Genomic DNA, 45,825 nt, shown 5'->3' on the forward strand with positions numbered 1-45,825 from the left:
CATAATGTGTCAACCATGTCCCCGCACATGTGTCCACCATGTGTCCGGTCCGTACACGCTTTTGCAAAGTGACTCGCTGTAAGAGCGAAACCATAGGCGGCCGTTACCTAAATAACGGATATGCCCATCACCGCTCCACCGGCACCGAAAGCCCCGACTTGCCAAGCGCATGACTACGCGCATCAAAAAACCGCAACTCCACATCCATCCCCTCAAACAGCTCGGCAAAACGCCGCTTCTGCTGCTGGATAAACCCCGCACTACGACCAAACACCGAAATCGCCAAAGTGCTGACTTTCGCCTGCCGAATCGCCTGCACAAGATGCACATCCTGCACGCCGAGGTGATGCCCGAAAATGCAAAGCCCACCCTCATGGCTCAACAACTGCTCATAACAGAACGACAAATAGTCAGAACTGCGGATGGTCTTGAGCTTCTCCTCAACCTTCCCTTCGCTGACAAACAACGGCACATCATCCAGCGTCTTGATCGTATTGTTGATCGCAAAACTGCTGAGCAACGTGCTGTCTGTGGTCGGCAATTTACGCGCCGTACCATCAAGGTTACGCACCAGATGCAGGCCACCATGCAGGTACAAAATGCGCGTGGTGTCGCTGGCAGTATTACGCAGGTCAAAGCTCGCATCGGCACTGCGAAACAGATCGTCGATCCCAGGCGCATGCAGGATCGCCCAGTAGTTCAGCAGGTCATAATTGCTGGTGAACACCGTGGGGTAACTCGCCAGCTCTTGATGAAGGGTCGCCAACGTCGAAGGCTTCACCAGGCGCCACGGAATGTGCACGCTGTGGATCGTGTTGATCAGCGCTTCCTTGATCGCGTAGTAGCGATTACGCGGCGCCGCCGAACTCACGGCCAGGGCCTTGTTCACCCGGCTGGTGGTTTTCAGCGCGCCCAGCACCTGCTCGAAACTGCGGGTCTGCATCGCGTCAAACACGCTGAGTTCGGATTGGCTCAGGGGTTTTTCTTCCACGGTGCGGGCGTTTTCAAACAGCGAGTCGTAGGCAAAGTCTTCCCACACTGCGCGGCTGGCGCCGTTGCCGATCAGGATCCCGCTGAAGGCGGTACTGCTGCGCAAGGCGTTCCAGTCTTCAAGGTGGGCATCAAAATCCTGGGAATCCTTCATTGCGGCGGGTCTACTCAAAATCGGCTGGGCGGTGACTTTATCACGAGCGGGCGTTGATCCTGGTCAAGATGCCGCAGGCAATCGAGGTCGATGCTGTAGGCATAACGACTTTCGAGGATTCGCCACCATGAGCAGCACCTTCTTCATTCCCGCCGTCAACATCATGGGCATCGACTGCCTCGACGAAGCCATGATCGCGATTCGCAACTACGGTTTTCGCAAGGCACTGATCGTGACCGACGCCGGGATGGCCAAGGCCGGTGTCGCCAGCATGATCGCCGAGAAACTCGCGATGCAAGACATCGACTCGGTGATCTACGACGGCGCCAAGCCCAACCCGAATGTCGAAAACGTTGAAAAAGGCCTGGCGTTGCTGAAACAGAGCGCCTGCGATTTTGTGGTGTCCCTGGGCGGTGGCTCACCCCATGACTGCGCCAAGGGCATTGCCCTGTGTGCGACCAACGGCGGGCACATCGGTGACTACGAAGGCGTCGACCAGTCGGCCAAGCCGCAACTGCCGCTGGTGGCCATCAACACCACCGCCGGCACCGCCAGCGAGATGACGCGCTTCTGCATCATCACCGACGAAACCCGCCACGTGAAAATGGCCATCGTCGACCGCAACGTCACGCCGCTGCTGTCGGTCAACGACCCGGCGTTGATGGTGGGCATGCCCAAGGGCCTGACCGCCGCCACCGGCATGGACGCGCTCACCCACGCCATCGAAGCCTACGTGTCCACTGCGGCCAACCCGATCACCGACGCCTGCGCGATCAAGGCCATCGAACTGATCAGCGCCAATCTGCGGATCGCGGTGCGCGACGGTAAAGACATGGCCGCCCGGGAGAACATGGCCTACGCCCAGTTCCTCGCCGGCATGGCTTTCAACAATGCGTCCCTGGGGTTCGTGCACGCCATGGCCCACCAGTTGGGCGGCCTGTACGACTTGCCACACGGCGTGTGCAATGCGGTGTTGTTGCCCCATGTGCAAAGCTTCAACGCCAGCGTCAGTGCCGAGCGCCTGAGCCATGTGGCCCGGGCCCTGGGTGCAGACATCAAAGGCACGTCGCCGGAAGAAGGCGCCCAGGCCGCCATCGCGGCGATTCGCAGCCTGTCCCAGGATGTCGAGATTCCCGCTGGCCTGCGTGAACTGGGCGCCAAGTTGCAGGACATCCCGCTGCTGGCGAGCAACGCACTGAAGGACGCCTGCGGCCTGACCAACCCACGGCGGGCGGATCAGCGTCAGATTGAGGAGATCTTTCGCAGCGCGTTTTGATCAGGACAGCGGCAAGCTGCAAGCTTCAGGCAACAAGCTGCTAAGGTATGAGCCTTGCTGCTTTTAACTTGAAGCTTGCGGCGTGATGCTTGCCGCTGAGGTCCCCCTATGAGAGTTCTGCTATTCGGCGCCACCGGCATGGTCGGCCAAGGCGTGCTACGCGAGTGCCTGCTGGCCAGTGATGTGCAGGAAGTCGTCGCCGTCGGCCGTACCGCGCTGACCCAGGAACACGGCAAGCTGCACCAGGTGCTGCATGCCGATATGTTGGATTTCCAGCCCCTGGAGCATCTGCTGCAAGGCTTCGATGCCTGCTTCTTTTGCCTGGGCGTGTCTTCGGTGGGCATGGACGAAGTCAAGTACACCCACCTGAGCTACGACCTGACCCTGGTGGCCGCCAGCACCCTGGCCCGGCTTAACCCGCAGATGACCTTTATCTACGTGTCCGGCGCCGGTACCGACAGCAGCGAAACCGGTAAAACCATGTGGGCCCGAATCAAGGGCAAGACTGAAAACGCCTTGCTGCGCCTGCCGTTCAAGGCGGTGTATCTGTTCCGCCCCGGGGTGATCCAGCCGCTGCACGGCGTGCGTTCGAAGACCCCGCTCTACCAATCCCTCTACACCGTGACCGGCCCGTTGTTGTCGTTGCTGCGCCATGTGCGACCGGCCTGGGTGGTGAGTACGGAAACCGTCGGCCGTGCGATGCTCTCGGCCGTCCGGCATGGTGCACCGCAACCGGTGGTGGAGCAGGCCGACATCAACCGCCTGGCCAACGAGCGCGCCTAGATGCTGCACAAAAGCCTGGTTCGCCGCCTTGACTTGATCACCCTGCAGCTGTTCGTCGCGGTGCATGAAGAAGGCACCCTGACCCGCGCCGCCGCCCGTGAGGCCATCGCGGTCTCGGCAGCGAGCAAGCGTTTGATGGAGCTGGAACAGGTGTTGGGCGTGAGCCTGTTTGTGCGCCAGGCCAAGGGCATGCACCTCACGGCCGCCGGCGAGACCTTGCTGCACCATGCCCGGCAGATGCTGTTCAACGTCGAGAAGATGGGCCTGGAGCTGGGCGAACACAGCCATGGCGTGCGCGGTTATGTGCGGATGCTGGCGAATCTCTCGGCGATCATTCAATTCCTGCCTGAGGATTTGCGTGACTTTTCCGCGCTGCACCCACAGGTGAAAGCCGACCTGGAAGAGCGTCCCAGCAATGGCGTGGTCCAGGGTGTGATCGATGGGGTTGCGGACCTGGGCATCTGCTCCAGTGACACCGACACCAAAGGCCTGCCCGGCGTGACCTATCGCCGGGACAAACTGGTGGTGTTGATGCCGGCGGATCACCCGTTGGCGGCGCGCAAGGCAGTGGCTTTTGTCGAGACGCTGGACAGCGACTACGTGGGGCTGCATTCCGCCAGTTCGATCAACATGCGCACCCACGCTGCGGCACGGGAGGCGGGCAAGGTGCTGCGCCTGCGGATCCATGTGCCGGGTTTTGATGCGATGTGCCGGATGGTCCAGGCCAACATGGGCATCGGCATCCTGCCGCAAAAGGCCTATGAACTGTTTGGTCGGGCGCTGGGGTTGCATGCGGTGCCGCTGACGGATGCCTGGTCGGACCGCAGCCTGATTCTGGTGGTGCGTGATGAGGCGCAGCTGTCGCCGGTGAGTCGGTTGTTGTTCGATTATTTGCGTCGGGAGCCGGGCTAAGCGAAACGCTGCTGGCCTCATCGCGGGCAAGCCCGGCTCCCACAGTTGACCGAGTTGTTTGGGGAAAAATCGATCCCCTGTGGGAGCCGGGCTTGCCCGCGATGGCGATTTAAAAAGCGCCCAAAATCCCCAAGCCTTCGCATTTCGCGAACGCTCGTTGCCAACTGACGGTTGGATTTCTGCTGCCCCTGTCCTCTAGCCTTGGCCCACATTCCAAGAACAAGAGGTACACCCCATGACGGCTCCCCTGAGCGGTATCAAGGTGATCGAGATCGGCACCCTGATTGCCGCGCCGTTCGCCGCCCGGCTGATGGCCGAGTTTGGCGCCGAGGTGATCAAGATCGAAGCCATGGGCCAGGGCGATCCGCTTCGCAAATGGCGAAAGCTGCACGAAGGCACGTCGCTGTGGTGGTACCTGCAATCGCGCAACAAGAAGTCCCTGGCCCTGGACCTCAAGTCCGCCGAAGGCCTGGACCTGGTCAAGCAACTGCTGGGCGACGCCGACGTGCTGATCGAAAACCTGCGCCCCGGCGGCCTGGAAAAACTTGGCCTGGGCTGGGACGTGCTGCACGCCCTCAACCCCAAGCTGACCCTGGTGCGCATCTCCGGCTACGGCCAGACCGGCCCCTACCGCGACCGCCCCGGCTTTGGTGCCATCGGCGAGGCCATGGGCGGGATTCGCTACACCACCGGCAACCCGGATTCGCCACCGGCGCGGGTCGGTGTGAGCCTGGGTGATTCCCTGGCCTCGTTGCACGGCGTGATCGGCGCGCTGATGTCGCTGCTGCGGGTCAAGACCGGCCAGGGCGACGGCCAGATTGTCGACGTGTCCCTGGCCGAAAGTGTGTTCAACCTGATGGAAAGCCTGGTGCCCGAATACGACATGCTCGGCCATGTGCGTGAGCGCAGCGGCGGCGCCTTGCCGGGCATCGCACCGTCCAATACCTACCTGACCGCCGACGGCGCCTACGTGGTGATCGCCGGCAACAGTGACCCGATCTACAAGCGCCTGATGACCACCATCGGCCGCGCCGACCTGGCCGAAGCCCCCGAGTTCGCCCACAACGACGGCCGCGCCGCCAAGAGCGGCCTGCTCGACGCCGCCATCACTCACTGGACCAGCAGCCAGCCCATCGACCAGGTGCTCAGCGCCCTGGAAGCCGCCGAAGTACCGGCGGGGCGCATCTATTCAGTGGCCGATATCGTCGCCGACCCGCACTACCAGGCCCGGGACATGCTGCTCAGCGCCGACCTGCCCGGCGGCCTCACGGTGAAGATGCCCGGCATCGTGCCCAAACTGTCGGAAACCCCCGGCGCCGTTAATTGGCAGGGCCCGAGCCTGGGCCAGCACACCGACTCGATCCTCGGCGACCTGGGCTTGAGCGGTGCCGATATTCAACGCCTGAAAACTTCAGGAGTGGTGCAATGAAAAACTATTCCGATGCCTTGATCGTGCAGGAAGTCTCACCTCGGGACGGCCTGCAAATCGAGCCGACCTGGGTCGAGACCGCCGACAAGATCGCCCTGATCGATCAGCTGTCCCTGGCCGGTTTTTCCCGGATCGAAGCGGGTTCGTTCGTGTCGCCCAAGGCCATTCCCGCCTTGCGCGATGGTGAGCAGGTGTTCCAGGGCATCACTCGCCGCCCCGGGATTGTCTACGTGGCCTTGATCCCCAACCTCAAGGGTGCCCAGCGTGCCATCGAGTCCCGGGCTGATGAGTTGAACCTGGTGATGTCCGCCAGCCAGACCCACAACCTGGCCAATATGCGCATGCGTTGCGAGGCCTCGTTGGCCGCATTCAGCGATATCGTGAGCTTTGCTGCCGACTTTCCGGTGCGCCTCAACGGCAGCATCGCCACCACCTTCGGTTGCCCGTTCGAAGGCAAGATCGACGAAGACCGCGTGCTGCAATTAGTCGATGCCTACCGCGAGCTGGGCATCCAGGGCATCAGCCTGGCGGACACCACCGGCATGGCCAATCCACGTCAGGTGGAGCGCCTGGTCAAGCGCGTGCTGGAACGTGTTCCGGCCAGCGATTTGACCCTGCATTTCCACAACACCCGCGGCCTGGGTTTGTGCAATGTGCTGGCTGCCTACGAAGCCGGTGCCCGACGGTTTGATGCGGCATTGGGCGGCCTCGGCGGCTGCCCGTTTGCCCCAGGTGCGTCGGGCAATATCTGCACCGAAGACCTGGTCAACCTGTGCGAGGAAGTCGGGATTCACACCGGTATCGACCTGCCGCACTTGCTGCAGATGTCGCGGCTATTGCCGGCCCTGCTGGGCCATGAACTGCCGGGCCAGGTGGCCAAGGCCGGGCGCAACTGCGACCTGCATCCGCCACCGGCCTACATCGCCACTTTGTAAGCCGTAACCAGACAACAAAAACAATCGGACGCCTGCGAGCAGTCCGCTGGAGAGAAACAATGAGCCTTAATACGTTGGAGGCCGGCGTGCGCCCGGCCGCTGAACACGATGCCGAAAAAGCCCTGGTCAGCAAGGTCGCCTGGCGCCTGATGCCGCTGATCATGGTCTGCTATCTGTTCGCATTTTTTGACCGCATCAACATCAGCTTCGCCAAGTTCCAGTTGCAGACCGACCTGAGCCTGAGCGACACCGCCTACGGCCTCGGCGCCGGGCTGTTCGTGGTGGGCTATGTGATCTTCGAAGTGCCGAGCAACATGATGCTGTACAAGGTCGGCGCCCGCCGCTGGATCGCGCGCATCATGATGTCGTGGGGGCTGGCGACGGCGGCCATGGTCTTTGTCACGGCCGAATGGCAGTTCTACGCGCTGCGTTTCATCATCGGTGCGATGGAGGCGGGGTTCGCGCCGGGCGTGTTGTATTACCTGACCCTATGGTTCCCGCAGCACTACCGTGGGCGCATCACGTCGATGCTGTTTCTGGCGTCGGCGTTTGCCGGGTTGGTGGGCGCGCCGTTCTCCGGGCTGGTGCTGGAACACCTCGATGGCGTGCTGCAAATGCGCGGCTGGCACTGGTTGTTCTTGCTCGGTGGCTTACCCTGTGTGGGCCTGGGATTCATGGTGCTCAAGCTGCTCAAGGACCGTATCGAGGATGCCCACTGGCTGACCTCGGCGGAGAAGACCTTGCTGGCCAGCCGCATCGCCGTGCATGAACCCCACAAGAGCGGTGGCTCGCTGCTCGCGGCACTGCGTATTCCCGGGTTCCTGATGCTGGGCTTTATCTACTTCCTGATCCAGGTGGCGTCCTACGGCCTCAACTTCTGGGCGCCGCAACTGATCCGCAGCGCCGGTACCCAGAGCCCGGTGATGATCGGACTGCTGACGGCGATTCCCTACGTCTGCGGCGCTATCAGCATGGTGGTGATCGGGCGTTTGTCCGACGCTACCGGCGAGCGCCGCAAGTTCGTCAGCGGCTTGGTCGCACTGGGCGCGGTAGGGTTCTTCTGTGCCGGTATTTTTGCTGATCACACCACGTTCCTGATCGTCGCCCTGAGCCTGCTGGGCGCCGGGATCATCGCCTCGATTCCGACCTTCTGGACCTTGCCGCCGAAGTTGTTGGCCGGTGCCGGTGCAGGCGCGGCGGGCGGGATCGCGGTGATCAATACCCTCGGCCAGTTCGGCGGCATTGTCAGCCCGGTGATGGTCGGCCGGATCAAGGACCTGACCGGCAGCACCACGCCGGCGCTGTATGTCATCGGTGTGTGTGCGCTGATTGCGGCGGCGCTGTTGCTGTGGGGCTTGCCGCAAAAACTGCGCACCCTCGACAAGCGCTGATCAGCCCGCAGTTACCAGTGACCGGGTGGGCGTGGCGCTGAATTGAATCAGTGCCACCCCGCCGATCAACATCAACGCCCCGATCAACCGGGGCGCGGTCAATTGCCGCTCCACCAGCCCGAACAGGCCGAAGTGGTCCAGCATCAACGACGCTATGATCTGCCCGGCCATCGCCAGGGCGATAAACCCCGAAGCGCCAAGCTTGGGCATCAGGATCAACGCCAGCGAAATAAAGCACACGCCGAACGCACCGCCGCTCCACATCCACAGCGGCGCCTTGGTGATAAAGCCCAGGTTGGGCAGCGGCAGGCGCAGGGCCAGGATCACCGGCAGCAGCACGATGATGCTCACCAGCAGCGAGGCGAGGGTGGCCCACAGCGGATGGCCGAGGCCGCGCCCCAGGTTGGCGTTGATCGCACTTTGAAACGGCACCACCGCCCCGGCGAACGCCGCCAGCAGCAATAAACCCACCCAATGCAAGGTTGTCATGATTCATCTCCCAGAGGTTTTGCTGGACTCTAGGCTATTCGTCGCGCAAATTTAAATTCCAAGTTCTTATGCAGAACATGCAGCTGATGAATGATCTTCGACGCATCGACCTTAATCTGCTGGTGATCCTCGACACCTTGCTGACCGAGCAACACGTGACCCGCGCCGCCGAGCGCCTGCACCTGAGCCAGCCGGCGGTGAGCCACGCCCTGGCGCGGCTGCGGGATTTGCTCGGGGACGCGTTGCTGGTGCGCCAGGGCAGTTCGCTGGTGCCCACCACCCGCGCGCTGGAACTGACGATGCCGCTGGCGCAAGCATTGGCCCAGGTACAGGCGCTGCTGGCGCCGAATCGCTTCGATCCGGCCTCGGCCAAACGCACCTTTCGGGTGGCCATGTCGGACTACAGCGCGGCGATTTTCCTGCCGGGGCTGGTGCGCACCTTGCGTCGGGAAGCGCCGGGGATTGATTTGCAGATTATCCAGGCCAGCCGCGAAGGCATGCTGGATGGCGTGCTCAACGGCGACATCGACCTGGCAGCCGGGGTGTTTCCCGACATGCCCGCCGAACTGCGCAGCACGCCGCTGTTTGAAGAGCATTACGTGTGCCTGGTGGATCGTGCCAGCCTGCCGGAAAGCGGCGTGCTCGACCTGCCGACCTACCTGGCACGGCCCCACGTGTTGCTGGAAATGCGCGGCAGCGGCACCCCGGAAATCGAACGGGCGCTGACGGCGATTCGTGAGCGCCGGCACGTGGCTATCAGCTTGCCCCACTGGGGTGTAGCGCCGCAGTTGATCCAGGGCACGGACCTGATCCTTACCGTGTCGTCGCGCGGGCTGCTCAACATGGATCACGAGCAACTGCTGACGGTGCCGCCGCCGTTTCATATTCCGTCGTTTGCGTTTGTGTTGGCGTGGCATTCGCGTCGGGATGGGGACCCGGCGTTGCAATGGCTGAATGGGCAGGTGCAGGTCGTGATACAGGGTTGATCGGCGTTACCAACTGTTCGGTGGTTGGCGCCGTGTGTGAAATATTCGAAGAACCTGTAACCGTCCCTCGCGAATACGATATGGCACGAGATAGGGCCAGCGTGGCATCACCCACTCACGTGTACCAGGAACGCGTCCTTCTCGCCCCATTGCCGGAAACTCCGCAACGTGCTCAAGCCCTGTCCGGACGGCCAGAACAAACTCATAAGCCGCTTTGGGGTTTTCCTGGGCGATGTAAGCCGCTTCGTCATCAAGATTTTTGAGTGCCGTCTTCAGCCACTCAACGCGCATTGGCACGCCATTTGTTCGCTACAGCGTCTACTTCGGCGGCAGTTGCAAAGTCACCCGAATCGGCTTCTTTCAACGCCTTTTGAATTTCCTCGATTTGCCATGCTTCACGCGTCAGGTATTCGCGTAGCGCGTCGACGGCCAGGAACGATTTGCTGCGTCCGGTGGCCTTGGCGAGGCTGGCGAGTGTTTCGGAGATGTCTTCAGGTAGACGTAATGACATTACCGACATAAGTGCCTCGATGTAGTGATGTGTAATACAACATACTACATTGTCACCGTTGCATCTTTGTGTCCCGTTCGTCAGGACTACTCCTCGGTAAGACCTGACTACCGTTCGTCGCACTAACAAGTTTTTTCTAAACCTTTACCGCCTTCAAAATTCAGATTCAGAGCGGGGCTCGTTTCCCTGCACCTGTTTATTACCTGGAGGAACCCATCATGAGCCGCATGGCTATCCGGTTACGCACCGCCAGTTTCGCGATGCTGCTGGGCCTCGGCGCCAGCAATGCTTTCGCCCAGTCGCCTGCCGATTTCATCGAACAGGCTTCGGCCAAGGGCATGGCCGATATCGAGACTAGCCGCATGGCACACGCCAAGACTTCGTCCCAGGAGATCAAGGACTACACCATCGAAGTCATCAATGAACGCACCCTGGCCAATCAGCATCTGGCCGCCATCGCCAAGAAGCTCGATCTGCCGGTGGCCCCGCGGGACAAGATCGTCGACAAGGCCGAGTCGCTGATGCCGGAGCTCAAGGACGGCGACTCCTTTGACGCTGCCTACACCGCCCAGCAGATCAAGGCCAATGAAGACGCGATCGCCCTGTTCAAGCAGGAAGGCGCCGAGTCCGATATCCCGGAAATAAAGGCCCTGGTGGACGAGACCCTGCCGAAGTTGGAAGAACGCCTGGAGAAAGCCCGGGCGCTGGCGTCGACTTACGGAAAAGGTCACCAAGGCGACGGTTGATTGCCTTGAGTACGCTATAAAAAACGGCGACTGGATTACTCCAGTCGCCGTTTTTTTATGCCTGGTTCAGGTCGGTTTTGGGCTGTTCACCTTCAGTCGTCAGCGTGGTGACGGTGATGGTCTCGTTGTCGCCCATGGTCTTGTATTCCTTGCGTAATTTCTCAAGCTGCTTGCGATCCAGGCCGTCCAGGCTCAACACGGCGTTTTGCGCGTCCTTGGTAGCGCGCAGCAGTTCGTCGATCTTGATATGCAAAATGTCGTTGTCGCGGTTTTGGGTGTTCTGGATCAAAAACACCATCAGGAACGTGATGATGGTCGTGGAGGTGTTGATGATCAGCTGCCAGGTGTCGTTGTAGTGGAAGTACGGCCCGCTCAAGCTCCACAGGAGGATCAATCCCACGGCCGCGTAGAACGTGCGGGCACTGCCTGCCCAGCGGGACAGGGACTGTGAGATGGCGGAGAATTTCATGACCGTTTTCCTTTTAAGGTGGGTGATGAAAATACTGACCGCAGAGGTGCTCTGAAATTTCTTTTTACAATTGGTTGTTTGAACAAAATTGTACATTTTCTGCAGGGGCTTTCGGAGTGATCCTACGGTGGCCTGACGCGGCGCGGGGAAGACTTGGTTTTTTTCCGGACTTCCCTATGCACCTCACCGCAGCCTGCGACTTGGCCACGCTCTATCACCAGACCGACGAGCATTTTTTTGCGGCGGTCTGTCCGTTGCACCGCCGCTACAGCGCCGGTGTAAATGCCTATTTTATCGATGTGGATCCTGTCCCGTGGAACCTGTTGATTATCCGGGTGGGCAGTGCCGTGTTGGACGAAGCAATGGTGGAACCGCTGGCCTTGATCCGCCGGACCTCGTTGGGTATACGTGTGGTGATTCATGACGATCAGGTCGAAGGCCTTCAGGAGGCGCTGACGGGGCTGAGCTTTGTTGCGCTCGACAGGACCACGGCGATGGTCCTTGATCTGTCGACGTTTATCCCTTCGGTGTCAGGCAGCCACTTGCAGATCAACCTGACACGGCATTTGAGCGACTGGGCCGGCCCGGTAGGCAACGCATTCAGGCTGACAGAGGATGCTATCGCAAACTACCAGGCCCGGCATCAGCGAGCCCTGGACAGCGATGAAAGCCTTTACCACTTCACACTGTCAGTCAACGCCATTGTGGTGTGTTCGTTGACGTTGTCGATGTGCGACGGGTTGGCCAGGCTCAACGATATCGGCACCGATATCGCCGACCGCGGTAAAGGTTATGCCACGCAATTGATTCACACCGCACTGGCTCACGCCCAGACCCTGGGCGCCCGACGCTGCTTTCTTGAGGCTGCGCCGGAAGGTGTGTCGCTTTATCGCAAGCTGGGGTTCAAAGGGTTGTTCGGGAACCAGGCGTTCGTGCGTGGTCCCGTGGTCCAGGCGTGATCAGAGAGTGGCGTTTGCCGCGTCGCCGTTCTCCAGCTCTAACAAATACTGCTTGGCCTCAAGGCCGCCAGCGAACCCGGTCAACCCGCCCGAGGCGCCGATCACCCGATGGCACGGCGCGACAATCGAAATCGGGTTGCGCCCGTTGGCGGCGCCTACCGCACGCACTGCTTTGGGGTTGCCGATCTGTACGGCGATCTGGCTGTAGCTACGGGTTTCTCCGAACGGAATGGTCAACAACGCCTGCCAGACCTTCTTCTGGAAGTCGGTGCCGGCAAAGTCCAGTTCCAGCTCGAAACGGTTGCGGGTACCGGCGAAGTACTCCTTCAACTGGCGCTCGGTTTCCTGCAATACCGGGCTGTCGTTGGCTTCTTGCAGGGCGCCCAGCCGAACACGGTTGGGACGCTCTTTTTCCCACAGGATGGCGGTGAGTTTTCCGTTACGGGCCACGAGGGTCAACTGGCCGACGGGGGAGGGCATGAGCGTGTATTCACAGGACATGGTCGGGCTCCTTGAGGGGGTATGGCGTTACTGTAAATCCGCCGGTCCATGGTGGAACTACGTTTCTTGCGGTTGAATTCAGGTGCTGAGGTTAGCGGTCCTGTTGCAACACCTTGAGCGCCGCAGAAGCAAGAAACCCCGACCGGCTTTTTTCTTCCGGGTGATGCAGGACGTATTCGTCAATGCGGTTCAGCAGGTAGCCGGGCAACGTGATGTTGAGTTTCTGTGCCTTGCCCAGGTACTTGGTGACGTCAATATCCACCACCGCCCAGGTGCAGCCGGCGTATTGCGGATTGGCTGCGTGGAGGGTGACTTTCTGCGCAGCAGGAATGGGCGCACCGTCTTCTGCGAGGATCTCGAAGTGGCCCTCGATCGCTTCACGGGCCATGGCCATGGCATCGTCGAGGTCGTCTCCGGCCGAGAAGCAACCGGGAATGTCCGGGACTTCCACACCCCAGGCGTGGTCTTCGTCACCGGTTGAAATTGCGATTGGGTACAGCATTTTGGGGCCCTCAAAAGGGTATTCACTATAGCTACCAATATTGAGTTATCAACACCGTACCTACCATTTGAGAGAGCCGACTTTTCGCGCTGATGTGTAGGAATTGTACGAGTCACTTCGTGACGGGTTTTTAGGCGTCTTTGCGAGCCTGCAACAACTCATCAATCACTGTCAAAAATGCCGTGACCATCAAGCTGCGCCCATCAGTACGCGTAAGCACAAGCAACTGCGCATACGCATCCGGATCTACCAACGGCCGATACGTCACGCCCTTGTTCATCAAACTCTGGGTGCATGCCGGCACCAGCGCCACACCTTGCCCTGCCGCCACCAACGCAATGATCGAAGTGATCTGCCGTCCCGTTGGCCCGGCACGCAATGGTAAACCCTTGTGCCGGTAAAGCTGCTCGATCGACTGGTTAAGCCCCGAGCCGTAATCGGCGGGAAACAGAATCAGCGGATACCCACTCAGTTGCGCCAGGCTGACTTCGGCCTGGCTGGCCAACGGGCTGTCGCTGGACACCGCCGCCATCAGCCGCTCCTCGCCCAACGACAACGCCTGCACGTGCGTCTGGCCCTCCTGGGGCAGCAAGCGGCTCAGGCCGATATCCAGGCGGCCATCAGCCACCTGCGCGCCCAGGCTGCCGGAGGCGCACTCCACCAGCGTCAATTGCACATCGGGAAAGCGTTGGGCAAAGGCTTGAATCGCCTGGCTGAACAAGTCCGACAGGGCAATCGAACTGACGTAACCCAGCGCCAGTTGCCCGGCGGCACCTGCTGCGAGTTTGCCGGCGATGACTTCGGCGAGGTCGACCTGTTCCAGCACCGCCCGGGCGTAGGGCAGGAACGAACGACCCTGGGCGGTGAGCGAAACCGTGCGGCTTGTACGGTCGAACAGGCGAAACCCCAGTTCACCTTCCAGCGCGGAAATCTGCCGGGTCAACGGCGGCTGGGCCAGGTGCAGGCGCAGGGCGGCGCGGCCGAAGTGCAATTCTTCGGCGACGGTCAGAAAGTAACGCAGCTTGCGTAGGTCGAGCATCCTGGCCCCAGGGTATTGATCGGTCCGAAATCGGTATTGGTCTCGGGTGCACGGGTCATTCTATAAAGGCCTCTGATAATAAAACGAGAGGTTTCATGAAACCGCGCCTGCATTGTGCCCGTCTTGCCCTGTTCCTGTGTGGCTGCGCGGCGTTTCTCAATCTCTACGCCACCCAGAGTATTTTGCAGACCTTCGCTACCAGCTTTCAGGTGAGCGCCAAGGCGGCGGGCTGGAGCATTACCGTTACCACCTTGGCGGTGGCGCTGACCGCGCCCTTTGTCAGCCGCCTGACCGGGCATTTTGAGCAGCGCACGGTGATCTCGGTTGCTGCGCTGTTGCTGGCCGTGCCGGCGCTGATGACTGCCTATGCCAACAGCTTGGCCGAGTTGTTGGTGTGGCGCTTTATCGAAGGGATGCTGATCCCGGTGGTGTTCGCCACCAGCGTGGCCTACATCGGGGATCGCTGGCGCGGCGGCACCGTGACCGAAGTCACCAGCCTCTACGTGGCCGGCACTGTGCTGGGCGGGTTTGCCGGACGCTTCGTCACCGGCGTGATGACCGAGTATGTCGGCTGGCGTGAAGCCTTTGAACTGTTGGCGGTGTTGAGCCTGATGGTGGGCGGGTTTATCCAGTTTCTGCTGCCGGACAATCCACCCCGCGTTGCACGACCTTCAACCACCTGGAGCGATGTGCTCGGCACTCCGCTGTTGGCTGCGTACGCAGTAGGATTTTGCGTGCTGTTCTCCCAAGTGGCGACGTTTACCTACGCCGGCCTTTACCTCAGCCAAGCCCCATTCGACTTGGGCCCGGCGGCGCTGGGCACCATTTACATGGTGTTCCTGCTGGCACTGGTGGTGATCCCCGTCGCCGGTCGCCTGAGCAAATCGCGCCCGCAATCCGAATTGCTGACCGCTGCTGCGGCGCTTGGCGTCTGCGGCTCGGCCCTGACCTTATTGCCGTCCCTGTGGTGCATCGTGCTGGGCCTGGCCCTCAGCTCCACCGGCGTATTCCTCGCCCAGGCCGCTGCCAGTGCTTTCACCACCGCCACCGCCCGCCACAACAAAGCCGGAGCCGTGGGCCTGTACCTCACCTGCTATTACCTGGGCGGCAGCTTCGGCGCCATCGTCCCGGCGCTGATCTGGGAGCGTTGGGGTTGGATGGGCTGTGTGGCGCTGATCATTGGTTTCCAGCTACTGTCGCTGCTGATCGCCCTGGCGGGCTGGAAGCCCCTCCAACCTGAACTGAGCAAGACCTCATGACCGACGCCGTTGCCGTGCCCGTACCCGAGACTTCCGCCCGTCGCCGCTCGTTGATCGCCGGCTGCAGCGCCCACGCGATTCACGATGGCCTGACCGATGTGATCTACGTGCTGCTGCCGATCTGGCAAGCGCAATTTGGCATGACCTACGCCCAGATTGGCCTGCTGCGTGGCGCCTACTCCGGGATGATGGCGGTGTTCCAACTGATGGCCAGCCGCGCCGCCAAACGTTGGGGGCGCACGCCGATGCTGGTGGGCGGGACGGCGCTTGCCGGTGTTGCCTATCTGTTGGTGGGGCAGGCTACCGGGTTGGGCATGTTGTTGCTGGCGCTGTTGTTGGGCGGGCTGGGCGCGAGCACCCAGCATCCGCTGGCGTCCTCGATGATTACCGACACCTATGAGGGCGGCGGCGGGGTCAAGGAAGCGCTGTCGCAATACAACTTCTCCGGAGACATTGGCAAAACCCTGGTTCCGGGGCTGGTGGGCCTGTTGTTGACGGTCATCAGTTGGCGCGCGAGCGTTACGCTGTTGGGCCTGCTGGGATTGGCGGCGGCGGGGTTGCTGTGGTGGCTGATCCCCACGCAGACAGCGGCGTCCACTTCAGGGAAAACCGCCAAGACACTGGTAGGAAGCGGCTCCGTCAGCGGCCTGCGCGCGCTGATCGTCACGGGCACTCTCGACAGTGCTGTGCGGATGGGCTTTCTCACGTTTCTGCCGTTTCTGCTGCAAGCCAAAGGCGCCGGCACTGCGGGTATCGGGCTGGCGCTGACCATGCTGTTTATCGGTGGCGCCTTTGGGAAGTTGCTCTGCGGCTACCTCGGCGCACGCATCGGCATGATGAAAACCGTGTGGCTGACGGAGACCAGCACGGCGGTGTTGATCGTCGCGGCGGTGTACCTGCCGTTGACCGGGTTGATGGTGATGTTGCCGGTGTTGGGGCTGGCGTTGAATGGCACGTCGTCGGTGCTGTACGGCGCGGTGCCGGACCTGGCGGGCGCAGGGAAACGGGAACCGGCGTTTGCCGTGTTCTACACCGGCACCATCGGCGGTGGCGCGCTGGCGCCGGTGCTGTTTGGCGGGCTGGGCGACTCGATGGGCGTGCCGGTGGCGGTGATGGTGTTGGCGGGGATGTTGCTGCTGACGTTGCCGTTGGCGTGGGTGGTGCAGCGGGGAGTGGTGCTCGAGAGATAGCCGTCTTTTCGGATGGTGAACTCAGTTCCTTCCTACGTAATTGCAACGGTTGCCTGGTTGTAGAGTTGTCGCTTCATAACCGGAGCGAAGAGATGCGAAGAACACCGTCATTACCGAAAATCTACGTCATAAAGGTTGGTAAGCAATGCCCCGCGCGCCGATGTATGAGTGACGAGCGGATATTGCGCGACAGGATGCTACCGAATAATCTGGCTATGCGCCAATGACGCATAGGCGTGAATATGATATTCATCGAATCGCTAGCATTTACAGAAGATGTGGCAGACCTACTGAGTGATGAAAGTTACGGCGAGTTTCAAGAGTATTTGGCTGAAAATCCCACAGCAGGTGATGTCATACAAGGGACCAACGGCCTCAGAAAAGTTCGCTGGATCGCTCAAGGCAAAGGCAAAAGTGGTGGCGTTCGAGTGATCTACTATCACCTCTGCGCTGCGTATCAAATCAGGTTGATTCTGATCTACCGTAAAGGAATCAAGGATGATCTTTCTTCGGCGCAGAAGAAGATCTTGAGTGAGTTAAACAAAGGGTGGGAGTGATGGAAAAAAAGCTCTTCAATCGGCTGGTCGAAAGCATGACCCAAATGGACGAAATCGTTCGTGGCGAGCGCGCGCCGTCCCGTGAATTTCATGTTGATGCCCTGAAGGTAAAAATGATTCGGCAGGCCACAGGGCTTTCGCAAGCGCGCTTTGCAAAGGCAATCGATGTACCTGTGGGAACGCTTCAAAATTGGGAACAGGGAAGGCGAGAGCCGGAAGGTCCCGCGAGAGCGTTACTGCGTGCTATCCACAATGATCCTGGCCATGTGTTGGCGGCGCTTGAGTACTAGTAACGCTATCGGTAAAGCGTCTGGTCCGAACCAGGGGCGCTCAAATTCTGGCTAGAGAACACCGGCTCAAGGCCGGTTTTTTCTTACTGGTCGCCGACACAAATACCTATCTCATCAGCGATGCGATCCGCTGCGCATCCTCCGGCGTCGCCGGGTTGTACACCACCATATTCAGGTCCTTGCGCCCATCGGCCGCAAACACCGAATACTCAAATTCAATCGGCCCCAACACCGAATGGCGTATCCGCTTGATGCCATCACCATGGGCGCCCTGAACATCGTTCTCACTCCACATCGCCTTAAACTCAGGACTGCGCCGACACAGCTCATCCACCATCGGCTGCACCTGCTCTGCCGCACCTGAGCGCGCCGTATCAATCCTGAAGGCGCCCAACACAAACCGCGCCACGCTTTCCCAATCGTATTGAGCCGCGCGGGAATTGGGATCCAGGAACATGAACCGCAGGATATTTCGCTGTTCCGGCGGCAGCGATCCGTAGTCCATCAACATCACCGTCGCCGCCTGGTTCCAGGCCACCACATCCCAGGTCGCCGTGCGCAGGATCGCTGCGCTGGGGTTCAAGGCATCCAGGACCCGTTGCAGGCGTGGCGTCACCGTTTCGTTCTGTTGGTAGCGCACTTCGGGTGGGCGTCCGAAGGCCAGAAGAAACAGATGCTCGCGTTCGATATCCGTCAGCATCAACGCCTGGGCAATGCGTTCCAGCACTTCCACCGACGGCGCGCCGCCACGGCCCTGTTCCAGCCAGGTGTACCAGGTAGGGCTGATATTCGCGCGCTGCGCCACCTCTTCACGACGCAACCCGGGCGTACGACGGCGTGCCGATGAGAAGCCGAACGCCGCCGGATCAAGCCGGGTACGTCGGTCTTTCAGATAGGTGCCCAGCAGATTCCCGCTCATAGCCTGTTAGCCTCTATACCCTGATAACTTCACTACTTTACCCGTATAGGGCAAGCGCACAGATTAGTCTCTGAATACACACGGAGATACGGTTCATGCGCATATTTATCACCGGTGCCAGCGGGTTTATCGGGTCGGCGGTCGTCAAGGAGCTGATCTCGGCGGGCCATGAAGTGCTGGGGTTGTGCCGGTCGGACGACAAGGTGGCAGCGCTGGAGGCGGCCGGTGCCCAAGTGCACCGTGGGTCGCTTGAGGACCTGGCAAGCCTCAAGGCCGGGGCCGCCCAAGCGGATGGCGTGATTCACCTGGCGTTCAATCATGACTTCTCGACATTCGTCGCGAACTGCGAGGATGACCGCCGGGTTATCCAGGCGCTGGGAGAGGCGCTTGTCGGGTCGGATCGACCGCTGATCATCACCTCCGGCGTCGGAATCGCGAGCACCGTGCCGGGGCAGTTGGCAACGGAGGATGGTGCGGTGGTTACCTCAGCGCAGATTCCCCGTGCCGCGTCGGAAGAGGCGGCCAATGCTGTAGCCGAGACGGGCGTGAATGTATCGGTAATGCGTTTGCCTCAAGTACACGACACCTTCAGGCAGGGGCTGGTCAGCCCGGTGATCGAGTTGTATCGCGAGAAGGGCGTTTGCGCTTACATCGCCGACGGGAAAAACCGTTGGCCGGCGGCACATATTCTGGATGTGGCGCGGCTCTACAGGCTGGCGATTGAAAAGGCTGAGCCGGGCGCGAGGTATCACGCGGTGGCGGAGGAGGGTGTGTCGCAGCGGGAGATAGCCGAGGTGTTGGGGACGCGGCTAGAGTTGCCGGTTAAATCCATTTCGGCGGAAGAGGCTCAAGGTTTTTTTGGGTGGTTGTCGATGTTTACCGCTCACGATATGCCAGCGTCCAGTGTGGTTACCCGCAGGACGTTGGGATGGGAGCCGGTGGGGCCGGGGCTGCTTGCGGATCTTGCGCAGTTGGAGGGCTTTTAGGGTTGGGTTGTTGGAGGGCAGATTACCAATGTTATTGTCTACTGAAGTGGTCTGCCCTCACTAGGACTCCGCACCGATGAGTTGGAACAGAGAAACAAACACAGCCTCATTCATCCGATTGGCGACGCTTGAGGATGGGGGGCGCAATGCTCGAGTTTGATGACTACGCCAAGTCGGATATCCGCCGCAGTGAGTTTGTCCGCGAGGCCGTTAAGGCATGCGAATGTCTCGTGGCTGTCGAGTCTGGCAGTGTGGTGGGCTATCTCGTTCTGAAGCACGACTTTTTCGAGAACGGGTTTGTTTCGTTAGTCGTTGTTTCTCCGGCATTCCAACGCCAAGGGATAGCGCTTCGTTTGCTTGCTGCGTCTGAACTGGTCTGCAAGACGTCGAAGCTTTTTACCTCAGCGAGTACGTCCGACATTGCATCCCGAAAACTCATCGCCGGTCTGGTTTTTCGCCAAGCGGCGTTATCGAAAACCTGGATGAGGACGATTCGGAACTGGTTTATTTCAAGCGGATTCGGTGAGTGGCACGCGCCGTTTGATCATTGGGAAGCATCACGGTTGAGGCTTGGCTTTATGTTTGCCCGAGTTGTGCGTTCCCAGCACACGATGCAACTCCCCCGCGACAGCAAGCAGTTGCTGTTCTAGCGCTTCGACATCGGATGCATTGATCCCGTCATTGATGACATGCAAGGTTTTAGCCCGCTTTTTCGGGGCGGTTACCAGGTTATGTGCATCCTGAGAGACCAGCGCCTGACGCAGAATGTTATTGATCACCGTCTGATAGCCAGTACCAGCGTTTTCGGCGCACGCGCGGGCTGCATCGATCACGACGTCATCCAGCATGATGGTGATGCGTGTCTTGCCTTTGTTGCTTGCGATAGCACCACGATTGCCTGTGCTGAAATCGTATTCGTCTTTCATGGTTCAAACCTCCAGATACTGGCGTCGTTCATTTTTGGATGCGAGCCTTGCACTGATGATGCGTACGAAATTCGGATCACGATAGGTGTAGGCCACCACCAATATTCGGTCCTTTGCGTCTTTGCCCACGACTATCCAGCGTTCTTCATCGTGGTCGCGGTCTTCTATCATCAGTGCTTTCGCGTCGTGAAATACCGGTTCAGCATCTGCCAGGCTCACACCTTTGTGCTTTAGTTGATTCAGGGTGTTCTTTGTGTAGTCATACTGGATTCTGAAGGTTTTCATTATGCATATTTTATATGTATAAAAAAGCGGTTAATTGGGGGATGGATCTTGAGGGAGGGGCGCACGGATTTCCGTCGGTCGAAGTTGATATGACCTGTGTGAGGGGGATGTTTCGTGCGTAGGGACGCGGAGGGGTCAAGCGGAGATTGTTGGGGCACTACTATCTGGAAGAGGAATCTTGCTCCATTGCCTACACAACCATCAGAATCGTCCCGGTTGTACGCCTTGGGCGACCTCTTTAAGGTTCGTCAGCCGCTGCCCATCAGCGGTCGGGTTTAGTAGCCCGATTTGATCAACGGCGTATGGCTGTGCCATTTCTCAGACGTTTGAATGTCTGGTCTTTATGGTGGCTGTACGCGGGGCGCCTTTGGGCGCGCCGGTTTCGTTGATCAACCGGTCTACTAACCCGTGTATAGCCGCCACCCTTTGTTTAGTAGCTCTGGAAGGTGGTCCTAACCGAGGATCAACAGATGTGTACTGACTCGTATAATTCACCCGTAAGAATATTCAGCGTACGTCCCGAAATCGGCACCGATGCATTACTCGCCAACGCCTACGAAACCATTGCCGGCGCTGGCGCCATGACCAACGAATTTGCAGATAACCTGCCAGACGAGCATCGCTGTCTGGCCTTGGCGATTCAGCAAACCATTGAGTTGGGCCTGATGCTGGTGGAGGCGGCACAAGACCGCGTGGACTCAGTCGCCTAGGCATTCTGTAACAGGCTTGCCTTCCCAGGCCGCCCATACCAAGGGGAAGGAAGCCAAATTTCTGTTAGCTGGAACGTTCCCGCCTCAAATCCAAACGGTCTGCGAGACTCGCCGCCTCTTCAATCAGCGCGTCACAGAACGCGTCGACGAAGAGAGAGGACGGTCGATAATCGGGCCTGATCAACATGACCCGATACGGAATCGATACGTTGATCGGCCGAATGGCCAGCCCGTTACCGGCCTCCGCCACCGCAGTCAACGGGTTGATAATCGCCACCCCCAGTTGTTGCCTGACCATGGCACACACCGAAGCAGCGTTGGTTGTTTCGACGACAATATGCCGGTCGAAACCGGCCCGGCGGAAATGCTCATCAAGGGTTTGACGATAGATATCCAGGCCCGACAGGTTGATGAAATTCACCCCCTGAAAGTCTTCCAGTGTCAGCAACGGTTTAGCCAACAAAGGATCACCGTCCGGCAGTACGCACACCATGTCGGAACAAAAGAGTAATTCCCCTTGAGTGCCCTGAGGCGCATGTTCACCTTCGGTCAATCCGAGGTCGTAACGCTGGGCGCTGAGTGATTCTTCCAGCAGGGGCGTTTCCTGCGCCGCTATGCTCAAGCCGATACCTCCATGCTGTTGCTGAAAGCGCTTGTAGACCTTGGGCAAAAGCGTCTGGGAAAACAGCGGAAGACATGTGACGCTCAGTTGGCCATGTTCAAAGCGACGAATTGACTGTGCAACGCTGTTGATTCGTTCCAGGCCGATGTAGGAACGCTCAACCTCCTCGAACAGCATGATCGCCTGGGCTGTCGGTGCCAGCCTCCCACCCGCGCGATCAAAGAGTCGCAGGCCAGAGAGTTTTTCCAGTCGCGCCAGCTCACGGCTGACCGTCGGTTGGGAAGTAAATAGCAACTGCGCCGCTCCCGTGACGCTGCCGGCCTGCATGATGGCCCGGAACACCTCGATATGCCGTATGGAGACTTCCATCCCTGACCTCTACCCAATTAACCAGGTCCATATCAAAACTGAATCGCGCGGCAAAGAATAGATATTTTATTGAATGAAAAGCGCCGGGCATGCTGGTTTCTCTCCCTATTTCAGAAAGAAAAACGTCATGCCCAACACCTCCGTTTTCCAGTTATTGGCCGCGTCTGCAAGACAGCACGGTACCCCGCTCTGGTGTTACGAGGCCGAGACCATCAGGGCCCGAATAGACCAGTTGCAGGGTTTTGATGTGGTTCGATACGCGCAGAAAGCCTGCTCCAACCTGCATATTCTTCGGTTGATTCGCGAACAAGGCATGCGGATCGATGCGGTATCGCAGGGGGAAATCGAGCGGGCACTGCTGGCTGGATTCAGCCCCGACGGTGACCCGGCGGGCATTGTTTTTACCTGTGATTTATTCGATGAAGCGACGTTGCGCCGTGTGGTGGAACTGCAGCTGGAAGTGAACACCGGCTCGATTGATATGCTGCGCCAACTGGGTCAGCGGTCGCCCGGTCACCGGGTTTGGCTGCGGATCAATCCGGGGTTTGGTCACGGTCACAGCCGCAAGACCAACACCGGTGGTGAAAACAGCAAGCACGGAATCTGGCACGAGCAGGTCCAGGACGCGCTCAACGTGATCCGGCAATTTGGCCTGAAGCTGGTGGGCGTACACATGCATATCGGCTCCGGCGTGGATTACGCGCACCTTGAGCAAGTGGGCTGTGCGATGGTCTCGGTGGTGAAGGCACTGGACCACGATATCGAGGCATTTTCCATCGGTGGTGGGCTTGCCACGCCTTATCGTGCGCAAGATGAACCGGTGGATATCCAGAGTTACGCGAGCACATGGCGTCAGGCCAAACAGGAGATTGAGGCCTGGCTCGGTCATCCGGTACGCATGGAAATCGAGCCGGGCCGCTTCCTGGTCGCGGAGTCGGGCTATCTGGTCACCGAAGTTCGCGCGGTAAAAAAAGTCGGCAGCAGGAACTTCATCCTGGTGGATGCCGGCTTCAACGACCTGATGCGGCCCGCCCTTTATGGCGCCTATCACCACATGACATTACTGGACGCCCAAGGTGTGCCGGTCAGCCGGCCGGAGCACCTGTGCGTAGTGGGCGGCCCGTTATGCGAGGCCGGCGATATTTTCACCCAGGATGAACAGGGCATTACGCCCCGCATGTTGCCTGAAGCGCAGGTGGGCGATTTGTTGGTGATACACGATACCGGCGCGTATGGCGCCGCCATGTCGTCCAATTACAATAGCCGCCCGCTGCTGCCGGAAGTGTTGATCGAGCAAGGGCAGGGGAAATTGATTCGACGCCCGCAACCGCTGTCGGAGTTGCTGGCGTTGGAGTTGGGGCTTTAACGCCACCCATAAAAAAACCGGCCACCAAGGACCGGTTTTTTTACACATCTCCCGTCAAAACCATCCTGACGTGAAACCAAAATCTGAGTGGAGCGGGTAGAGGGAATCGAACCCTCATCTAAAGCTTGGGAAGCTTTCGTTCTACCACTAAACTATACCCGCTCAGAACGGCTGACTTTGTACCAGATGTGCTCGCGGATTTGAAGTTTTTCTTCGAAAAATCTGTGTTTTACGTGCCAACGGCCGGTCGTGGGCAGGCGAATCCCCTGGGAAATCCAGCCCACCCACAACCCCGTCGCTCATACGGCAAAGGCATGCTGTGGCTGCGACGCGTGGTATCGCAACCGGCTGGGTTGCTGCTCCGGCCTCAAAAAGCCCATCAACGCCTCCCGGCTATCCCGGCATGCAGCCTTGTGCTCCATGTCCAAAAAGTGCCCGGTCGCCTGGATCGTCCCGAAGCTGCTTTTTGCAATATGTTGCCCAAACAGCTTCGCATCCTGGGCGCTGGTGTACTCGTCCCATTCGCCGTTCAAGAACAGCACCGGTATATCAATCTGCTTCGCCGCCTTGAGGTAGCACAGCCGGTCGCTGTTCAGCACGTGGCTGATGTGAAAGTGCATCTGCCCATACTCATGCTCGGCCAGGCCGCTCACGTGTTTGTAGTTGTAGCGCTTGAACAGCGACGGCAGGTGTTTGCCGATGGTGCTGTTGACCAGGTGGCCCACGCGGTCGCGGTCGAGGTTGCCGAGGTAGTCGACGCCGCGCTCCAGGTAGTCGCGCATGGGGGCGTTGATCACCGGGGAGAACGAGCTGATCACGGCCTTTTCCACACGGCGCGGCCGGTGGGCGAGGGCGACGAGGGTCGCGGCGCCGCCCCAGGAAAAGGACAGCACGTGCTCGGCGGCGAAGTGGTCGATGAGTTCCAGAAGGATCTGGCCTTCGACTTCTTTCGTCAGCATATGCTCGTGGCGGTTGTGGATTTTTGAGCGACCGGCGTAGGGCTGGTCGTACAAAACCACGTTGAACGTCGGGTGCAGGCTTTTCACGGTCTGAGCGAAAGACGCGGTGGTGGCCATTGAGCCGTTGACCAGGATGATGGTCTTGGCGGCTGCGTCCGCGCGATAGAACTCCGTGTAAACCCGATACTGACCCTGTATATCCAGCACAGCGATTTCTGGCCTCATGTCATAAGACTCCTGGCAAGCGGGTAATGCGCGCAGATCACTCTGCACGAGCTTTGTGACAGGTAGGCATACGCCTGGAAGTGAGGGCCCATGTCGATCCGAAACTGGCTGGCCGACGGGTGTTGTTATGGCGGGCAATTTGCCGTGAGAGGCCCGCAGATCAAGCGTGCGGACGGGCAAAGTGTTTCTTGTAGGTAGGGGTGACTCGCCAGTCAGATTGCGGCTGGCTGGGTTGATTCAAGCATCAGGGATGCCAGTTCGCCAGTCACAGGCGTGGTTTTTTGCCATCATCGGCTGAACGGTCATCAGACCTGTTGGGTTTCAGCGGCCGTCAGCGCCCGGTACTGCCCTGGGGCGAGGGCCGGGTCCAATTCCAGCGGCCCCATGCGCTCGCGGTGCAGGCGCATCACTTTGTTGTCGAAGTGCCCGAACATGCGCTTCACCTGGTGATAACGCCCTTCAATGATGCTCAGGCGCGCCGTTCTGGGGCCCAATAGCTCCAACTCCGCCGGCTGGGTGGTGAGGTCTTCGAAGGCGAAGTACAGGCCGGCGGCGAAGGTGGCCGCGTATTGCGGCCCAATCTCCTGCTCGGTCTCGACGTAGTAGACCTTGGGCAATTTGGTTTGCGGCTGGGTCAGGCGGCGCGACCATTGGCCGTCGTTGGTGATCAGCAGCAGACCGGTGGTGTTGAAATCCAGACGACCGGCGATGTGCAGTTCGTGCTTGTCCGGTTCATCCAACAGGTCGAACACGGTGGGGTGCTGTGGGTCTGATGTGGCGCTCACGCAGCCCTGGGGTTTGTGCAGCATGAAGTAGCGCGCGGGTTTGCCGGCTTGCAGCACCTCGTCATCCAGCAACACACGGCTGAACTCGCTCACCGGGTGATGCGGATCGCTGACGGCCTGGCCGTCGACGGCAATCCGTCGTTCCACCAGCAACAGGCGAACCTGCTTGCGGTTGAAACGGGGCAGGTTGCTGAGGAAGCGGTCTACGCGCATTACGACCGCTCGTTCCCGCGCAGTTGCTCGTCCACCTGGGCACAGCGCGGGCACAGGCAGGCTTTGTTGCGCAGCTCCGGCGGCAAGCCTTCAAGCACCGCGGGGTCGATGCTGACGGAGTAGCACCAGCAGGCCTGGTCGGCCGTGCGCGGGTCGGCCAGGGCGCAGTCGTTGCGGGCGCCGCAGGCGGGGCAGAGGGTTGGCGTGGTCATCGGTCGGTTCAGGCTGTATCGGACAAGGTCCCGGTGAAACCCGGTGTGCCTTGCACGATACAGCCCCGCCGCGTTATTGCAAATCACGCTCCAGCACGACCACCCGTTGCCCGGCGCCAATGCCGCTGCCCGGCCGCACGGGAATTTCGCGCACGGTGCCGGCGAACGGCGCGAGCACCGGGATTTCCATTTTCATCGACTCCAGGATCACCAGCACATCGCCTGCCGCGACGGGTTCGCCGACGGCCACCTGAACCTGCCAGAGATTACCGGCGATGTGGCTGTCGATGCTGTATTCGTTGGCCTGCAACGGGGTGTCTTCGCCCAATGCCGGGGCGAGTTCCTCACTGTCGAAATGCGCCTGGCCGCTGGCGATCCAGCGTTCGCGTTCGGCGTTGAACGCGCGTTGTTGTTGCCCGCGAAACGCGCCGATGCTCTCGGCTTCCCGGGTGAGAAAGGCCTGGTAATCCGTCAGGTTCAGTTGGCTGTGTTCGATGCTCAACTCAAAGCGCCCGAGGGGGAAATCCCGGCGAATCTGCACTAGCTCGTCCGCGCTTACCGGGTAAAAGCGGATCTGGTCGAAGAAGCGCAGCAACCACGGTTTGCCATCGAACGCGGCCACTTCCCGATAGCGGTTCCACATCTGCAAGGTACGCCCGACGAACTGATAGCCGCCGGGGCCTTCCATGCCGTACACGCACAGGTAAGCGCCGCCGATGCCCACGGAGTTTTCAGCGGTCCAGGTGCGTGCCGGGTTGTACTTGGTGGTGACCAGGCGGTGGCGCGGGTCCAGGGGCGTGGCCACGGGCGCGCCGAGGTAGACGTCGCCCAGGCCCATCACCAGGTAGCTGGCATCGAACACGGTGTGGCGCACTTCGTCGAGGTTGGCCAGGTCGTTGATGCGGCGGATGAACTCCAGGTTGCTCGGGCACCAGGGGGCGTCCTTGCGCACGGTGGTCATGTATTTTTCGATGGCCAGTTGGCAGGCCGGGTCGTCCCAGGAGAGTGGCAGGTGGACGATGCGCGAGGGCACCTGCAGGTTTTGGCTGGCGCAGACGGTTTGCCATTCGCTGGTGATCAACGCCAGGAGATCGGCGAGGGGCAGTTGTTCGGGCTGGTAGTGGATTTGCAGGGAACGGATGCCGGGTGTCAGGTCGATGATGCCGTGCAGGGCCCGGGTTTCGAAGGCTTGCATCAGGGCGTGGGCACGAAAGCGCAGCACCAGGTCGAGTTCCGGGGCGCCGATTTCCAGGAGCAGGTGGGTGTCGCCGGCGAGGCGGGCGACCAGGCGGGTGTCCTGTGTGCCGATATCCAGAACCACAGGTGAACTGTAGGAGCCCGGCTTGCCGGCGATGGTATCAATGCGGTGTTCCGGATGTACCGAGGTGCCTGCATCGCGAGCAAGCTTGCTCCTACCGTGATCCCATTTCAGGGCGAGGTCGCGGGCGGTGGGTAGATCGACGGGCGTGAACTTGATTTTGTCGCCCGCCTTGAGTTGGCCCAACTGCCACAAGTCCGCCTCGATCACCGTCACCGGGCACACAAACCCGCCCAGGCTCGGGCCGTCGGGGCCGAGGATCACCGGCATGTCTCCGGTAAAATCCACCGCACCAATGGCATAGGGATTGTCATGGATATTCGACGGATGCAGCCCCGCCTCGCCACCATCGGTACGCGCCCACAATGGCTTCGGCCCGATCAGCCTCACGCCCGTGCGGCTGGAGTTGAAATGCACTTCCCACTGGGTCGCGAAGAACGTGTCGATGTACTCGGGCTTGAAGTATTCCGGTGCGCCGTGGGGGCCGTAGATCACTCGCAGTGTTCGCACCTCGGCCAGCGGCTCAGGCGTAAAGGTTTTGCCGCAACTGCCATCCTCCAATGGCCGTAAATGCAACACATCCCCCGCCCGCAAAGCCCGCCCGCCATGCCCACCAAACTGGCCCAGGGTGAAGGTACTTTTGCTGCCCAGATAATCCGGAACCTGCAACCCCCCGCGCACGCACAGGTAGCTGCGCGCACCGGCCCCGGCGATGGTGCCCAGGCTCAAGGTCGAGCCCGCCGGGATCCGCAACGCGGTGTTCATCGGCACCGCGTCATCGTTCAACCGCAGCGCAATGTCCGCTCCGGTCACCGCTACCACCGCCGCACAATTGAAGCGCAACAACGGCCCGCTCATGGTGATCTCAAGCGCCGCAGCACCCTCGGCATTGCCCAGCAGGCGATTGCCCAGCCGCAAGGCGCGGCTGTCCATCGGCCCCGACGGCGGTACGCCCACGGCCCAGTAACCGAGGCGCCCCGGGTAATCCTGAACGCTGGTCTGCGTGCCGGCGCTCAGCACCTCAAACGTATCGGCGCGGTACACCAGACCTTCCAGGCAGCGGGTCCACGGCTGCCCGCTGGCGAACGGTGCGGCCAGCAGAATCTGGCGCAGGTAATCCCGGTTGGTTTCCACGCCATACAACTGACTGTTGCTCAATGCTTGATGCAGGTCCAGGCGTGCCTGTTCGCGAGTCGGTGCCCAGGTGATGAGCTTGGCGATCATCGGGTCGAAGTACGGCGGGATCTCGCAACCGGCCTCCACCCACGTGTCGATGCGCAGGCCTTCAGCGGCGGGGAAATCCACACAGGTCAACAACCCCGGGCTCGGCTGAAAATCCCGGCCCGGGTCTTCGGCGTACAGGCGTGCCTGAATCGCGTGGCCGTGGGGCTGCAACTCCAGCTCCCGCAGCGGCGGCAATTCCCCGGCGGCCAGTTGCACCATCCAGCGCACCAGGTCCACGTTCCATACCTGCTCGGTGACGCCATGCTCCACCTGCAACCGGGTGTTCACTTCCAGAAAATAGAAGCGGCCATCGGCGCTATCAAAGATAAATTCCACGGTGCCAGCACTGCGGTAGTTCACCGCTTTGGCCAAGGTGATTGCTGCTCGGCAAAGCTCATCGGCCATCCCTTCGGGCAGGTTCGGTGCCGGGGTTTCTTCCAGCACTTTCTGGTTACGCCGCTGTACCGAACAGTCGCGCACGCCGAGGGCGATCACCTCGCCGCACCCATCGCCAAACACCTGCACTTCCAGATGCCGGGCGTGCTGGATGTACTTCTCGATAAACACGCCAGCATCGCTGAAGTTGTTCTGGCCCAGGCGTTTGACCGTCTCGAAACAGTCGCGCAATTCATCGGCGCTGTTGCACACGCGCATGCCGATACCGCCACCGCCGGCGGTACTTTTGAGCATGATGGGATAGCCCACGGTTTCCCCGGCCAGCAGGGCGGCGTCGAGGCTGTTGAGCAACTCGGTGCCTTCCAGCAAGGGGATGTTGTGTTGCTTGGCCAACGCGCGGGCGGTGTGCTTGAGGCCGAACACTCGCAGCTGTTCCGGTGTAGGGCCGACGAAGGCGATGCCGGCTGTTTCGCAGGCTTCGGCAAAGGCGGCGTTTTCCGAGAGGAAGCCGTAGCCGGGATGAATCGCCGTGGCGCCACAGGCCTTGGCCGTGGCGAGGATTTTCTCTACCGACAGGTACGTGCCGGCCGCCGCGCCTTCGCCCAGGCTGTAGGCCTCATCCGCCTGCTGGATATGCAGGCTGGCAGCATCGGCCTCGGAATACACCGCAACGCCCCTGACCGAAAGCTCGCGCAAGGTGCGCAGGATGCGGCAGGCGATGGCGCCACGGTTGGCGATCAACAGTTTTTTGAACATGGCAAAACCCCGCAGGCCGATGTGTGTTCGGCCTTGTCCTGGGATGCGGGCCGTCCCGCAAATGTGGATGGCGCTGCGGTCGTCCGAAGCGCAAATTTCAACACCAATGCAGATCAATTGTGGGAGCCGGGCTTGCCCGCGATGGCGGTGGGTCAGTCACCCCATGTGTTGGCTGATCCACCGCTATCGCAGGCAAGCCAGCTCCTACAATTGATCTTCAGTGTTTTCGGAGGCACTGCCCCGCCCGGGCCTGGCAGAGGGCGAACAACCACTGACGTAACCGCTTCATTTTCAGTTCCATACCAGTAACTCCGCAGGGGTCGGGTTGTAGCCGTTGCACGGGTTGTTCAGTTGCGGGCAGTTGGAGATCAATACGATCACGTCCATCTCGGCCCGCAGGTCGACGTACTTGCCGGGGGCGGAAATGCCGTCTTCAAACGTCAGCCCGCCATCGGCCGTCACCGGCACATTCATGAAGAAATTGATGTTCGGCCCGATGTCGCCTTTACCCAGCCGGCCATCGTGGGCGCAGGCCCGCAGGTAATTGTCGCGGCAGCTGTGCATGTAGCGTTTTTCCAGGGCGTAGCGCACGGTGTTGCTCTCCTGGGCGCAGGCGCCGCCGAGGGTGTCGTGGCGCCCGCAGGTGTCGTCGACGATGGTCAGCATCGGCTGCCCGAGGTTGGAATACAGCACACTGCCGGTGCTCAGGTACACGCTGTTTTGCCGGCGCAAGGTGCGCTGCACGTCGTAGCGTTCCCGGGGGTTTTTCAGGCTGTAGAACAGCGTGTCGACGGCCTGATTGCCCTCAAGGTCGAGGATGCGCAGGGTCTGGCCGGCCTTGACTTCCATCAGCCAGGGTTCGCCGGCGGGAATGGTCGCGCGGTACACGGCCGCGTCCGGTTGTTTGGCGAGTGCGATAGACATGGCAGGTCCTCAGGCGAACAGACGGTCGGTGTTGATAAAACCGCGCTCGTTCTCCGGGCGCGAGGTGCGGCAGTGTTCGGCGACGCTTTTGTCGGCGTTCATCCAGCTGAGTTTCAGCGGCTGCGGCGCGTATTCGGGGTTCGGGTCCATGGGATGTTGCAAGGCGGTGAGCACCACCAGCGTGTCCATCGGTGCATAGAGTTCGATGTAGTCGCCGGCCTTGGAATGACCGGCCGCAAAGTGCAGGCCGCCGGCGTCATCCACCGTGACTTTGCTGAACAGGTTGAGGGTCATCAGCAGATCGGAAAGCCCCAGGCCCCACTTGCCCAGTTCCACCAGCAGGTTGTCGGTGCCGTTGCGGTAGAAGCCGTTGCGCAGCTCTTGATAGCGGCCCTTGCCATATTTTTCGGCGACCTCGGAGGCGCATAACACACCGCCGATGCTGTCGCTCCAGCCGCAGGTGTCGGCGGTGATCGCGGCCAGCACGCGGCCCATGTCCGAGTAAAGGCAATGGCCACTGGTGAGCTTGGCGGTGTGTTGGCACTTGAGGCTGTCGGGCAAGTTCAGGCGCTCGGTTTTTTCATTGGCATTGAGCAGGGTCAGGCTGACGTTGGCGCCGCCGCGAATGTCGGTGAGGCGCAGCAGTTGGCCGCGCTTGAGCACGAAGGAACGGTGGCCGCCGCCGGGGAGCATTTCCTCGGCGAAGGGTGGGAACAATTGGGTTGAGTCGGTCATTTGGAAGTGGCTCCAAGTTCGGCGGCGATCGCCTTGCGGCGCTCGCTGTTCAAAGGGATGTCGTAGGTGATGCGGGCGCCATACGCGCCCGGGGCGTGCGGGTCGAGGCGCACCTTGTCGAACACCAGCAAGCGGGTGCCGAGGCTGAAGCCTTCGCTCAGGTCGTGGGTGACCATGAACACCGTCAGCCTGGTTTCGCGCCACAGCTCCAGCAACAGCAGGTGCATGTCTTTGCGAATGCCCGGGTCGAGGGCGCCGAAGGGTTCGTCCAGCAGCAATATGCGCGGCTTCATGATCAGCGCCTGGGCGATGGCCAGGCGCTGTTGCATGCCGCCGGAAAGCTGCGCCGGGTACTTGTCCAGGGCATGGCCCAAACCGACTTTATGCAGCAGCGCCTCGGCCTGTTCCCGCGCCTGTTTTTTCGCGCTGCCGAACAGCCGGCCGAGCAAGGGTGAGCGCGGCAGTTCAAGGCCCAGCGCAACGTTGTCCAGCACCGTCAGGTGCGGGAACACCGAGTAGCGCTGGAACACCACGCCACGGCTGGCGTCGGGCTCGGCGGCCAATGGTTTACCGTCCAGCAGGATCTCGCCGTGGCTGGCGGTTTCCTGGCCCAGCAGCAGGCGCAGGAAGGTCGATTTACCGCAGCCGGAAGTCCCGACCAGGGTGCAGAACTCGCCTTCGGCCACGTGCAGGTTCAGGCGCTCCAGCACCACCTGGTCGCCATAGCGCTGCCACACATTGTTGACGCTGATAAAACTCATGCCCGCGCTCCTTCGTACCAGGGGAACGCACGCCGGGTCAGGGCCTTGAGGCCCCAGTCCATCAGCCAGGCCAGCAGGGTGATCCACACCACGTAGGGCAGGATCACGTCCATCGCCAGGTAGCGGCGCACCAGGAAGATCCGGTAACCCAAACCGTCAGTGGAGGCGATGGCTTCTGCCGCAATCAGGAACAGCCACGCCGAGCCCAGCATCAAGCGCAGGGAGATCAGCAGGCGCGGCAGCAACTGCGGCAGCACCACCCGCAGTATCAGGGTCCAGGTGGAGGCACCGAGGGTCTGCGCCTTCACCAGCAACTCCACGGGAATTTCCCGCGCTCGCTGTTCCAGGTCCCGCGCCAGGGCCGGGGTGATGCCGATCACGATCAACATCACTTTCGACAATTCCCCAAGCCCGAACACGATGAACAGGATCGGCAGGATCGCCAGCGGCGGCACCATCGACAGCACCGTCAGCAATGGCGACAACGGTGCGCCGAACAGCGGCAAGGTGCCGGCGGCGATGCCCAGGCACAGGCCGGCGAGGGCGCTGATGCCCAGGCCAATCGCCAGGCGGCGCAAGCTCGATGCGCTGTCTTGCCACAGTACGTATTCGCCGGTGCGAGCGTCTGCGCTGAAGGCCAGGCGTTTCACCGCGTCGCCCATTTGCACGGCGCTGGGCAGCAGCTTGTCGTTGGGGTTGTCTGCCAGGCGTTCGGCCGAGCCCACGAAGTAGGCGAACAGCAGCAGCGCGAAAGGCAGCAGCACCAACAACAGGCGGCTGGAGCGTTCCGGGTGACGGTTGATCAGGCGCATGGCCGGGTCCTCTTACAGCGTGCCGTCGGCGGCCATCTGTACGTAGCTGGGGTCGAAATGCAGCTTGAGGTTGGCGGTGTCGCCGCGGGTCACGCCATTGGCGAAGCTCATGCCCACGGCGTTGGTGTCCTTGGCACCTTCACCCAGCAGGCCGTGTTTAAACGAGAACTCGGCGACTTTGCCCATGGTGGCCGGCAACTGCGCGCTGGTGGCGAAGGCCAGGGCTTCCTTGGGCGTGGCGAACAGCTTGGTGGTGTCCAGTTGCGACTGGAAGCCTTTGAGGTCGGTGCCGGAAGCCTTGGCCATGTGTTCCAGGGCGTCGGTGCTGGCGGCGTTTTTCGCGTTCATCAGCGCGACCACTTCAAACCAGGCCCCGGTGAGCGCCTTGCCCAGCTTGGGGTTGTCTTTGAGGGTCTGGGTGTTGACCACCATCATGTCCATGATTTCGCCGGGCACTTTGCTGGAGTCGAACACTTCGGTGACGCCGGGCTTGGCCTTGATCTCCGAGAGCATCGGGTTCCAGGTGGTGACGGCCTTGACCTGATCGGTGTTGAAGGCGGCGGCGATGTCGGCGTCGGAGGTGTTGACCACTTTCAGGTCTTTTTCGGTGAGGCCGGCCGACTCCAGGGCGCGAGCCAGCAGGTAGTGGGACACGGAGAGTTCCACCAGGTTGACGTTCATGCCCTTGAGGTCGGCGACGGTCTTGCCTTCGCCCTTGATGACCACACCGTCGTTGCCGTTGGAGAAGTCGCTGACCACCAGCGCGGTGCTGTCCACGCCACCGGCGGCGGGGATGGTCAGGGCGTCCATGTTGGTCATGGTGCAGCCGTCGAACTGGCCGGCGGTGTACTGGTTGATGGACTCGACGTAGTCATTGAGCTGCACCATGTCGATCTTGATGCCGTACTTCTTGGCCCACTTGTCGAGGATGCCTTGGCTGCCGGCGTACTCCCACGGCATCCAGCCGGCATAAATCGTCCAGCACACGCTGAAATGGTCTTTGGGGGCGGCCTGGGCGGAAAAGCTCACCACGGCGGCGAAGGCGGCGGCGAGCAGGGCGGGTAAACGTATCGAGGGCATGGATGCTTCTCCAGTTGATCAAGGGCGAGCAGGAGCAACGCGGCACCGTGAACGGTGGCTTGTCTCCCGGGCTTTTATCCCGCCGTGTAACCTCAACTGGAGGTCGCCGACTCTCGGACCAGCCACTCGCCTTAGCGAGCCGGAACCCTAGTCAGCCATTGCAAATTGTGGTGCCGCGAACCTGTGATGACTCCTGCACGGGAGAGGTAAAGCGAGAGTCGTGCCAAGTGGCACCGGCGCAGCAACGGCGCGGGTTGGCGCGAGGAGGAGGGCGCAGGGCTCGTAGAATGTGCGTTGTGCTGGTGCGGGGTTGCACTGCAATGAGGCGACGATCAGATGTATCAATCTATGTCGAAATCGCACCAGATTCAGATTTTGATGTCAGATATTTCGTCAATCAGTGAAAGCTGTTTGCCGCCCCCCAGCGTCGCTGGGTGTGCTCTTCCGCGGTCCAGGAGGCCGCCATGTATCGTCGACTGCTTCTCATCGCTTTGCTCGGCTTGACCCTTTCTGCGTGTGCGCCCTATTACGGTGGCGGGCAGGCCTACTACGGTACCGAGGTCTACACGGCGCCTGCGCCGGCGTATTACTACGGTGGCGGGCCTTACTACCATTATCGCCAGGGTTACTATCCGCCACCGCAGCGTTACTACCCGTCGCCGCGGTATTACCAGCCCGCACCTCGTTACTACCCTGCCGGGCCGCGAGCCGGTTACCGGCCTTACCCCAACCAGGGTTGGGGGAGCCACTGGGGTAATGGCGGTGGCCGTGGCCAGGGCGGCGGCAATCAGGGCGGAGGCCGTGGCGGGCATCGCTGATCGTATTTGTTGGAAAAGCGGCGCTCAGGCGCCGTTTTTTATACCGCTGGTCGGTACTGTCATATTTGACAGCTAGACTAGGAGGCACGGCTGTTGTTAGTTGGAGGCGGTCGTCTATTTGACGTGTCGTTTTCAACATCGATTGACGGAGCCCGTGGGATGAGAGCCAGTACGCTCTATTTGTTACTTTTTGGTCTTTTCGGCATTAACACGTTAGCAGCAGCGCAAGCCTGCCCGTATCCGAGTGCCATCCGGTACGTTGATGGGCACTTTCAGGGAACTGCCAAAGACTCCCCATGGGTAAGCCCGCCAATGGACGGCCAGGACTTCGTGGAAACATTCGTGGGGGCGATTTTTATTCCAAGGGAGCCGGGTGAACGCAAGAATGGCTATCTGGAAAAGTGCCTTTATAAAACGGCAAGGGAGAATATGGTCGCCTTGAGGTACGGCTCGGTCCGCAGCGCAGGGACGATGTCGCTGGCAGATACCACGCACTGGCGACCCGGCACTGACGTTTTCGGGCAACAGATATTTCAGTGCGACGACCGTCAGCCCGATAATTGCGCCTTCACGCTGGAAGGCTCAACGCGCTGACGAGCGCTTACTTAATAGTCAGACAAATCCGCCAGCGGATGCCGCCCCTCCCACACCTTGTGGAAGTGCGCCTGCACCACCGCCTCGGGGATCAAGTTGATATCCGGCCAGTGCCAGTGAGGCTGTTGATCCTTGTCAATCAGCCGCGCCCGCACCCCTTCGCTGAATTCCGGGTGGCGGCAGCAGTTCAGGCTCAGGGTGTATTCCATCTGGAACACCTGGGCCAGGGACAGATGCCGCGCCCGCTGGATCTGCTCCCACACCAGGTGCGCGGTCAGCGGGCAGCCTTCGCTCAGGGTCTTGCCGGCGCGGTTGAACAGCGGGTCTGCGTGGTCGCGCAATTGGCTCAAGGCGCGCCACGCACAGCGCACATCTCCCACATCCAGCCATTCGTCGATCTGCGCCCGGCGCGGCAGCCATTGGGCTTCGGGCAACTGGCCGGTGGCTTCCTGGGCCAGGGCCTTGAGCAGGCTGTTGAGCTGCATCTCGGTCTGTTCCTGCCAGTTCAACTGCAGCAGGCCTTCGAGCAGTTCGTCCTGTTGTTCATCCAGCAGGAAGCGGTCGGCCAGGCCCAGGTCCAGGGCGTCGCGGCCATTCATGTGAGCGCCGGTGAGGCCCAGGAACAAACCCAGCTTGCCGGGCAGGCGTGACAGGAACCAACTGGCGCCCACATCCGGGTACAGGCCGATGCTGATTTCCGGCATGGCCAGGCGGCTGCTCGGGGTGACGATGCGCACCGCTGCGCTTTGCAGCAAGCCCATGCCGCCGCCCAGCACATAGCCGTGGCCCCAGCAGATCAGTGGTTTGGGGTAGGTGTGCAGACGGTAGTCGAGACGGTATTCGGCGGCGAAAAACTGCGCGGCCAGCGCCGGGACTTCACCGGGATGTTCACGGCAGGCCTGGGCCAGGCTGCGCACTTCACCGCCGGCGCAAAAGGCCTTGGGGCCGTTGCCGCGCAACAGCACGCAGACGATTTGCGGGTCTTTGGCCCAGGCATCCAGGCGTTCGGCCAGGGCCAGGATCATCGGCAGGGACAGGGCGTTGAGGGATTTCTCAGCGTCCAGACTGGCGACGCCGACGCGGGCGCCGCCCGTGCCAATCAGCTCTTCGAAGTGCAGGTTCATCATGACCTCAATCGAGAAAGTGAAGGTTCAGTATGATCGCTTCGCGGGAAAGTGCCGGTTCTGCGTCAGATCAATTGACAAGCAGGGTGGGCTTTCCTAGGGTTCGCACCATTGTTTTTTCTGGATACAACCATGACCACCGACGACCGTATCAAACTCGAACCCAGCTGGAAACACGCCCTGCGTGACGAGTTCGACCAGCCGTACATGGCCCAGTTGCGCGAATTCCTGCGCCAGGAGCACGCCGCTGGCAAGGAGATCTACCCGCCGGGCCCGATGATCTTCAACGCACTCAACTCAACGCCCCTGGACAAGGTCAAGGTGGTGATCCTCGGCCAGGACCCATACCACGGCCCGGGCCAGGCCCATGGCCTGTGCTTCTCGGTGCAACCGGGCGTGCCGGCGCCGCCGTCGCTGGTCAATATCTATAAAGAACTCAAGCGCGACTTGAACATCGACATCCCCAACCACGGCTACCTGCAAAGCTGGGCCGATCAGGGTGTGCTGATGCTCAACACCACCATGACGGTGGAGCGCGCGAATGCCAACGCCCACGCGGGCAAGGGCTGGCAGTTTTTTACCGATCGGATTATCGAGCTGGTGAGCGAGCATCAGCCACATCTGGTGTTCTTGCTGTGGGGCGCCCACGCGCAGGGCAAGCAAAAGCTGATCGACGCCACCAAGCATCTGGTGCTGACGTCGGTGCATCCTTCACCATTGTCGGCTTATAGAGGTTTCATCGGCTGCGGGCATTTCAGCCGTACCAACAAGTTTCTTGAGCAGAATGGCGAGACAGCCATCAACTGGGTGCTCCCCGCGCTCTAAGTGGCGTGGGCGGTGCAATGCCGCCCCACGCCGTCCCAACACTGGATAGCCAGGGGGAGGGCGGCACTATTGAACGTTGCCTGTTTGCCGGAAAAAGTGGCCTTACCTGTTACTTCCGACAGTATCGCCGATGGGAAATTGCGCATTAAATAATCTCTCTGGCCTTGTCGGTCTGGCCTACGCCAGCGTTGTAGCCAATGGTCGATCATCGATTGATTACTCCAGGAGAGTGAACATGTCTGATTCGATTTTGCCTTCATCCACTGACCCAAATGGGCCGGCCCTGCCGGCAGATCATCAAGATCCGCGCGAGTCTGGGCGCGACCCGTCCATTCTGGTTCTGGACAACCCGATACCTACCCAGGCATTGCCGCTGCTGTGGGATGAGGCGGCCTATACGATCCCGCTGAGTATTCAAGACCAACCGCTGCAGGTGACCATTGAGAGGGTCTGGCCGGTCAACTTCGCGAACCTGGCCATGACCACTCGTGTGGAGTACTTCTGGGATGGGAACAGCGAACATGTCTACGATCTTGTCGGTCCTTACGATCCCGATATCGTATTCCCATTGATCCAGGACCTTCCCGACAGCGTCTTGTCCACTGGCGGCATTCACCGCCTGACCTACCGGGTCAGTGCTCCCTTGATAGGGGCTGACGACTCGTTTCCGACCCTCGTCAATGTTGACAAGACGGCGCCCAATTTCAACAACCCGGGCTTTGAATTGGTCTTTGATGCCGAGGTGCAACTCAATGGGGTGACGGAAGCGTACCTGGACTTGCATGGTGGGGTAACGGCGGAGGTACCCCGTTGGGCAGAAATGCGTACCGAGGATGTGGTGACCTTCTACTGGGGCCCTGTACCGGATGTTTTCAGGGTAGATAGGGTGGACATTACAAGGGCGCAGGTCGAGGGCGCGCCCATTTTTGTCACGTTTCCTGAGGCGTTCGTTCGAGCCAGTGGTCCGGGGCCGATGTATGCCTCCTATAGCCTGGCGGACCGGGCGGGTAACGTCGGGCCTTTTTCGGCCGCCGTGCCCATCAATGTCTCGCTCGTCTCGCTGCCTGATTTGCCTCGTCCTCAAGTGCCATTGGCCGAGATTGACGGCCTGATCGATTTGGAGGACGCGCGCCAAACGGTGAGGGTGTCGATTCCTCAGATCGTTGGTGCTGATCCCGGGGACAGGATCGTCGTCTTTTGGAATGGCCAGGCCCTGTCGCCGGCCATTACCATTGGTGCGGTGCAGAACTGGCCGATTCCGGTCGAGGTACCCTGGCCTGTGCTCGCGTCGGGTGGCTTCGACATTCGTTACCCGGTGCGGGTTTACTATCTGTACGAGCGCGGTACGGCGACGAAGAACTCTCCGAACAGTTTCTATGAGGTTGACCTGACCGTCGCGGGCCCTGATCCGATTGGACCGGACCCCATCAACCCAGGCCTTGCGAGGGTGACTGTAAACGGCGCGACGGGCGATGACGTGATCACCAATGTGGATTTCCCAGGCCCGGTACCTGCGCAAGTACCGCTGTATGACAACCCCGTCGCGGGGCAGACTTTGTCCTTGTATTGGGGCAGTGATACGGTGTTTGTCGATGACTATGTGGTTCAGCCGGCGGATGTTGCCGGTCAGACGGTAACGTTCGAGATTCCATGGTCGGTCATCTCGGTCGGCGCCAATCCGGCATTGCCGGTGTATTACTGGACCAACAACGGAGTCAATCGACAACGCAGCCCGTTCACCCCGGTACGGGTGGAGTTCGATACGCTCACCGGTTTACAGCAGCCCAGGTTATTGAATGACAGCCCGCGTAACTTTATCGCGTGTGAGACCTCGCCTGAGCCGTGGACTGGCGTGTTTATGGGCATCGATTGGAACACCACACATTTCCAGGTGGGTGATACCGTTCGGCTGTATTGGGCGAGTTACCCATCACAAAATGGCGGGGGGCTGCCCTTTGACGATACACAAGTGTGGTTTGATCAGACGTTGACCGAAGAGCATCGAGATAGCGGTGTCGTTCCCATCGGGATCTTGCCGTTCAACCCATTGATTACTCGGCCAGGGCTGGTGACGAACTATGGATCCGCCCGGGTTTCGTATCGGTTATACAAGGTCGCGGGACCGACCGGGCTATCGTCGACCAAGTTGGTCTACATTGATTTGAAACGGCCAGGTGGTGGGACTTGCCTGGGGCCGACGGCCGGTGACGTTTAGGCTATTTACTGGTTGGTTGTTTCAGAGGTGTAAGCCCCAATGCCAGTCAGCCAAGCTGACTGGCTTTTTTTTAAGAGTGGTATGAAGTCTCCTGCAACAGGCTCGCGACCGACGGTGCTGATCACGGCCCATACTGTAGGAAAGTCGCCGCAGATTAACTTTTATTAATACCGTATGGCGTTAATAGCGGATTTCTAATTCTGGAGTGTTATAAAAAAACAGCCAAGTTGTTGTTGTTTGCTCGAAGCATATTTTAACCGGTTGTGCAGCTGTCAGATTTGACAGGATACGGTCCGATTGGGTTGGGGGTTTAATTAAGCTGTTCTTGTTCTAGTACATGACGACGAGCGAGAACAGCCCACAAACCTCAGAGTACCTAATGATGGCAAACTCAAATAAATTTAATCAGGCCACCTCCGGCAGTGGGGACCCTTTATCGATTCCGCGGCCGTGGAACTATTCTCCTGGCACGCCCTTTGTACTTGATGCATTACGTGTCACTAATGCGCTTCCCGATCTCCCGGGAGGGCAGCCGGGTTTGATGAGTGTCATGACGCTTTATACGGAGGGAGTAAAATGTGAAATTGATCAATGGATCGATACATTTCCTATGCCTGGAACCAATCCGGATCAATTGCAGATTTATATAAACAATGTGCCTTACGGTACTCGCATTCCTTTTGCCAAGCCTCTTGCTTCACTCACTTGGCCCTATGAGTTTTCAATTTCAGAGTCGGACATTGGTGAACATGGGGTAAAAAATTTGAGGTATGAAGTCTTTCAAGCGACGGGGGGTACTGATGGCCCAGCTACCCCTACGGTAGTCACCGTTGACCGGGTCGACCCCAACGCGCGCATCATCCCGGCGGCGGTGGTGCTGCCCACCTGGGTCGATGAGGTGCTCACGATGGAGGACCTGGCGGCTCATGATGATGTACTGGACCTGGTGATTCCCGGGCGCCTGGATCCTCAGGTAGGTGACGCCGTTTTGCTGTACTGGAGTTTGTTGGACCCACTTCCTATTTTCAGCATGAGCGACTTGCCCAGGACCACCGATCCCCTGAATGTTCCTTTGACGGCAGCGACGATACTGGCAAGAGGTGCGGGGCAGAAATTCATCACCTATCGCTATATGGACCGCGCGGGCAACCCTACCAGTTGGCCAGCAGACTTGAGGGTGCTGGCTGTTGTTACGGAGCCTTCAGCCACCAACTTGCTTCCACCCCGTGTACCTGAAGCTCCCCTCGATCTCACCGATGCACAGATGGGGCGCGCCGAGGTTTTCATTGATGGTTACGACAATGCAAGAGTGGGAGATGACATCCTCATTTCATTTAACGGCCTGATGATCAGCCATACCCTGACCTCGGTGGCGTGGCCGCAGCGCGTGCAGATTCCATGGGACGTCCTCAGGGAGGGTGGGCTGGAGGCAGCTTATACAGCTGACGTGTTTTACCGGGTCGTTCGTGATGGTGCGCCTTCGGCGAGTTCAGACACCCTCACCGTCAACGTGGATCTGCGTTCCGCGGGTGGGCGGCCGGAGGATCCGGGCCCTGTCAACCCGAGCCTGGATCTGATAGTTGTAGAGTCGTCCGAGGGCCTGATCGATGAAATCGGCGAGGGGGACACCGGCCCGGCGACTGGTCGCTTCGATGTTTACGACGGGGCGGCGGTAGGGCACCGGATTCAGATCTACTGGGATGGTGTTCCGGCCCTTACGCCTACGCATACCGTGACTGCGGCAGACCTGCTTCTGCCCCAGTTCGAGTTGACTATTCCGGCCAGTGTTATTGCCGCGCAAGGCAACGGAGTCAAGCCCGTTTGGTACTCGCTCAACAATGGGCTTAATGACAACATTATCGACTCATTGGAAACGCCTGTTCAGGTCAATGCCTTTGTGTTGGAAGACCTTGAGCCGGTCGTGTTTCCCGACGCGTTGCCTATCGGCGGCGGATTGTTTGTCATTACCTGCGATCAGCGCATTTTCGACGGCATCAGAACGGTCATCTATGACTCGGTGAATTTGCAGGCAGGCGACTCGGTAATCCTTCATTGGGTGGTCTACGGTCCGGACGATCTGAACTCTACAACCATTGTCGTAGACCATACCTTCCCGCCTGTGGTGGTCACGAACAACCACAATACTCCGGGCCATCCAGGGGAGTTGTTAACAGTGGCGTTCACGCCGTTCATTCAGCCGGTCACTACCGGGCGTATTGAGGCGAGATACAGAGTGATCAAAGTGGATGGTGCAACCACCGGCGAATCCGATCCTACCGTCGTCTATATGAACCGTCGCACAGCGGGAGGCACCATTTGCGGATAGTCCTTGTTGTATAGTCCTGCCCAGCACACACCTGAACGATTGCGGCATCAGCCGCAATAGTCCAGGTGTGTTTTCGTTATTGCCTATGCTCATGATGTACTTCTACTGTCGCGACTTGCTCCCTCCTCCTGTGGCTACCTCACAAGTTATTAGGATAAGTCCTACGCACTAAGGGACTTGACCTACATGATCCTCCCTCAAGGGTACGTACTCTTTGCGCCTCTGAAAGCCTGAGTCGATGAGTCCTGTAATCGCTTGGCTTGTTCAGTCACCCGACTAGAGGTACTACCCTGTGATCAACGAAAAAATCTTTACCCAATCCCGGTTATCTGCAGCAATCAAAATGCTGGCGGTTGTACCGTTCTCCCTGGTTGCGACAAAGGTCATGGCCCTGGATATTTATCCCGGTCAGCATGTGATCATCAATGCCAACTCGCTTCACGATCGCTACAAGATGAACGACGCTACCCTGACCTCCGATGGCGCGCACATCGTGGCGGTCCTGGCTTATGATTCGACCTTCAATATGAACGGTGGGCGGGTACAGGCATCAGGTACCGAAGTTGGGGTTTCGCTGTATGGCAGTGAAGCCACGGTCAACGATGCCCACATTTCCAGTGACGGTGCTATAGGCATGATCGTAGGCACCGAGGGTGCTCGTGGCTCCTCTGCCGTGGTTTCCAACAGCCTGGTCGAAGGCGCTACGGACGCTATAGTGCTCAGTGGTCCCAGCTCGCTGATATTGAATGGCACGCAGGTCAACGGTGGCCAGGTTGGCTTGAAGTCTTTTGACGGTCAACTGACCACCCAAAACAGCCGTATCTTTGGTGGGGCCAACGGTATTGTCGCCTACCGCCTGCCGGGTCAGGACAACCCTTCGGTGTTGACCCTCAATCAAACTGAGGTAGTGGGCGGAACGGGTGCGGCTATCCTGGTGGATTACCCAGGTGGCAGCCAGATCAATGTCAACAATGGCTCTACCCTCGTAGGTGGCAACGGCAACATGCTGGAGCTGACCAATGGCGGCTCGGCCGACATGCGCGTCAGCAACACCGCGCTGGCCGGTAATATCCAGGTGGGCGCAGCCAGCGTGCTGGACCTGAGCCTGGACGGTGCGTCGATGACCGGCGATGTGATCAATTCCGGCGGCACCGCCAATGTGGGCTTGAACAATGGTTCGGTGCTGACCGGGCGCCTGGAAAACGTCGACGCGTTGGCGATCAACAGCGACGCCACCTGGGTCATGGTCGACAACCAGCAGGTGGGTGATCTGTCCCTGAACAACGGCAACATCAAGTTCGGCGAGCCAGGTACCTTCTATCAGTTGGACGTGGCGAACCTGTCGGGCAACGGCACCTTTATCATGACCGCTGATTTCGCGACCCTGACGGGGGACTTCCTGAATGTCACCGGGACGTCGTCAGGCGACCACAAGCTGTTGATCGCCAGCAGCGGTGCCGACCCGTTGTCCGATGATCGTTTGCATGTCGTGCATACCGAAGACGGCGGCGCTCAGTTCAGCCTGGTCAATGATCGCGTTGACGTAGGTACCTACTCCTACAGCCTGATTAACGAAAATGACCAAAAGGACTGGTTGCTGGACCCAAGCAGCAAGGTCATCAGCCCAAGCACCCACTCGGTGCTGGCCCTGGCCAACGCCGCACCCAGCGTGCTGTACGGCGAGATGACCAACCTGCGTACGCGCATGGGCGAACTGCGCCTCAGCGACGGCAAGTCGTCGGGCCTGTGGAGCCGTGCCTATGGCAACAAGTACGAAGTGTCCAACAAGAACAAGGGCATTGATTACAACCAGACCCAACGTGGTTTTACCCTGGGTGCCGACGTGCCACTTTCCGGCGGCGACGGCCAGTGGCTGGCCGGTTTCATGGCCGGTCACAGCACCTCGGACCTGGACTTGAAGCGTGGCAGCAGCGCGACGATCAACAGCTACTACGTCGGTGGTTATGCCACCTGGCTGGATGCCGAGAGCGGCTTCTACTTCGATGGCGTGATGAAGTTCAACCGGTTGCACAACGAGTCCAAGGTGGCCATGAGTGACGGTAAGAAGGCCAAGGGCGACTTCACTCAAAACGCGGTGAGTGCCTCTGCTGAGTTTGGTCGTCATATCAAGTTGGATGACGGTTACTTCGTAGAGCCTTACGGGCAGTTGGCGACGGCATTCATCCAGCGTCAGAGCTACGACCTGGACAACGGCCTGCATGCCAAGGGCGACCGTACCGCTTCTGTAGTGGGCAAGGCCGGTGTGACCGCCGGGCGTAATATCCAACTCGACAGTGGCAGCATCCTGCAACCCTACTTGCGCACCGCCGTGGCCCATGAGTTCAACCAGAGCAACAAGGTGTTCGTGAACGACAACAAGTTCAACAACGACCTGTCGGGCACACGCATCGAAGTCGGGGCCGGGGTGGCGATGTCGGTGTCGAAGAACTTCAAGGTGCATGCGGACGTGGAGCGCAGCCAGGGCCGTAGCATCGACCAGCCTTGGGGCGTTAACGTGGGTGTGCGTTACGACTTCTAAGGGTGGGATGAGCAGTACGTTGTGCTAAGCGATGAATTGAACCCCAGGACTTTTGCATAACGACAAATGCCCCGTATCGAAGGATACGGGGCATTTTTTTTGCGGTGACTATTGACCGTTTATACGTTCACCACCGAAATGGTATTGGTGCCGTTATTGGCAACATAGAGCGTATTACTATCAGAGTTGAAGACAATACCGAACGGTCTGTCAAAGCCTGTGATACTAGCAATAGACTCTTCAGCCTCTGTGTCGATCACTCTCACTGAATTGCCTGTGTTTTCCGTAACGTAGGCACGATAGACCGCCGGGTCGGGATTGAAAACCAAACCTAACGGAGTTCTGAAGCCGGGAATAGACTTGACGAGTGTAATGGTATCCGTATCAAAAATTCCCAGGTAAGAGTTTTCTCCTGTGGTGCTGTTGGCATACAGCCTGGGTTTGTTCGGGCTTAAAGCTACGCTATTAAAGTAGGGGTAGGGGAGCGCTAGCTGCAGATCTCTTATTACGGCTCCAGCAGCAGTGAAGACCATTAATCCATGAGAGTTCCCAGCATAAAGGCGAGTGCCATCGCTGTTCATAATTATGGAAGAGAGCTGTTTACTGACGCCTAGAGAAAAGGTCGGTGCGGTTATCCTTAAATTGAATGTGTCATAGCTATAGATGTAGGTGAAGTATCCTTGGTAAAGCCTTGATCCGCTTGGGTTTCGAGCCATGAAATAGGTGGTGTAATTGACGTTGGATGTTTGAACTGTAGTATAAAACGTAGTTTCGTACTCATATAGGGTTATAGTGTTTGATAGGAGCCCTACATACAGGCGTGAACTATCTGGGCTTACTACAAGGCCTCGGGCTACTGCCTGGAGTGGGATAGTGTGCACGATGGCATTTGTCTCGGTACTGATGACGTGAACCGTATTGAGGTTGTTGTAGCCCACATAAAGTTTTTTGTTATCCGGGCTAAGCGTCATAAATGTTGGCGCATTGCCGACTGTGATTGTTTCCACGATCCCCGCAGACCTTCTGACGTCATAACGAGCTACCTCAAACGCCTGGGCTGTGGCCTGGTTGCCACTGCCATCCAGCGACACATTGGCTTCTACCCTCAGGGTGCTGTCCGCTGCCAGTGTCCGCAGATAGTCCGCCGGGATAGGCGCAGTGACACGCCCGGCGGTCACTTCAGCAGCGGTCACTGGCCTGCTGAACAGCAGGGTATCGGTGGTGCCCCGCAGGAATACGGTCAACAGTTGCCCGGCCACCATGAACGGCCAGGCATCAATCCGGACGGTGTAGGCACCGCTGGTTTCAATCACCCCGCCTGTGGCCTCAGGAATACTCACCAGGTCCCATTCCTGTGCTGCCAGGGCTTCCACCTCCAGGCTCAGGGTCTTGGACTGAGTGCTCGCCCCGCCCCGAATGACGTCGTAATACAC

General features: G+C 59.8%; 46 protein-coding genes, 1 tRNA gene and 1 riboswitch. Of the genes, 23 read left to right on the top strand and 24 right to left on the bottom strand.

The window, feature by feature from the left end; genetic code table 11:
• Nucleotides 1–127: 127 nt before the first annotated feature.
• A complete protein-coding gene (locus M2400_RS29565) occupies nt 128–1,144 on the bottom strand; it encodes a DUF4917 family protein (protein ID WP_259201010.1) in 1,017 nt (338 codons plus the stop codon).
• A gap of 127 nt (nt 1,145–1,271) precedes the next feature.
• Between M2400_RS29565 and yiaY the strand changes: the two genes are divergently transcribed.
• The 6 genes from yiaY to M2400_RS29595 all read left to right on the top strand — a co-directional run bounded on the left by yiaY (nt 1,272) and on the right by M2400_RS29595 (nt 7,870).
• A complete protein-coding gene (gene yiaY / locus M2400_RS29570; RefSeq protein ID WP_177045143.1) occupies nt 1,272–2,420 on the top strand; it encodes an L-threonine dehydrogenase in 1,149 nt (382 codons plus the stop codon).
• 108 nt (nt 2,421–2,528) lie between these two features.
• On the top strand, nt 2,529–3,203 hold the full coding sequence (locus M2400_RS29575; RefSeq protein WP_177045139.1) for an NAD(P)H-binding protein: 675 nt from the start codon (nt 2,529–2,531) through the stop codon (nt 3,201–3,203).
• Entirely contained in the window at nt 3,204–4,115 is a 912-nt protein-coding gene (locus M2400_RS29580) for a LysR substrate-binding domain-containing protein (protein WP_259201007.1), read from the top strand.
• 235 nt (nt 4,116–4,350) lie between these two features.
• Nucleotides 4,351–5,544 (top strand): CaiB/BaiF CoA-transferase family protein, encoded by a 1,194-nt coding sequence (locus tag M2400_RS29585; RefSeq protein ID WP_177045135.1) that lies wholly within the window; start codon nt 4,351–4,353, stop codon nt 5,542–5,544.
• Complete coding sequence (locus M2400_RS29590) at nt 5,541–6,479, top strand: hydroxymethylglutaryl-CoA lyase (RefSeq protein ID WP_259201005.1); 939 nt, start codon at nt 5,541–5,543, stop codon at nt 6,477–6,479. Before M2400_RS29585 ends, M2400_RS29590 begins: the two co-directional genes overlap by 4 nt.
• 59 nt (nt 6,480–6,538) lie before the next feature.
• Nucleotides 6,539–7,870 carry an MFS transporter gene (locus tag M2400_RS29595; RefSeq protein ID WP_177045131.1) on the top strand — a complete coding sequence of 444 codons (1,332 nt, stop codon included), beginning with the start codon at nt 6,539–6,541 and terminating at the stop codon, nt 7,868–7,870.
• On the opposite strand, the gene M2400_RS29600 is transcribed toward M2400_RS29595, so the two are convergent.
• The gene (locus tag M2400_RS29600; protein WP_177121709.1) at nt 7,871–8,359 is read right to left on the bottom strand and encodes a DMT family transporter; all 489 of its coding nucleotides are present in this window, start codon (nt 8,357–8,359) and stop codon (nt 7,871–7,873) included.
• A gap of 77 nt (nt 8,360–8,436) precedes the next feature.
• Between M2400_RS29600 and M2400_RS29605 the strand changes: the two genes are divergently transcribed.
• Nucleotides 8,437–9,345 (top strand): LysR family transcriptional regulator, encoded by a 909-nt coding sequence (locus M2400_RS29605; RefSeq protein ID WP_259201013.1) that lies wholly within the window; start codon nt 8,437–8,439, stop codon nt 9,343–9,345.
• A gap of 6 nt (nt 9,346–9,351) precedes the next feature.
• On the opposite strand, the gene M2400_RS29610 is transcribed toward M2400_RS29605, so the two are convergent.
• A complete protein-coding gene (locus M2400_RS29610) occupies nt 9,352–9,636 on the bottom strand; it encodes a type II toxin-antitoxin system RelE/ParE family toxin (RefSeq protein ID WP_259201004.1) in 285 nt (94 codons plus the stop codon).
• A complete protein-coding gene (locus tag M2400_RS29615) occupies nt 9,626–9,865 on the bottom strand; it encodes a CopG family ribbon-helix-helix protein (protein WP_259201003.1) in 240 nt (79 codons plus the stop codon). The genes M2400_RS29610 and M2400_RS29615 overlap by 11 nt, the downstream gene beginning before the upstream one ends.
• A gap of 209 nt (nt 9,866–10,074) precedes the next feature.
• Here M2400_RS29615 and M2400_RS29620 point away from each other — a divergent pair, with 209 nt between their 5' ends.
• Nucleotides 10,075–10,602, top strand: coding sequence for a DUF4142 domain-containing protein (locus M2400_RS29620; protein ID WP_003212082.1), 528 nt, complete (start codon nt 10,075–10,077; stop codon nt 10,600–10,602).
• A 55-nt stretch (nt 10,603–10,657) separates the two neighbouring features.
• Here the strand turns inward: M2400_RS29620 and M2400_RS29625 are convergent, their stop codons facing one another.
• Complete coding sequence (locus tag M2400_RS29625; RefSeq protein WP_177045125.1) at nt 10,658–11,071, bottom strand: low affinity iron permease family protein; 414 nt, start codon at nt 11,069–11,071, stop codon at nt 10,658–10,660.
• A 176-nt stretch (nt 11,072–11,247) separates the two neighbouring features.
• Here M2400_RS29625 and M2400_RS29630 point away from each other — a divergent pair, with 176 nt between their 5' ends.
• Complete coding sequence (locus tag M2400_RS29630) at nt 11,248–12,030, top strand: GNAT family N-acetyltransferase (RefSeq protein WP_259201002.1); 783 nt, start codon at nt 11,248–11,250, stop codon at nt 12,028–12,030.
• Here the strand turns inward: M2400_RS29630 and M2400_RS29635 are convergent, their stop codons facing one another.
• The 3 genes from M2400_RS29635 to M2400_RS29645 all read right to left on the bottom strand — a co-directional run bounded on the left by M2400_RS29635 (nt 12,031) and on the right by M2400_RS29645 (nt 14,072).
• On the bottom strand, nt 12,031–12,531 hold the full coding sequence (locus M2400_RS29635; RefSeq protein ID WP_259201001.1) for a methylated-DNA--[protein]-cysteine S-methyltransferase: 501 nt from the start codon (nt 12,529–12,531) through the stop codon (nt 12,031–12,033). It abuts the gene before it with no gap.
• A 91-nt stretch (nt 12,532–12,622) separates the two neighbouring features.
• Nucleotides 12,623–13,033, bottom strand: coding sequence for a type II toxin-antitoxin system HicB family antitoxin (locus M2400_RS29640; RefSeq protein WP_177079561.1), 411 nt, complete (start codon nt 13,031–13,033; stop codon nt 12,623–12,625).
• Nucleotides 13,034–13,163: 130 nt separating this feature from the next.
• Nucleotides 13,164–14,072 (bottom strand): LysR family transcriptional regulator, encoded by a 909-nt coding sequence (locus tag M2400_RS29645; protein ID WP_259201000.1) that lies wholly within the window; start codon nt 14,070–14,072, stop codon nt 13,164–13,166.
• Between the two features lie 95 nt (nt 14,073–14,167).
• Between M2400_RS29645 and M2400_RS29650 the strand changes: the two genes are divergently transcribed.
• From M2400_RS29650 to M2400_RS29665, 4 genes are all read left to right on the top strand, one after another.
• Nucleotides 14,168–15,331: an MFS transporter gene (locus M2400_RS29650; RefSeq protein ID WP_177121702.1), complete on the top strand. Its 1,164-nt coding sequence runs from the start codon at nt 14,168–14,170 to the stop codon at nt 15,329–15,331.
• On the top strand, nt 15,328–16,521 hold the full coding sequence (locus tag M2400_RS29655) for an MFS transporter (RefSeq protein ID WP_259200997.1): 1,194 nt from the start codon (nt 15,328–15,330) through the stop codon (nt 16,519–16,521). The genes M2400_RS29650 and M2400_RS29655 overlap by 4 nt, the downstream gene beginning before the upstream one ends.
• 242 nt (nt 16,522–16,763) lie before the next feature.
• Complete coding sequence (locus tag M2400_RS29660; protein WP_259200996.1) at nt 16,764–17,078, top strand: hypothetical protein; 315 nt, start codon at nt 16,764–16,766, stop codon at nt 17,076–17,078.
• Nucleotides 17,078–17,368 carry a DNA-binding transcriptional regulator gene (locus M2400_RS29665; protein ID WP_259200995.1) on the top strand — a complete coding sequence of 97 codons (291 nt, stop codon included), beginning with the start codon at nt 17,078–17,080 and terminating at the stop codon, nt 17,366–17,368. The genes M2400_RS29660 and M2400_RS29665 overlap by 1 nt, the downstream gene beginning before the upstream one ends.
• A gap of 106 nt (nt 17,369–17,474) precedes the next feature.
• On the opposite strand, the gene M2400_RS29670 is transcribed toward M2400_RS29665, so the two are convergent.
• Nucleotides 17,475–18,287, bottom strand: coding sequence for a helix-turn-helix transcriptional regulator (locus tag M2400_RS29670; RefSeq protein WP_259200994.1), 813 nt, complete (start codon nt 18,285–18,287; stop codon nt 17,475–17,477).
• Nucleotides 18,288–18,382: 95 nt separating this feature from the next.
• On the opposite strand from M2400_RS29670, the gene M2400_RS29675 reads away from it, so the two are divergent.
• Together M2400_RS29675 and M2400_RS29680 are read left to right on the top strand one after the other, a co-directional pair.
• The gene (locus M2400_RS29675; protein WP_259200993.1) at nt 18,383–19,273 is read left to right on the top strand and encodes an SDR family oxidoreductase; all 891 of its coding nucleotides are present in this window, start codon (nt 18,383–18,385) and stop codon (nt 19,271–19,273) included.
• 146 nt (nt 19,274–19,419) lie between these two features.
• Nucleotides 19,420–19,923, top strand: a complete 504-nt coding sequence (locus M2400_RS29680; protein ID WP_259200992.1) for a GNAT family N-acetyltransferase — start codon at nt 19,420–19,422, stop codon at nt 19,921–19,923.
• Here M2400_RS29680 and M2400_RS29685 read toward each other — a convergent pair.
• Together M2400_RS29685 and M2400_RS29690 are read right to left on the bottom strand one after the other, a co-directional pair.
• Nucleotides 19,831–20,199 (bottom strand): BrnA antitoxin family protein, encoded by a 369-nt coding sequence (locus tag M2400_RS29685; RefSeq protein ID WP_177079556.1) that lies wholly within the window; start codon nt 20,197–20,199, stop codon nt 19,831–19,833. The genes M2400_RS29680 and M2400_RS29685 overlap by 93 nt on opposite strands.
• A 3-nt stretch (nt 20,200–20,202) precedes the next feature.
• On the bottom strand, nt 20,203–20,484 hold the full coding sequence (locus M2400_RS29690; RefSeq protein ID WP_177079555.1) for a BrnT family toxin: 282 nt from the start codon (nt 20,482–20,484) through the stop codon (nt 20,203–20,205).
• A gap of 470 nt (nt 20,485–20,954) precedes the next feature.
• Here M2400_RS29690 and M2400_RS29695 point away from each other — a divergent pair, with 470 nt between their 5' ends.
• On the top strand, nt 20,955–21,194 hold the full coding sequence (locus M2400_RS29695) for a DUF6124 family protein (protein WP_169387304.1): 240 nt from the start codon (nt 20,955–20,957) through the stop codon (nt 21,192–21,194).
• A 64-nt stretch (nt 21,195–21,258) separates the two neighbouring features.
• On the opposite strand, the gene M2400_RS29700 is transcribed toward M2400_RS29695, so the two are convergent.
• Entirely contained in the window at nt 21,259–22,185 is a 927-nt protein-coding gene (locus M2400_RS29700; RefSeq protein ID WP_259200991.1) for a LysR family transcriptional regulator, read from the bottom strand.
• Between the two features lie 127 nt (nt 22,186–22,312).
• Here M2400_RS29700 and lysA point away from each other — a divergent pair, with 127 nt between their 5' ends.
• Nucleotides 22,313–23,551: a diaminopimelate decarboxylase gene (gene lysA, locus M2400_RS29705; RefSeq protein ID WP_259200990.1), complete on the top strand. Its 1,239-nt coding sequence runs from the start codon at nt 22,313–22,315 to the stop codon at nt 23,549–23,551.
• 88 nt (nt 23,552–23,639) lie between these two features.
• Here the strand turns inward: lysA and M2400_RS29710 are convergent.
• The 10 genes from M2400_RS29710 to M2400_RS29755 all read right to left on the bottom strand — a co-directional run bounded on the left by M2400_RS29710 (nt 23,640) and on the right by M2400_RS29755 (nt 33,951).
• Nucleotides 23,640–23,713 (bottom strand) — tRNA-Gly (locus M2400_RS29710).
• Nucleotides 23,714–23,850: 137 nt separating this feature from the next.
• Nucleotides 23,851–24,735 (bottom strand): alpha/beta fold hydrolase, encoded by an 885-nt coding sequence (locus M2400_RS29715; RefSeq protein WP_177045098.1) that lies wholly within the window; start codon nt 24,733–24,735, stop codon nt 23,851–23,853.
• Nucleotides 24,736–25,040: 305 nt separating this feature from the next.
• Nucleotides 25,041–25,733 (bottom strand): pseudouridine synthase, encoded by a 693-nt coding sequence (locus M2400_RS29720; RefSeq protein ID WP_259200989.1) that lies wholly within the window; start codon nt 25,731–25,733, stop codon nt 25,041–25,043.
• The gene (locus tag M2400_RS29725) at nt 25,733–25,945 is read right to left on the bottom strand and encodes a cysteine-rich CWC family protein (protein ID WP_259200988.1); all 213 of its coding nucleotides are present in this window, start codon (nt 25,943–25,945) and stop codon (nt 25,733–25,735) included. The genes M2400_RS29720 and M2400_RS29725 overlap by 1 nt, the downstream gene beginning before the upstream one ends.
• A gap of 73 nt (nt 25,946–26,018) precedes the next feature.
• A complete protein-coding gene (uca, locus tag M2400_RS29730; protein ID WP_259200987.1) occupies nt 26,019–29,639 on the bottom strand; it encodes an urea carboxylase in 3,621 nt (1,206 codons plus the stop codon).
• A 291-nt stretch (nt 29,640–29,930) separates the two neighbouring features.
• Nucleotides 29,931–30,563 carry an urea amidolyase associated protein UAAP2 gene (locus M2400_RS29735; protein ID WP_259200986.1) on the bottom strand — a complete coding sequence of 211 codons (633 nt, stop codon included), beginning with the start codon at nt 30,561–30,563 and terminating at the stop codon, nt 29,931–29,933.
• Between the two features lie 9 nt (nt 30,564–30,572).
• A complete protein-coding gene (locus M2400_RS29740) occupies nt 30,573–31,298 on the bottom strand; it encodes an urea amidolyase associated protein UAAP1 (protein ID WP_177045091.1) in 726 nt (241 codons plus the stop codon).
• A complete protein-coding gene (locus tag M2400_RS29745; RefSeq protein ID WP_177079551.1) occupies nt 31,295–32,059 on the bottom strand; it encodes an ABC transporter ATP-binding protein in 765 nt (254 codons plus the stop codon). Before M2400_RS29745 ends, M2400_RS29740 begins: the two co-directional genes overlap by 4 nt.
• A complete protein-coding gene (locus tag M2400_RS29750; RefSeq protein ID WP_259200985.1) occupies nt 32,056–32,871 on the bottom strand; it encodes an ABC transporter permease in 816 nt (271 codons plus the stop codon). The genes M2400_RS29745 and M2400_RS29750 overlap by 4 nt, the downstream gene beginning before the upstream one ends.
• A 12-nt stretch (nt 32,872–32,883) precedes the next feature.
• Nucleotides 32,884–33,951 (bottom strand): putative urea ABC transporter substrate-binding protein, encoded by a 1,068-nt coding sequence (locus M2400_RS29755; protein ID WP_093200780.1) that lies wholly within the window; start codon nt 33,949–33,951, stop codon nt 32,884–32,886.
• Nucleotides 33,952–34,012: 61 nt separating this feature from the next.
• Nucleotides 34,013–34,113, bottom strand: a riboswitch (guanidine-I (ykkC/yxkD leader).
• A 302-nt stretch (nt 34,114–34,415) separates the two neighbouring features.
• Between M2400_RS29755 and M2400_RS29760 the strand changes: the two genes are divergently transcribed.
• The gene (locus M2400_RS29760) at nt 34,416–34,769 is read left to right on the top strand and encodes a hypothetical protein (RefSeq protein WP_010176601.1); all 354 of its coding nucleotides are present in this window, start codon (nt 34,416–34,418) and stop codon (nt 34,767–34,769) included.
• A 159-nt stretch (nt 34,770–34,928) separates the two neighbouring features.
• Complete coding sequence (locus M2400_RS29765) at nt 34,929–35,363, top strand: DUF3757 domain-containing protein (RefSeq protein WP_177079550.1); 435 nt, start codon at nt 34,929–34,931, stop codon at nt 35,361–35,363.
• 11 nt (nt 35,364–35,374) lie between these two features.
• On the opposite strand, the gene M2400_RS29770 is transcribed toward M2400_RS29765, so the two are convergent.
• Complete coding sequence (locus M2400_RS29770; RefSeq protein WP_259200980.1) at nt 35,375–36,487, bottom strand: enoyl-CoA hydratase/isomerase family protein; 1,113 nt, start codon at nt 36,485–36,487, stop codon at nt 35,375–35,377.
• Between the two features lie 132 nt (nt 36,488–36,619).
• Here M2400_RS29770 and ung point away from each other — a divergent pair, with 132 nt between their 5' ends.
• From ung to M2400_RS29790, 4 genes are all read left to right on the top strand, one after another.
• Entirely contained in the window at nt 36,620–37,312 is a 693-nt protein-coding gene (ung, locus tag M2400_RS29775) for a uracil-DNA glycosylase (protein ID WP_177134102.1), read from the top strand.
• A gap of 235 nt (nt 37,313–37,547) precedes the next feature.
• Entirely contained in the window at nt 37,548–39,527 is a 1,980-nt protein-coding gene (locus tag M2400_RS29780) for a hypothetical protein (protein WP_259200975.1), read from the top strand.
• Between the two features lie 337 nt (nt 39,528–39,864).
• The gene (locus M2400_RS29785; RefSeq protein ID WP_259200973.1) at nt 39,865–41,853 is read left to right on the top strand and encodes a hypothetical protein; all 1,989 of its coding nucleotides are present in this window, start codon (nt 39,865–39,867) and stop codon (nt 41,851–41,853) included.
• A gap of 343 nt (nt 41,854–42,196) precedes the next feature.
• A complete protein-coding gene (locus M2400_RS29790; protein WP_405046222.1) occupies nt 42,197–44,392 on the top strand; it encodes an autotransporter outer membrane beta-barrel domain-containing protein in 2,196 nt (731 codons plus the stop codon).
• Between the two features lie 119 nt (nt 44,393–44,511).
• On the opposite strand, the gene M2400_RS29795 is transcribed toward M2400_RS29790, so the two are convergent.
• The coding region (locus tag M2400_RS29795; protein WP_405046221.1) for a YncE family protein at nt 44,512–45,825 on the bottom strand (1,314 nt) is incomplete at its 5' end.

Origin of the sequence: Pseudomonas sp. BIGb0558 (assembly GCF_024807515.1) — a bacterium.
In the GTDB taxonomy this organism is placed as follows: Bacteria; Pseudomonadota; Gammaproteobacteria; order Pseudomonadales; family Pseudomonadaceae; genus Aquipseudomonas; species Aquipseudomonas yamanorum_A.

Bases quoted from the DNA above. Each gene is read 5' to 3' on its own strand.
- M2400_RS29565 (WP_259201010.1), bottom strand. From the start codon at position 1,144: ATGAAGGATTCCCAGGATTTTGATGCCCACCTTGAAGACTGGAACGCC.
- yiaY (WP_177045143.1), top strand. From the start codon at position 1,272: ATGAGCAGCACCTTCTTCATTCCCGCCGTCAACATCATGGGCATCGAC.
- M2400_RS29575 (WP_177045139.1), top strand. From the start codon at position 2,529: ATGAGAGTTCTGCTATTCGGCGCCACCGGCATGGTCGGCCAAGGCGTG.
- M2400_RS29580 (WP_259201007.1), top strand. From the start codon at position 3,204: ATGCTGCACAAAAGCCTGGTTCGCCGCCTTGACTTGATCACCCTGCAG.
- M2400_RS29585 (WP_177045135.1), top strand. From the start codon at position 4,351: ATGACGGCTCCCCTGAGCGGTATCAAGGTGATCGAGATCGGCACCCTG.
- M2400_RS29590 (WP_259201005.1), top strand. From the start codon at position 5,541: ATGAAAAACTATTCCGATGCCTTGATCGTGCAGGAAGTCTCACCTCGG.
- M2400_RS29595 (WP_177045131.1), top strand. From the start codon at position 6,539: ATGAGCCTTAATACGTTGGAGGCCGGCGTGCGCCCGGCCGCTGAACAC.
- M2400_RS29600 (WP_177121709.1), bottom strand. From the start codon at position 8,359: ATGACAACCTTGCATTGGGTGGGTTTATTGCTGCTGGCGGCGTTCGCC.
- M2400_RS29605 (WP_259201013.1), top strand. From the start codon at position 8,437: ATGCAGCTGATGAATGATCTTCGACGCATCGACCTTAATCTGCTGGTG.
- M2400_RS29610 (WP_259201004.1), bottom strand. From the start codon at position 9,636: ATGCGCGTTGAGTGGCTGAAGACGGCACTCAAAAATCTTGATGACGAA.
- M2400_RS29615 (WP_259201003.1), bottom strand. From the start codon at position 9,865: ATGTCGGTAATGTCATTACGTCTACCTGAAGACATCTCCGAAACACTC.
- M2400_RS29620 (WP_003212082.1), top strand. From the start codon at position 10,075: ATGAGCCGCATGGCTATCCGGTTACGCACCGCCAGTTTCGCGATGCTG.
- M2400_RS29625 (WP_177045125.1), bottom strand. From the start codon at position 11,071: ATGAAATTCTCCGCCATCTCACAGTCCCTGTCCCGCTGGGCAGGCAGT.
- M2400_RS29630 (WP_259201002.1), top strand. From the start codon at position 11,248: ATGCACCTCACCGCAGCCTGCGACTTGGCCACGCTCTATCACCAGACC.
- M2400_RS29635 (WP_259201001.1), bottom strand. From the start codon at position 12,531: ATGTCCTGTGAATACACGCTCATGCCCTCCCCCGTCGGCCAGTTGACC.
- M2400_RS29640 (WP_177079561.1), bottom strand. From the start codon at position 13,033: ATGCTGTACCCAATCGCAATTTCAACCGGTGACGAAGACCACGCCTGG.
- M2400_RS29645 (WP_259201000.1), bottom strand. From the start codon at position 14,072: ATGCTCGACCTACGCAAGCTGCGTTACTTTCTGACCGTCGCCGAAGAA.
- M2400_RS29650 (WP_177121702.1), top strand. From the start codon at position 14,168: ATGAAACCGCGCCTGCATTGTGCCCGTCTTGCCCTGTTCCTGTGTGGC.
- M2400_RS29655 (WP_259200997.1), top strand. From the start codon at position 15,328: ATGACCGACGCCGTTGCCGTGCCCGTACCCGAGACTTCCGCCCGTCGC.
- M2400_RS29660 (WP_259200996.1), top strand. From the start codon at position 16,764: ATGATATTCATCGAATCGCTAGCATTTACAGAAGATGTGGCAGACCTA.
- M2400_RS29665 (WP_259200995.1), top strand. From the start codon at position 17,078: ATGGAAAAAAAGCTCTTCAATCGGCTGGTCGAAAGCATGACCCAAATG.
- M2400_RS29670 (WP_259200994.1), bottom strand. From the start codon at position 18,287: ATGAGCGGGAATCTGCTGGGCACCTATCTGAAAGACCGACGTACCCGG.
- M2400_RS29675 (WP_259200993.1), top strand. From the start codon at position 18,383: ATGCGCATATTTATCACCGGTGCCAGCGGGTTTATCGGGTCGGCGGTC.
- M2400_RS29680 (WP_259200992.1), top strand. From the start codon at position 19,420: ATGCTCGAGTTTGATGACTACGCCAAGTCGGATATCCGCCGCAGTGAG.
- M2400_RS29685 (WP_177079556.1), bottom strand. From the start codon at position 20,199: ATGAAAGACGAATACGATTTCAGCACAGGCAATCGTGGTGCTATCGCA.
- M2400_RS29690 (WP_177079555.1), bottom strand. From the start codon at position 20,484: ATGAAAACCTTCAGAATCCAGTATGACTACACAAAGAACACCCTGAAT.
- M2400_RS29695 (WP_169387304.1), top strand. From the start codon at position 20,955: ATGTGTACTGACTCGTATAATTCACCCGTAAGAATATTCAGCGTACGT.
- M2400_RS29700 (WP_259200991.1), bottom strand. From the start codon at position 22,185: ATGGAAGTCTCCATACGGCATATCGAGGTGTTCCGGGCCATCATGCAG.
- lysA (WP_259200990.1), top strand. From the start codon at position 22,313: ATGCCCAACACCTCCGTTTTCCAGTTATTGGCCGCGTCTGCAAGACAG.
- M2400_RS29715 (WP_177045098.1), bottom strand. From the start codon at position 24,735: ATGAGGCCAGAAATCGCTGTGCTGGATATACAGGGTCAGTATCGGGTT.
- M2400_RS29720 (WP_259200989.1), bottom strand. From the start codon at position 25,733: ATGCGCGTAGACCGCTTCCTCAGCAACCTGCCCCGTTTCAACCGCAAG.
- M2400_RS29725 (WP_259200988.1), bottom strand. From the start codon at position 25,945: ATGACCACGCCAACCCTCTGCCCCGCCTGCGGCGCCCGCAACGACTGC.
- uca (WP_259200987.1), bottom strand. From the start codon at position 29,639: ATGTTCAAAAAACTGTTGATCGCCAACCGTGGCGCCATCGCCTGCCGC.
- M2400_RS29735 (WP_259200986.1), bottom strand. From the start codon at position 30,563: ATGTCTATCGCACTCGCCAAACAACCGGACGCGGCCGTGTACCGCGCG.
- M2400_RS29740 (WP_177045091.1), bottom strand. From the start codon at position 31,298: ATGACCGACTCAACCCAATTGTTCCCACCCTTCGCCGAGGAAATGCTC.
- M2400_RS29745 (WP_177079551.1), bottom strand. From the start codon at position 32,059: ATGAGTTTTATCAGCGTCAACAATGTGTGGCAGCGCTATGGCGACCAG.
- M2400_RS29750 (WP_259200985.1), bottom strand. From the start codon at position 32,871: ATGCGCCTGATCAACCGTCACCCGGAACGCTCCAGCCGCCTGTTGTTG.
- M2400_RS29755 (WP_093200780.1), bottom strand. From the start codon at position 33,951: ATGCCCTCGATACGTTTACCCGCCCTGCTCGCCGCCGCCTTCGCCGCC.
- M2400_RS29760 (WP_010176601.1), top strand. From the start codon at position 34,416: ATGTATCGTCGACTGCTTCTCATCGCTTTGCTCGGCTTGACCCTTTCT.
- M2400_RS29765 (WP_177079550.1), top strand. From the start codon at position 34,929: ATGAGAGCCAGTACGCTCTATTTGTTACTTTTTGGTCTTTTCGGCATT.
- M2400_RS29770 (WP_259200980.1), bottom strand. From the start codon at position 36,487: ATGAACCTGCACTTCGAAGAGCTGATTGGCACGGGCGGCGCCCGCGTC.
- ung (WP_177134102.1), top strand. From the start codon at position 36,620: ATGACCACCGACGACCGTATCAAACTCGAACCCAGCTGGAAACACGCC.
- M2400_RS29780 (WP_259200975.1), top strand. From the start codon at position 37,548: ATGTCTGATTCGATTTTGCCTTCATCCACTGACCCAAATGGGCCGGCC.
- M2400_RS29785 (WP_259200973.1), top strand. From the start codon at position 39,865: ATGACGACGAGCGAGAACAGCCCACAAACCTCAGAGTACCTAATGATG.
- M2400_RS29790 (WP_405046222.1), top strand. From the start codon at position 42,197: ATGCTGGCGGTTGTACCGTTCTCCCTGGTTGCGACAAAGGTCATGGCC.